The following is a 55876-nucleotide window of genomic DNA, read 5'->3' as shown; positions in this document are numbered from 1 at the left end:
GGTTCCAGCTCTACGACGGACTCGTCCAGCACAAGGTCTTCGGGCTGCACCAGATCCGCTACGGCGTCGACCTGCTGCCCTACGACCTCACCTGGAACGTCGTGGCCGCGCTCCTCGTCGTCGCGGGTGCCGTGCTGACGCTTCGTCCCGGCGCGCCCCGGACGGCCGCGCCGTGAACCACCACGACGGCACGGAGGTCGACGTCCTGGCGGTCGTCGGTGCGGTGGTCGCGGTCCTGGCCGTCCTCGGCTACGCCGCCCTCGTCGTTCGGGCCCGGGATCGGGGCCGTGCGTGGCCGGTCGCGCGGAGCGTGGTCTGGGTCGTCGGCTGCCTGCTGGCCGTGGCGGCGGTGACCGGTCCGCTGCGCCACGCGGCGATGACGAGCTGGACGGCGCACATGGCCGGTCACGTGCTGCTCGGGATGCTCGCGCCGCTCCTGCTGGTCCTCGGCGCTCCCGTGACGCTCCTGCTGCGGGCGCTGGCCGCCGCCTCGGGCCGGCGGCTCGTGCGGCTGCTGCGGAGCCGCCCGCTGCGCGTCCTCACCGAACCCGCCGTCGCGGCCCTGCTGGACGTCGGCGGCCTCTGGCTCGTCTACGGGACCCCGCTGCTCGGCCTTGCGCACGTCTACCCGGCACTCGAGGTCCTCGTGCACGCGCACGTCCTGCTGGCCGGCTACCTCTTCACCGCGGTGCTGGTGGGTCCCGACCCGCTGCCGCACCGGCGCGGCACGCGGCACCTGCTCGTCGTGCTGGTGCTCGCGCTCGCCGCGCACGACGTGCTGGCCAAGCGGCTCTACGCGCTCGCCGGCGGTCCCGACCTGCTCGACGAGCAGCGCGGTGCGCTGGTCATGTACTACGGCGGCGACGCCGTCGACCTGGCGCTGGCCGTGCTCGTGTGCGCCCGCTGGTACCGCCGCACCCGGCCCCGCGGGGTCGGGTCAGGGCAGCGACAGCTCGACCTCGAACGCCCGCGCACCCGGCCAGAGGGCGTGCTCGGGTAGCACGTCCATCCCGCACGCGCGGCTCCCGATCCCGTGCACGGCGTCGTCGAGGAACAGGAACGTCGCCTCCGGCGCCGGCAGCTCGTACGGGTGCCGGGCCGCGTCGAGCTGTTGCGGCGTCCAGGGCGTGAGCGTGAACCCCGCACGGTGCCCGTCAACGGCCGGCCGCGTCCGCACGACGAGGCGGGCCGCGTCGGCGTCGCGCACGACCAGCTCCCGCAGCTCCGCCCGGTGCCCGGTCTCCTGCGGGCGCGAGTAGCGGACGTCCAGGCCGGCGAGGTCCGCCGCGAACCGCCCCACGTACGCCGCGTCGTGCGTGTCCGGGTAGCTCTCGTCGGGCCCGGTGCCGAACCACTCCGCACGGTCGAGACCGGCCGGCAGGTCGAGCCGGACGCCGACCCTGGGCCAGGTGCAGTCCCAGGCCGGGTCGGGCTGCACCTCCACGCGCAGGCCGACGGCGTCCTCGTGGACGTCGTAGCGGTAGGTCACGTCGACCCCGAGCCGCTGCCGGGCCGCGCCGACCCGCATCCGCACGACCGCCGCGGGCTCGTCGGACCCGCCCACCTCGACCGACGTCACGCGGTGCACCAGGCGGTCGAGCCCGCGCTCGCGCCACCGCGCGTCGGAGGAGGGCCCGGGTGCGCCCTCGCCGAGGGTGTCCTCGGGGTTCGCGAGCTCGTACGAGCCCCGCTCGCCGCTGCGGTCGTTGTCGGTCGGCCCGCGCCACAGCTCGAGCCGCGGACCGGAGACGGCCAGGTCGCCGACCCGGGTGAGCAGGCCGGTGCGGAGGTCCAGCTCCGCGGGTCCGAGGCGGAGGGTGCCCGAGCGGTCGGCGGGGACCAACGGGGCCGCGCGCCGGGGCGTGGCCGTGGGCCGGGGTCGAGCGGGCGTCAGGTCGTGCTGCGCCCGGGCGACGACGTGCCCGGCGGGCGCCCAGGGTGTGTCGTGGGCCAGCTCGGCCCGGACCTGCAGCCACGTCTCGCCGGTCCCGGCCGGCTCGAGGAGCGCGGTCGGGAGCGCCAGCCGGCCGGTCTCGCCGGCCTCCACCGGCATGGCGTCGATCCGCACGGGTGCGCCGGGCACGCCGTCCACCTCGCGCACCGCGACGAACCGCAGCCCGTCGGTCGACGCCGAGTGCTGGCGGTTGCGCACGAGCAGCGTCGAGCCCACGCACTCCAGGCGTACGGGGGCGTTGACCGCGCTCCACTCCGCGAGCCCGGGCGTGGGCGTGCCGTCGGGCAGGACCATGCCGTCCATGACGAAGTTGCCGTCGTGCACGACCTCGCCGAAGTCGCCGCCGTACGCGTAGAACTCCGTGCCGTCGGCCGCCCGGGCGAGCAGGCCGTGGTCGCGCCACTCCCACACGAAGCCGCCGTGCAGGCGCGGGTGCGCCTCGAAGAGGTCGTCGTAGGTGCGGACGCCGCCCGGCCCGTTGCCCATGGCGTGGACGTACTCGCAGAGCACGGCCGGCCGCTGCCGGATGCGGACGGCGTCCCCTGGCAGGGTCACCTCGCCGACGAAGCCGGTGTCGGACCCGATGGCCTCCGTCTCGGCGTAGTTCGGGTACATGCGCGAGTAGAGGTCGGTGTAGCTGCAGCTGTGGTCGCCCTCGTAGTGGACCGGGCGGCTCGGGTCGCGGCGGTGCACCCAGTCGGCCATGGCGGCGAGGTTCCGGCCGGTGCCGGCCTCGTTGCCGAGCGACCAGACGACGACGCTGGCGTGGTTCTTGTCGCGCTCGACGGTGCGCTCGATGCGGTCGAGGTAGGCGTCCGCCCAGGCGGGGTCGTCGCTCGGGTTCCCGGCCCAGTCGGCGAACACGAAGCCGTGCGTTTCCAGATCGCACTCGAGCACGGTCCAGAAGCCGAGCTCGTCGAGCAGGTCGAGCACCCGCGGGTGCGGCGGGTAGTGGCTGGTCCGGACGGCGTTCACCCCGGCCCGCTTCATGGCCAGCAGGGCTTCGCGGGCGAACGCCTCGTCGAAGACCCGGCCGCGCTCCGGGTGCGTCTCGTGCCGGTTCATGCCGCGGAACACCAGCCGGTCGCCGTTCACCAGCAGCCGGTCGCCCTCGACGACGACGTCACGGAACCCGACGCGCAGGCTCACCGTCTCCCCGGCGGAGCTCACCGTCGCGGCGTAGAGGCGCGGCGACTCGGCTGTCCAGGGCTCGACCTCGCCGACGTCCAGCCCGCCCTCCAGCCGGTCGAGCGCGGCCGCGTCCGCGAACGTCTCCTCGACGCCCAGCTCGGGCACGCGCACGGTCACCGGGAAGGCCTCGGGCCCGGCCACCAGCCGCGGGTCGAGCGTCCCGCGTCCGCCGGTGCGGCCCACGGGCGCGTACGCCGTCGCCAGCCACACGTCGTCCAGGCTGCCGACCGGACGCGCGAGCAGGGTGACCGACCGGAAGATCCCGGGCAGCCACCACTGGTCCTGGTCCTCGACGTAGCTGGCCGCCGACCACTGGTGGACGCGGGCGGCGAGCACGTTGGTGCCGGGCCGCAGCGCGTCGGTCACGTCGAGCTCCTGCACCAGCCGGCTGCCGCGCCCGACGCCGATCTCGGTGCCGTTGAGCCAGACCCGGTAGAGCGACTCGACGCCGTCGAGGCGCAGCAGCGTGCGCGTGCCCGCCTGCTCCGGGTCGCCGACCCAGCCCGGCGCCTCGAACGTCCGGCGGTGGTCGCCCGTGGGGTTCTTGTCGGGCACGTGCGGCGGGTCGAGCGGGAAGGGGTACTGCACGTTCGTGTAGATCGGCGCCCCGTAGCGGCGCTCGCCGGAGGGGTCGCCGTGCAGGACCCAGTGGGACGGGACGGGCAGCGTGTCCCAGCCGGTGTCGTCGAAGCCCGGGTCGGCGAAGGCGGTGCCGAGCCCGACGGGGGAGGCGGACCAGCGGAACCGCCAGTCGCCGTCCAGGCTCAGGACCGGCGCGTCGGTCTCCACCCAGGCCCGCGCCGGGCTGCGTCGTCCGGTCCCCGGACCGGTGTCCTCGAGGTAGGTCAGGTCGTCGTCCGAGCCGCGGTCGTCCACGGGTCCGAACCTAGTGCTCGCCGCTCCTCGGTCTCGAGGTGACCGTTGCGCGCGATCCGGGTACTCTTCCGGGGCTGTCAGAACACGTAGTCCGGGGCCAGGCTGTCTCGGTAACGAGAAGAGGGTCACCCGTGGGTTCGGTCATCAAGAAGCGTCGTAAGCGCATGGCGAAGAAGAAGCACCGCAAGCTCCTGAAGAAGACGCGCATCCAGCGTCGCCGCGCCGGCAAGTAGCGCGTCAGGTTTCGTCCCCCTCATGACGGGTCCCGCCAGCGCGAGCGAGCGGGCCCGTCGTGGGGCGTGGGGCGCCGAGGTCACGTCCCCGTGATCGTCTGAGCACCGTGTACGGACCGCTCGCCCTGCTCCTCGTCGTGACGGCGATCTTCGCCGCCGGCGTCGTGTGGCTACGCGTCCGCGCGACCGGGCCGAGCCCTGCTCCGCCGGGTGCGTTCGACCTCGAGCAGGTCCAGGGCTTCGTCTTCGTCGGCTCCGGCGCGCTCGTGCTGCTCGGCGTCGCCGTCCTCGTGGTCGGACTCGTCGGCCGGCCCGGACCGGCCGAGGCCATGGGCGTGCTCGGGCTGCTCGCCTACCTCCTCTACCTCGCGATCGCCGTCCTGCTGATCGTGCGCACGGCCCGACGCGGCGCCCGGCGCGCGGCCTGACGCACGCCCCCTGAGCATCCCTGAGGCCCTCTCCCTCCCCCCCTGCGCGCGAGTGGCGCCAACCGACTCGCGCTCACGGCGTGTCGCGTACCCGCTGGCGCCACTCGCGCGCGGAGCCGGGGTGGAGGCCTCAAGGGCGTCAGGCAGAGGTCAGTCGCGGCGCAGGTAGCGCGTCACGGCGACGCCGGCCGCGACCGCGCCCGCCAGGGCCCCCGCACCTCCCGCGCCGAGCAGGCCCAGCCGGGCGGCGCGCCGGCCCGTACGGAAGTCGCGCACCTGCCAGTCCTGCTCCTCCGCGTGCGCCGAGAGGCGGCGGTCCGGGTTGATCGCGCAGGGGTGGCCGACGAGCGAGAGCATCGGCAGGTCGTTGTAGGAGTCCGAGTAGGCGAAGCTGCGGGCCAGGTCGAGCCCGTGCTCGAGCGCGAGGTCGCGCACCGCGAGCGCCTTCGCCGGCCCGTGCAGCATGTCGCCGACCAGGCGTCCGGTGTAGACCCCGTCCTCGTGCTCGGCGGTCGTGCCGAGCGCGCCGGTCAGGCCGAGGCGGGAGGCGATGATGCCGGCCATCTCGACCGGGGCGGCGGTGACCAGCCAGACCTGCTGCCCGGCGTCGAGGTGCAGCTGCGCGATCGCCCGGGTGCCGGGCCAGATCCGCTGGGCGACCGACTCCTCGTAGACCTCCTCGCCGACCTGAGTGATCTCGGCCACGGTGTGCCCGGCGATGAAGGAGAGCATGGTCTCGCGGGCGTCGGCGACGTGCGCGGCCTTCTCCTTGCCCGCGGCCCGGAAGTAGGTCTGGAACCACAGCGCCTTGACGATCGTCCGGGCGTCGAAGAAGCCCCGGCGGTACATGCCCTTGGCGAAGTGGAAGATCGACGCGCCCTGGACGATCGTGTTGTCGAGGTCGAAGAAGGCGGCGGCGAGCGGGTCGGGCTGGATCCGGTCGCCCGGTCGCGTGTCGGTGCCCTCGAGGCGTACGGCGCCGGCCCCGTGCGGGAGGGACTCGTGCGCGACCGGCGTGACGGGCTCCGACGTTGGCACGACGCTCAGCCTAGGGGCGGCAGGCGGGAGCGGTGGGAGACTCCACCCGTGGACCGCACCCCCGACGCCCCTCGTGTCCGGCTGCTCACGCGCCCCGGCTGCCACCTCTGCGACGAGGCCCGGACGGTCGTCGAGCAGGTGTGCGCGGAGCTGGGGGAGGCGTACGAGGAGGTCGACCTCGACGCCGCGGCGGCCGACGACCCGGAGCTCCGCCGGCGCTACACCGACGAGGTCCCGGTGACCTTCGTCGACGGGGCCCAGCACGACTACTGGCGGGTGGACCCCGCCCGTCTCCGCACAGCCCTGGCGCGTCCCCGCCGGTAGGGTGGGCCGGTGATCTCGGACCTGCTGCCGGGCGCCGGCGCGGGTACCCGACCCGCGCGGGGCGTCCCCGACGCGACGGTCGCGAGGCTCCCGATCTACCACCAGGCGCTCGGCCGGCTGTTCGACGGGCACGTCGAGGTGGTGAGCAGCACCGCGCTCGCGGAGGCGGCCGGGGTGAGCCCGTCGCAGCTGCGCAAGGACCTGTCCTGCCTCGGCACCTACGGCACGCGGGGCGTCGGCTACGACGTCGCCCGGCTCCAGAGGCAGATCGCCACCCACATCGGCGCGGCCTCCGAGTGGCCCGTCGTCATCGTCGGGGTCGGCCACCTCGGCACCGCCCTGGCCAACTACGCCGGCTTCGCGGCCCGCGGCTTCCGGGTGGTGGCGCTGGTGGACCCGGCGCCCACCCTGGTGGGGACCACGGTCACCGGCCTCGTCGTGTCCGACCTCGCCGAGCTCGAGGAGGTCGTCCGCAACACCGGTGCCGTGATCGGCGTCATCGCGACCCCGGCCGAGGCCGCCCAGGCCGTGGCGGACCGGCTCGTGTATCAGGGCGTCACCAGCATCCTCAACTTCGCGTCCACCGCGCTCGCGGTGCCCGAAGGAGTCAACGTGCGCAAGGTGGATCTCGGCCAGGAGCTCGCCATCCTGGCCTTCCACGAGCAGCGCAAGGTCGAGGAGATCTAGTGCTCCCGACCGGAAGAGCAGCGGGTCCCGGGCCGTTGGACCTGGTGCACCGCGAGGCCGACAGCGACGTCGCGCCGGGCCGTCCGACGACCGGGGAGAGCGCTCCAGAGCGTTCGCCCGTGCGGCGACCCACCCGACCAGCCGACGGAGAAGAACACCCATGAGCATCCTCGCGGTGAGCGTCTCGCACCGCTCGACGTCGATGGCGCGCCTCGCCGCCCTCGCGCTCGACCCGGCGACCGCGAGCAAGCTCGCGCAGACGCTGGTCGACAGCGAGCACATCGACGAGGCCGTGGTGCTCTCGACGTGCAACCGCACCGAGCTGTGGGTGTCGGTCTCCCGCTTCCACGGCGGCCTCGACGACGCCGTCCTCGCGCTGTCCGACCTCGCGGGCGAGCCGGTCGAGGACCTGAGGGCCATGGCCCGCGTGTTCTTCGACGAGGGGGCCGTGGCGCACGCCTTCTCGCTGGCCGCGGGCCTCGACTCGGTCGTGCTGGGCGAGAGCCAGATCCTCGGGCAGGTGCGCGGCGCGCTGGTCGTGTGCCAGGAGCAGGGGACCGTCGGCACCGTCCTGAACGCGCTGTTCCAGCAGGCCATCCGCGTCGGCAAGCGGGTGCAGACCGAGACCGGCGTCGCCGGGGCGGGCCGCTCGCTCGTGACGGCCGCGTACGACCTCCTCGTGGAGGCGCAGGGCGACCTCGTCGACCGGCGGGTGCTGGTCGTGGGCGCGGGCGCCATGGCCGGCCTGGCCGCGCGGACGGCCGCCGCGGCCGGGGCGCACGTCACCTGCGTCAACCGCACGCTCGAGCGGGCCCAGCGTCTCGCCGACTCCGTGGGGGGCCGGGCCGAGCCGCTCAGCCGGCTGTCCGCCGCCCTCGACGAGGCCGACGTGGTCGTCACCTGCACGGGTGCGCGGTCGCTGCACCTCGACGCCGCCGACTTCGTGGGCACCCCGGTCACGGCCGCGGTCGACCTCGCGCTGCCCGCCGACATCTCGGCCGACGTCACGGGCCTCGGCATCCTCCTGGTCAACCTCGACCTCCTGGTCGCGACGCGGTCCGAGACCGCGACGCCCGAGGTCGAGGCCGCCCGTGAGCTCGTCCGGTCCGAGGTCCGCGACTTCCTCGGCGTACGCCGGGCGGCCGCGGTCGCCCCGACCGTCGTCGCGCTGCGCAGCATGGCCTCGCAGGTCGTCGCCGCGGAGATGAAGCGCCTCGACGCGCGGGTCCCGGGGCTGGACGACCACGAGCGCGACGAGGTCGGCCGCACGATGCGCCGCATCGCCGACAAGCTGCTGCACGCGCCCACCGTCCGGGTGAAGGAGCTGTCGGCCGACCCGGACGCGCTGGACTACGCCGCGGCGCTGCGGGAGCTCTTCGCGCTCGACCCGCAGGCCGTCGCCGCCGTCATGTCTCCCGAGACGAACGTTTAGAGCGACGCCCGAACGGGCAGGATGAGGCCCGTCATGACCGACCCGTCGACGGCAGACCAGCCGGTGCTCCGGCTGGGGGCACGCACCTCGCCGCTCGCCCGGGCCCAGGTCGACCTGGTGGCGGGGCTGCTGGCCGCCCGGGGCGCCGGGTCCTCGTTCGTCGGCGTGACCACCTCCGGTGATCTTGACCTCCGGCTGCTGACCGAGATCGGCGGCACGGGGGTCTTCGCGCTCGGGGTCCGGGAGGCGCTGCGCGCCGACAAGATCGACTGCGCGGTCCACTCGCTCAAGGACCTGCCCACCGCGGCGGAACCTGATCTTGAGGTGATCGCCGTCCCCGTCCGCGAGGACGTCCGCGACGTCCTCGTCGGCGCGCGGCTCGACGACCTCCCCGACGGCGCCAGGGTCGGCACCGGCGCGCCCCGCCGGGCGCTCCAGCTGCAGGACTGGGCCCGGCTGCAGGGCCGGCACCTCGAGGTCGTGCCCGTGCGCGGGAACGTGGACACGCGGATCGAGCTGGCCCGTGGTGGCGGGCTCGACGCGGTGGTCCTGGCGGGGGCCGGGCTGCGGCGCCTGGGCTACCTCGGCGTGGGCGACGACTTGTCGGGATCTGACAAAGAGGACACCGTTGTCAAAGGGCTGCCGTCGCAGATCCTCGACGAGGCCCTGATGCTCCCGGCCCCCGGCCAGGGTGCTCTGGCCCTCGAGATCCGGCGCTCCCTCGACGGGCCCGCGCGCGAGGCCGTCGCCCTGCTCGACGACGCGGTCGCGCACGCCGAGGTCCGCGCGGAGCGCGCCTTCCTCGCGACGCTCGAGGCCGGGTGCACCGCACCGGTGGGGGTGCGTGCCCGCGTCACCGGTCGCCGTGGTAACGCCTTCGATTTGACTATGTCGGCCGTTGTTGAAAGAACGTTGCTGGACACGTTGTCAGGACTGACCAAACAGCCTCCGGTACGCACCGCCGTCTCCGGGTCGACCACCGACCCGGCGCAGCTCGGTGCGGACCTGGCCCGGTCGGTGCTCGACGAGCTGTCCGACGAGGTCCGGCGCACGAGCGCCGGGTCTGCGCCTGCCCGACACGAGAGAGCCACGTGAGCACAACCTCGGTCCCCACCTCTTCCGACTCCGCCTCGAGCCCTGCGAGCTCGTCGACCACCCGCGGCCGCGTGATCTTCGTGGGTGCGGGACCGGGCGATCCTGATCTTCTGACCCTGGGTGCGATCGCCGCGCTCGCCGACGCGAGCGCCGTGATCTTGGACGACGACCGTCAGCGCGAGATCCTCGGCCACCCGGCGATCACGCTCGGCAGCGAGGCGTCGGTCACGACCCTCGGCTTCGGCGACGGGCAGAAGCCGCTCACGCCGTCCGCCCGGGCGCGCATCGTCCTCAAGCAGGCGGCCGGCGGCGGGCGCGTCGTGCGCCTCGTCACCGGCGACCCCTTCTGGGACAACGCGGTGGCCGACGAGGCCGCGGCCTGCGTCCGCGGGGGCATCGACTTCGAGGTCGTCCCGGGCGTCTCCAGCCTGACCGCCGTCCCCGAGTACGCGGGCATCGACCTGGTGCACGCCGGCGGGGTGCAGTTCGCGTCGATGACCGACGGCCGCTTCACCAAGGTGAGCACCGCACCCTGGGGCAACGCCGCGACCGTGGTCGTGAGCACCCTGGTCGGGCACCTCTCCTCCCTCGTCGACGCCGCCCGCGCGGCGGGCCGTCCCGGTGACGACCACGTCGTCCTGACGCTGCACGGTGGTAGCACCAACCAGGTCACCGTGCCCTGCCTGCTCGACGAGGTCGTCGTCGCCGTGTCGGCCACAGAGGCCCCCGGCAACGACCCGGTCCACGTGATCATGGGCGTCGCCGCCGAGCAGCGCGGCGAGCTCAGCTGGTACGAGACCAAGCCGCTCTTCGGCTGGCGCGTGCTCGTCCCGCGGACCAAGGACCAGGCCTCGGCCATGGTCGCGCGGCTGCGGACGTACGGCGCGCACAGCGAGGAGGTGCCGACCATCTCGGTCGAGCCGCCGCGCAGCCCGCTGCAGATGGACAAGGCGATCCGCGGTCTCGTCGAGGGCCGCTACGAGTGGATCGCGTTCACCTCGGTGAACGCCGTCAAGGCCGTCCGCGAGAAGTTCGAGGAGTACGGCCTCGACGCCCGGGCGTTCTCGGGCCTCAAGGTCGCCGTCGTCGGCGACGTCACCGCCGCCGCCCTCCGCTCGTGGGGCATCGAGCCCGACCTGGTGCCGCGCGAGGAGCAGTCCGCCGCCGGCCTCGCCGCCGAGTTCCCCCCGTACGACGAGGTCCTCGACCCGATCAACCGGGTCTTCCTGCCGCGTGCGGACATCGCCACCGAGACGCTCGCCGCCGGGCTCATCGAGCTCGGCTGGGAGGTCGAGGACGTCACGGCCTACCGCACCGTCCGGGCCGCCCCGCCGCCCGCCGCCGTGCGCGAGGCGATCAAGACCGGCAAGTTCGACGCCGTCGTCTTCACGTCGTCCTCGACGGTGCGCAACCTCGTCGGCATCGCCGGCAAGCCGCACCCCGGCACGATCATCGCCGCGATCGGCCCTGCCACGCAGAAGACGTGCGAGGAGCACGGGCTGCGCGTCGACGTCGTCGCGTCGAAGCCGTCCGTCGTCGACCTCGCCGACGCGCTGGCGGCCTTCGCCGCGGACCGTCGCGACGCCATGGTCGCCGCCGGCGAGCCGGTGCTGCGCCCCTCGCAGCGCAAGGCGCCGACCCGCCGCGTCTGAGCTCAGGACGCAGCCACCCCACCGGGTGGCTGCGTCCCTCTCGGCAGCAGGGTCATGAGGCCGGCCGCCACGACGTAGAGCCCGACCTGCCAGGGCAGCACGGCCGCGAACGCCTCGGCGTAGGCCGGGCCCGGCCCGACCTCCGCGCCCGTACGGCCCGCCCGGGTGAAGAAGAGCGCGCCGAGCGCGGCGACCCCCAGTGCGCCCGCGACCTGGTTGACGGTGGACAGCACCCCAGCGGCGGCTCCGGCCGCGCGTCGCGGGACAGCCGCCAGGACGAGGTCGACCAGCGGCGGGGCCGCGAGCCCGAGCCCGAGCCCGCCGACGAGCAGCGGTGCGCCGACCTGCCACCACGTCGGCCGGTCGGTGTGCCCGACCACCCACCACAGGCCCAGGTGCGAGGCGGCGATCACCAGGCTGCCGGTGATCAGCAGGCGGCGGCCGTGCCGCGCCGCGAGCGCGACCCCCAGCCCGGACGTGACCAGCGAGCCCAGCGCGTACGGCAGGGTGACCAGGCCGGTCGTGAGCGCGCTGCGGCCGGTGCCCTCCTGCAGGTAGACCGACAGCAGGAGGAAGAACGACGCGATCCCCCCGAAGAACGTCGCCGACGCCGCGAGCCCGCCGCTGAACCCCCGGTCCGCCAGCAGGCGAGGGTCGAGGACAGGCTGCGCGCCGCGGGCGACGAGCCCGCGCTCGACGCCGAGGAAGACCGCCAGCCCGACCACGCCGGCGAGGAGCAGGACCCAGCCCCACACCGGCCAGCCCCAGGTTCCTCCCTGGACGAGCGGCAGCAGCACCAGCACCAGCGAACCCGCCAGCAGTCCCGCCCCGACCAGGTCGAGGCGACCGGGGCCGGGCTGGCGGGACTCGGGCAGCACCCGCCACCCGATCGCGAGGGCGACGAGGCCGATCGGCACGTTCACCCAGAACACGGTGCGCCACCCCAGCCCGAGGAGGTCCGTCGTCACCAGCAGTCCTCCGAGCAGCGGACCGGCGATCGACGCGAGGCCCTGCACCGCCCCGTACGCCCCCAGCGCGGCGCCCGTCTGCCGTGGGTCGAGGGAGGAACGGATGATCCCGAAGACCTGCGGCACCATGACCCCCGCTCCCAGCCCCTGGACCACACGGGTCGCGACGAGCACCCCGGCCGTCGGGGCGAGCGCGCAGGCCGCGGACGCCACGACGAAGACCGCCAGCCCGCCCAGGAACGCCCGCCGTCGCCCGTACGCGTCCCCGAGCCGGCCCCCGGTGACGAGCGCGGCGCCGAGCGACAGGGCGTACGCGGCGACCGTCCACTGCACCTGGGAGGGCGAGGCGCCGAGGGAGGCGCGGATGCTCGGGGCGGCGACGGCCACGATCGTCACGTCGACGAGGTCCATGAAGGCGGCCACCAGGACGACGGCGACCACGGCGCGGGGAGAGCTGGGCGAGGAGCCGGCGTGCGCCGGCGAGGAAGCGGTCATACGGTCACTCTCGGAGGCAACCCGGACACGGGGTGTCGTCCTTCACGAGGTTCCGTCCGAAGGGGGTCGACGCATGGCGCGGACGGCAGGACGCTCGCTCGAGCTCCTCTCGCTGCTGCAGGCCGCCGACCGCTGGAGCGGACCCGCGCTCGCGGCACGGCTCGGCGTGAGCGTCCGCACCCTCGGGCGCGACATCGACACGCTCCGCGAGCTCGGCTACCCGGTCCACGCCAGCGGTGGACGCGACTCGACCTACCGGCTCGGCGCCGGCAGCCGTCTGCCCCCGCTCGTGCTGGACGGGGAGCAGGCGGTTGCCGTCTCCCTGGCCCTGCAGACGTCGCCCACCTCGGTGCTGGGTCTCCGCGAGGCGGCCGAGCGGGCTCTCGCCACGCTCGCGCGCGTGATGCCCGCGCCGCTGCGGGCCCAGGTCGACGCCACCAGGGTCACGACGATCCGCAACGTGTGGGAGTTCTCGGCGCCGCCGATCGCGCCCGACGTGCTGAGCGCCGTCGGCGACGCCGTGCGTCGGAGCCACGTGCTGCGTCACGACGTCCTGCGGCCCGACGGCAGTCGTCCGGAGCCCCACGACCCCGACTTCCGACCGCCGCTGCGCGTGGAGCCCCACCACCTGGCGCTGTGGGCCGGCCGCTGGTACCTCGTCGCCTTCGACCTCGACCGCCGGGCCTGGGCGGTCTTCCGGGTCGACCGGATCCACCCGCTGTCGCCCACCGGCCAGCCGTTCGTACGCCGCTCCCTTCCCGGCGGCGACGTCGCCCGCTTCGTCCGAAGCAGTCCCGACCGCGGCGACACCCCCGCCGCCTGGCAGTGCCTCGGGCGTGCGGTGCTCGAGCTGCCAGCCGACGTCGTCGCCCGCTGGGCGCCGGGCGGTTCGGTAATCGAGCGGGTCGACGGGGGGCGTACCTGCATCACCGTCGGCGCGTGGTCCTGGGCCGGCATCGCCGGCATCCTGGCCACCTTCGACGTCGACCTCACCGACGTGCAGCCCGCCGAGCTCCGGGCTGCCTGCCACACCCTCGCGAGCCGGTTCCGCACGACCTGAACCGACGTCCCCAGGGTTGTCCACAGATGTGAACAAGCGTTCGAATAGTCGCGTCGGCGTCGACAGGCGCTGTGAGACGGCTGGAGGTGACGCGCTACTTCTGCTTAGGTGAGGCAACCCTAAGTAGGAGGACAGATGGACCGACGGCACTTCCTGGGCGGCATGGGAGCGGCGGCGACCGCCCTCGCGCTGTCGTCCTGCTCGGACAGCACCAGCGCCGGCAGTGGCGCGGCGGCCGGCCCGGCTGCGGCCCCGAGCAGCGCCTCGACCTGGTCGGTCGTGCACCGGTACGGGACGACGACGGTCTCCGGACCGCCGCAGCGCGTGGTGACGCTCGGCCAGACCGACCACGACGCCGCGATCGCGTTGGGCGTGGTGCCGGTGGCGGTGGGCGGGTTCCTGGGTGGGTCGTACACGCCGTTCCGCCCCTGGAACTCCGCGGGCCTCGACACCCGGCCGCCCGTCCTCGACATGCAGGAGATCGCGTTCGAGAAGGTGGCGGCGCTCGCGCCCGACCTGATCCTCGCGGTGATGAGCGGGGTGACGAAGGAGGACTACGCCAAGCTCACCCGGATCGCCCCGACGGTGGCGCAGCCGGTCGACGCCGAGGACTGGGCGGTGCCGTACCGCCCGCACACCGAGCACGTCGGGCAGGCGCTGGGCAGGCCCGACGCCGCGGCGGCGCTGGTCTCCGAGCTCGACGACGCCTTCGCGAAGGCCCGGACGGACCACCCGGAGCTGGCCGGGCGTACAGCGATCTGCGCGGAGGTCTTCGGCGGCCAGTACGCGGTCCTCGGGGCGTCCGCGCCGCGCAACCAGTTCCTCACCGACGTCGGGATGACTCTCGACGCGCCTCTGGCCGCCCTCGCGGGCAAGGGCTACAACGCACCGCTGAGCCCGGAGAAGCTCGACCTGCTGGACTCCGTCGACGTCGTCGTCTGGACCACGGAGGTGGCGTAGGAGAAGGACCTCCTCGCCGACCCGCTGGTGAAGGCGCTGCGGAGCACGCAGGAGGGGCGCTATGTCCTCGCCGCGAACGGCGGCAACGACGACCTCCTCTACTCGATGGACTGGGGCAGCGTGCTGAGCAACCGCTGGGCGCTCGAGCAGGCGCTGCCCCGGATCGTCCGGGCGGCTGACGGCGACCCGGCGACGGACGCGAACGCCTGAGAGCTGTCGGTCCGGCCGAGACGGCACGCACGGCGGGACCCGCGCTCACCCGGTCTCGAGCAGGTCGTCACCGGTGAGCGGCACAACCGCCTCGTCGGTGGCGAGGTGCAGGGGAGCCAGCGGAACACCCGTCTGCCGCGCGGCCTCGAGCAGGGCCCGGCCCCAGCGCCGGTCGCTCGCGCGGACGCCGGCGGGACCGGGTCGGCTGAGCAGCACGGCGACCCGGCCGAGGTCGTGCTCCCGGCGGACCTCCCGGCAGAGCCGCAGCAGGGAGTCGGCCTCGCCCTCGCGCGGGCTGTCGGGCACGTCGTCGATCTGCATCAGCAGCTCGGTGGGCCGGTCGTCGGGCTGCAGGAACAGCAGCCAGAGCCGGCGCCCGGCGAAGCCGAGCGGGCCCATCATCGCCCGCCACTGCCGGTGCAGGGCGGCCTGCGACCGGAGCGGGGCGATCTCGTGGAGGGGGAGCAGGGGAGGGATGTCGTCGTCCATGCGGGGCAGCCTCGCCGTTCGGACCGGCCGTACAGGCCCGCTCGCGAGGTTGTGCACAGACCCCGTCGGGACGGACGACACCTGGCCCCCCGGGGAGACACCTCAGCCTCCCGACGGTGGATGCGGGCCCGCTTCGTGAGGTTGTCCACAGGTGCTGAGAGGGGCCGGAAGGCGTTCGGCGACTAGATTGGGTGGGTGCCTCAGACGTCGCTCCGACAGCGTCCGCGTCGCCTGCGCACCTCGCCGGCGATGCGGGCGATGGTCGCGCAGACGAGCGTCGAACCCCGCCAGCTCGTGCTCCCCGTGTTCGTCGCGGAGGGCCTCACGGAACCGCGCCCGATCAGCTCGATGCCCGGCGTCGTGCAGCACACGCTGGACACGCTGCGCAAGACCGCCGTCGAGGCGGCGCAGGCCGGGCTGGCGGGCGTGATGCTCTTCGGCGTCCCGTCGGAGAAGGACGCCCGGGGGTCCGGCGCGGTCGACCCGCACGGCATCCTCACCGAGGCCGTCCGGGCCGTGCGCGAGGAGGTCGGCGACGACTGCCTCGTGATGACCGATGTGTGCCTCGACGAGTTCACCGACCACGGCCACTGCGGGGTCCTCACCCCGTCGGGCGCGGTCGACAACGACGCGACGGTCGAGATCTACGCCGAGATGGCCGTCCTGCACGCGGAGGCCGGCGCCCACGTCGTCGCCCCCAGCGGGATGATGGACGGCCAGGTCGGGGCGATCCGCGACGCGCTCGAGGCCGCGGGCCACGTCGACACCGCGATCCTCGCGTACGCGGCGAAGTACGCCTCCGCCTTCTACGGCCCGTTCCGCGAGGCCGTCGCCAGCTCGCTGCAGGGCGACCGCAAGACCTACCAGCAGGACGGGTCCAACCTGCGCGAGGCGCTGCACGAGGTCGCGCTCGACCTCGCCGAGGGCGCCGACCTCGTGATGGTCAAGCCCGCTCTGGCCTACCTCGACGTCATCCGCGCCGTCCGCGAGGTCGTCGACGTGCCCGTCGCGGCCTACAACATCTCCGGGGAGTACGCCATGGTCGAGGCCGCCGCCGCGAACGGCTGGATCAACCGCGAGGCCGCGATCGGGGAGACGCTCACGTCGATCCGCCGTGCCGGGGCGGACATCGTCCTCACCTACTGGGCCCTGGAGTGGGCCCGGCGCTGGGGGTCGGCGCGATGACCCAGGTGCAGCTCCCCGAGACCTCGGTCGACACCCGCTCCGCCGCCGCGTTCGCCCGCGCCCGCGAGGTCATCCCGGGCGGCGTGAACTCGCCCGTGCGCGCCTTCCTGTCCGTCGGCGGCACGCCGCGCTTCATCGCCCGCGCGCAGGGGCCCTACCTCTACGACGTCGACGGCAACGAGCTGGTCGACCTCATCTGCTCGTGGGGCCCGATGCTGCTGGGACACGCGCACCCCGAGGTCCTCGGGGCCGTCGCGGAGGCGGCGCAGCACGGGACCTCGTACGGCGCCCCCACCCAGGCCGAGGTCGACCTGGCCGCGGCGATCGTCGACCGCACGCCGGTGGAGATGGTGCGCCTGGTGAACTCCGGCACCGAGGCGACCATGTCGGTGCTGCGCCTCGCCCGCGGGATCACCGGCCGCGACAAGATCGTGAAGTTCGCCGGCTGTTACCACGGCCACGTCGACTCGCTGCTGGCCGCGGCCGGCTCCGGCGTCGCCACGCTGGCCATCCCGGGCACGCCCGGCGTCACCGAGTCGACGACGGCCGACACGATCGTGCTGCAGTACAACGACCGGGCGGCGGTGCGCGAGGCGTTCGCGACGTACGGCGACTCGATCGCCTGCCTGATCACCGAAGCGGCCTGCGGGAACATGGGCGTCGTCCCGCCGGGCGTCGAGGACGGGGTCGGCTTCAACACCTTCCTGTCCGACATCTGTCACGCCCACGGCGCGCTGTTCATCAGCGACGAGGTGATGACGGGCTTCAGGGTGACCGCCTCGGGCTGGCACGGCGTCGACGGCGTCGTGCCCGACCTGATGACCTTCGGCAAGGTCATGGGCGGCGGCTTCCCGGCTGCGGCCTTCGGCGGCCGCGCCGAGCTGATGCACAGCCTGGCGCCGGTCGGCGGCGTCTACCAGGCGGGCACCCTGTCGGGGAACCCCGTCGCCACGAGCGCCGGGCTGACCACGCTGCGGCTGGCGACGCCGGAGGTCTACGCGCACGTCGACCGGGCCTCGGCGCTGCTGCAGCGCGAGGTGCACGACGCGCTCGACGCGGCGAGCGTGCCGCACGTCATCCAGTCCGCCGGGAACATGTTCAGCGTCTTCTTCGTGGGTGAAGACGTGGACGCCGTTCCGGACTACGCGACCGCGTCGACGCAGGTGACGACGCGCTACTCGGCGTTCTTCCACTCGATGCTCGACCACGGCGTCTACCTGCCGCCCAGCGCGTACGAGTCCTGGTTCCTCTCGAGCGCCCACGACGACCGCGCCCTCGACCGGGTGGTCAGCGCGCTCCCGGCCGCCGCCGCCGCGGCCGCGGGGGTCTGACGTGAGCAGCGAGCCGAACCGCACGGTCGTCCACCTCGTCCGGCACGGGCAGGTCTACAACCCGGTCGGGCTCATCTACGGCCGGCTGCCCGACTACCACCTGTCCGACACCGGGCGCGCGATGGCCGGGCTCGTCGCCGAGCACCTGCGCGGGCGCGACGTCGTCCACCTGCGCTGCTCGCCGCTCGAGCGTGCGCAGGAGACGATGGAACCGGTCGTCGACGTGTTCGGCCTGCCCGTCACGACGGACGACCGCGTGATCGAGGCCGACAACTACCTCGAGGGCATCAAGGTCACCCTCGCGGGGACGATCCGCCGGCCGCAGAGCTGGTGGCTGTTCCGCAACGCGCTGCGTCCGACCTGGGGCGAGCCGTACACCGAGATCGTCGCCCGCATGCGGCTGGCGATCCGGGACGCGGAGGAGGCGGCCCGCGGGCACGAGGCGGTCATCGTCTCCCACCAGCTGCCGATCTGGATGGCCCGCTGCGACGCGGAGGGGCGCCGGCTGGCGCACGACCCCCGCAGGCGGGAGTGCAACCTCGCCAGCGTCACGTCCCTCACCTTCGTCGACGGCCGGGTCGCCGCCGTCGACTACGCCGAGCCCGCGGCAGAGCTCTACACCGCCCGCAAGACGCGGAAGTTCGTGGCCGGTGCCTAGCCGCCGCCGCACGCTCGCGCTGGGTGCCGTGGCGGCCGCCGCGGTGCTGCTGGCCGGCTGCTCGGCGACGGGGGCCGACGAGCCCACGCGCGGCGCGGACCAGCAGGGCTACATCGGCTCGAGCGGTGCGCTGACCCGGATCGATCCCGACCAGCGCACGACCGGTCCCGTCGTCACCGGTCAGCGCCTCGGCGCCGACGACAAGACGGTGTCCTCGACGGACTACCCGGGCAAGGTCGTCGTGCTGAACGTCTGGGGCTCGTGGTGCCCGCCGTGCCGCCAGGAGGCCGCCGGCCTGCAGGCCGCGAGCGAGGCGACGAAGGCGGACGCCCAGTTCCTCGGCATCAACACCCGGGACTTCTCCCCGGCCGCGCCCGAGGCGTTCCTGCGCACCAGCGGCGTGACCTACCCGAGCATCTTCGACCCCTCCGGCAAGAGCCTGCTGCAGCTCAACGGGCAGGTCCCGCCGAGCGCGATCCCGTCCACCCTGGTGCTCGACCGCCAGGGCCGCGTGGCCATCCGCGTGCTCGGCCCGATCTCCGAGGCGACCCTCACGGACATGGTCGACGAGGTCGCGGCCGGCCGGTGAAGCCGTACGCGCTGGTCCCGCTCGACCTGTCGACCTGGGCGCAGCAGGCCGTCGGGGGCTCGATGCTGCTCGCGCTGCCCGTCGCGCTCGCCGCAGGCCTGGTCTCCTTCTTCTCGCCGTGCGTCGTGCCGCTGCTGCCGGGCTACCTCTCGTACGCCACCGGCCTCGGTGCGGCGGAGGTGGTCGAGGGCACGCGGCGACGGGGGCGGATGCTCGCCGGCACGTCGCTCTTCGTGCTCGGGATCGCGGCCGTGTTCGTGGTGACCGGCGCGATCGTGGGGAGCGCGGGCGTGCTGCTGCTGACCCACGCGGACGCGATCAGCCGGGTGCTCGGCGTCCTGATCATCGGCCTCGGGCTGATGTTCGCCGGGGTGGTCCCGCTCGGTCGTCGCGACCTGCGCATCCACCGGCTGCCGAAGGTCGGCGTGGCCGCGGCCCCGCTGCTGGGCGTCGTCTTCGCGCTCGGCTGGACGCCGTGCATCGGCCCGACCCTCGGCGTCGTCTACAGCCTGGCGCTGAACGAGGGGACCGCGCTGCGCGGCGCCCTGCTGGCCTTCGTGTTCGCGCTCGGGCTGGGGGTGCCGTTCGTGGTCGCCGGCCTCCTCTACACCCGGGTGTCGCGGGCCGTCGGCTTCCTGCGCCGTCACCAGGTGGCCCTCATGCGCACCGGTGGCATCCTCATGGTGGTGGTCGGTCTGCTGCTCGTCAGCGGGCTGTGGACGCTCATCACCGCCGACCTCCGGCAGACCTTCGCGACCTTCACCCCACCGATCTGAGCCCCGCAGTGACGAAGAGACGATGACCGACACCCAGACCCGCCCCGCGGGCCACGCCGACTCCCGGCCCGAGCCGACGGGTCCCGACCTGCCCCGGCTGGGCTGGCGCGGCACCCTGCGGTTCGTGTGGGCGCAGCTCACCTCGATGCGCACCGCGCTGGTGCTGCTCTTCGCGCTGGCCGTCGCGGCGATCCCCGGCTCGCTCATCCCGCAGCGCCGCATCTCCCCGGTCCGCGTCGACGACTTCATCGCCGCGCACCCCACGCTCGGCCCGCTCTACGACAAGGTCGGGCTCTTCGGCGTCTACTCCTCGCCGTGGTTCTCGGCGGTCTACCTGCTGCTGTTCGTCTCGCTCGTCGGCTGCATCGTCCCGCGGCTCCGCGTCTACACCCGGGCGCTGCGTGCGCAGCCGCCGCGCACCCCCCGGAACCTCCGCCGCCTGCCCGCGTACGCCACGGCCGAGATCGCCCCCGAGGACACCGAAGGGGCCGCGACGGTCCTCGAGCGGGCCGCCCGCGAGCTGAAGCGCCAGCACTACCGGGTCCGCGTCGAGGAGGGTTCCGTCGCCGCCGAGCGCGGCTACCTCCGCGAGGCCGGCAACCTCGTCTTCCACATCAGCCTGCTGTTCCTGCTGCTCGGCGTCGCCGTCGGTGCCCTCTGGGGCTACCGCGGCAGCAGCGTCGTGATCGTGGGGCAGGGCTTCTCGAACAGCGTCACCCAGTACGACGACCTGACGGCGGGGGCGTGGTTCAAGGCGACCAGCCTCAAGCCGTTCAACGTCGTGGTGAAGGACTTCCAGGTCAAGTTCGAGACCGGGCCGGTCCAGACGGGCGCCGCGCGGCTGTTCCGCGCCGACCTCGACGTGACCGAGGCCCCGGGCGACCCCACGAAGCCGGTCGCGCTGGAGGTCAACCACCCGCTGCGCGTCGACGGCTCGACGGTCCACCTGATCGGCCACGGGTACGCGCCGATCGTCACGGTCAAGGACGGCCAGGGCAACGTGGCCTTCTCCGGACCGGTCGTCTTTCTGCCGCAGGACGGCAACTTCACCTCGGCCGGCGTGGTCAAGGTGCCGGACGCGCGTCCCGACCGGATCGCGCTGCAGGGCTTCTTCCTGCCGAGCGCGGTCCAGCAGGGCGACCAGGCGCCGACCTCGGCCTTCCCCGACGCGCTCAACCCCGCGCTGTTCGTCAACGTGTGGTCCGGGGCGCCGGTCCCTGAGACGGGCAAGGCCGAGAACGTCTACTCCCTCGACACCGCGGGCCTGACCCAGGTCAAGGGCGACGACGGGGCGCCGCTCCGGATCGCGCTGCAGCCGGGCCAGGGCGTCACCCTGCCGAACGGGCTGGGCTCCGTCCAGCTCGACGGCTGGAGCCGCTGGGTCAAGCTGCAGGTCGGGGACTCCCCGGGCGCGCCGCTGGCCCTGGGGTCGATCGCCTTCGCGGTGCTCGGCCTGTGCCTGTCGCTCTTCGTCCGGCCGCGTCGCGTCTGGGTGCGGCTGGCGAACCGAACTGAAGGTGAGCAGGGCTCTACAGTGGTCGAGATCGGTGGTCTCGACCGGGCGGACGCCCGCGGCGGTCTGACGGACGACGTGGACGAGCTGGCCACCCACCTGGCGACCGGAACCGCCGGTCCTCAGGCCCAGAAAGAGGCGAGCACGACGTGAACTACAGCTACTACTCGAGCGTCGCCCTGGTGAGCTCGGTCGTGGTCTACCTGCTGGCGTTCTTCGCGCACGCGGCCGAGTGGGCCGCGGCGCGCCGGGAGCCGGCGACCGAGGAGGTCGTCCAGCGCGAGCTGGTCACCGCGGGTTCCGCGGGTGGCGCACCGCTGGAGCACGACCGGATCGAGACCTACGCCCGGAACCTCGCGGACGCCCGGCTCGCCGACCTCCGGGTCGAGCAGTTCAACCGGATGGGCGTCTTCCTCACGGTGCTCGGCTTCCTGCTGAGCCTCATCGGGGTCGTCGGCCGCGGTCTGGCCGCCGGGCGCGCGCCGTGGGGCAACATGTACGAGTTCACGACGCTGGCCCTGGTCTTCGTCGTCGCCGCCTACCTGCTGATGGTGTGGAAGGCCGGCCTGAGCTGGCTCGGCCTGCCGGTGACGCTGCTCGTCACCGTGGGCAACGGCCTCGCCGTCACCGTCTTCTACGTCGCCGTCGCCCCGCTCGTGCCGGCGCTGCACTCGGTGTGGTTCCTCATCCACATCACCGCCGCCGCGATCGCCGGCGCCGCCTTCAACGTCGGCGGCCTGATGTCGATCCTCTACATCCTGAAGAAGCGTGCGGAGGACCGCGGCCAGGTCGGCGGCTACCTCGCCCGGCTCCCCACCTCGCGTCGCATCGACCTGATCACCTACCGCTTCCACGCCTTCGCGTTCCCGCTGTGGACGTTCACGGTCGCGGCCGGCGCGATCTGGGCCGAGTACGCCTGGGGCCGCTACTGGGGCTGGGACCCCAAGGAGACCTGGGCGCTCGTCACGTGGGTCATCTACGCCTGCTACCTGCACGCCCGCTCCACCGCGGGCTGGCGCGGCAACAAGGCCGCCGTCATCGCGATCGTCGGCCTGGCGTCCTTCTGGTTCAACTTCATCGGGATCAACCTGCTCGTCTCCGGCCTGCACTCCTACGCCGGCGTCTGAGCCCGACCGTCACGAGACGCTGACTCCCGACGTCCGTACCTCGCGGTACGGCGCCGGGAGTCAGCGTTTCTGCATCTGGTGAGGAGCTGGGGTCAGGCGCCCAGCTGCTCGCGCCAGGCCTTCCAGCCGCCGGCCACGTCCGTCGCGCGGTGCAGGCCCAGGTCCTGCAGGGCGGCGGCCGCCAGGCTCGACGTGAAGCCCTCCTGGCACAGCACGACGACCTGGAGGTCGTAGGCGGCGATCGGCAGGCGGGCGTCGCTCTGCGGGTCGAAGCGCCACTCGAGGACGTTCCGCTCGAGGAGCAGGACGCCGTCGGGGCCGCCCTGGACCTCGCGCTGGGCCGCCGGACGGATATCCACGACGACGGCGCCGGCCTCGCGGGCGGCGACCGCCTCGGCCGGCGTCAGCCGGTGCAGCCGGGAGCGGGCCTCGGCGAGGACCTCGTCGATGCTGCGCCGGCGTGCGACGTCCGCCGGGGCCGGGGGAGCGACGAGCGTGCTCACCAGGACACCCCCGCCAGGCGCGACTCGACCAGCCGGAGCCGGTCGCCCTCGCGGACGTAGCCGTTCATCCGGGTCAGCGCGGGCGCGTAGACGTGGATGCTCACCGCGGGCTCCAGGGTGGTGTTGGTGACGCGGTGGACGTGCCGGGTGCCGAAGGGCCGGATGCTGCCGGTCCCGAGCTCGCGGCTGGAGGCGACGACGGCGGACTCCTCGCCCTGCAGGACCGCGTGCTCCTCGGTCAGGGCGCCGCGGACGACGGTGAACGCGCCCGCGCTGCCGCCGTGGTCGTGCCAGTCGGTGCCCTGGCCGGGCACCCAGGTCAGGAGCCAGGCCTCGTGCTCGCGCGTGAGGGCGAGGCGGGCGTAGTAGCGGGAGACCGGGTCGTACTCGACCAGCGACTCCCACAGGTGGGTGTTGTCGGCCAGGCGGGTGGCGGTCGCGGCGAGGTCGACGAGATGACGCTTGGGCATGGTGATAAGAGCTCCAGGAAGACGGAGGAGGGATGACCGAGGGGCGGCAGGGGCCGGGCCCTCACGAGAGGCGCGCTAGGAGCGCGTGGTCATTCGACACACCGCGCTGGCCGTGAGGCCCAGGTCGATGTGCCGGCGCTGGTGCAGCGTCCTCATCCGGGTCGTTCCCTCTCTCTTCTCGTCGTGCGGTGCCCACGCTAGGACCGCGGCGGTGATGCTATTCCCTTGTCTCATCATAGGGAACATCGGGTTCGAGGACCGGGCGGCGTTCCGGGTCCGTGGTGAGGGGCCGGCTGGCACGATGGTCGCGTGCGACACTTCGACCTCTGCGTCATCGGCAGCGGCTCCGGCAACTCGATCGTCGACCCCGCGATGGACGACTGGTCGGTCGCCCTCGTCGAGGGCGGGACGTTCGGCGGCACCTGCCTCAACGTCGGCTGCATCCCCACCAAGATGTACGTCTACCCGGCCGACCTCGCGTCGTCGCCGGCTCAGGCCAAGGCGCTCGGCGTCGACCTCGACCTCGTCGACGTCCGCTGGCCCGACATCCGTGACCGGATCTTCGGCCGGATCGACCACATCAGCGAGGCCGGCCGCGAGTGGCGGGCCTCGGCGTCGAACGTGACCCTCTTCGAGCAGCAGGCGCACTTCGTCGGCGACCACGAGCTGCGGCTCGAGGCGCGCGACGGCCGTCCGGCGCAGACGATCACGGCCGACCGCTTCGTGCTGGCCGCCGGCAGCCGCCCGGTGATCCCGCCGATCGAGGGGCTGGACACGGTCGCGTACGAGACGTCGAGCACGATCATGCGGATCCCCGCCCCGCCGCGGTCCCTGGCCGTCATCGGCGGCGGCTACATCGGCGCGGAGCTGGCCCACGTGTTCGCGTCGTTCGGGACGAAGGTCACCATCGTCGCGCGGACGCCGACGATGCTCCCGCGCAGCGACCGCCAGGTCGCCGAACGCTTCACCGAGCTGTTGGGGCGCAAGGTCGAGATCCTCACGACGACGACGGTGGAGCGGGTGCGCACCGGTTCGTCGGGTTCGGGCGTCGTGCTGTCCACCCGCAGCGCGACCGGCGCCGAGCTCGAGATCGAGGCCGACATGCTCCTCGTCGCGACAGGCCGGGTCTCCAACGCGGACACCCTCGCCCTGGCGAGCACCGGCGTCGAGGTCGACGCGGACGGCCGCGTGGTCGTCGACGAGCACCAGCAGGCGGGCGCACCCGGCTTCTTCGCGCTCGGCGACATCTCCTCGGAGTACCAGCTCAAGCACGTGGCCAACCACGAGGCCCGCGTCGTCCGGCACAACCTCCTGCACCCCGACGCGATGGTGGCCGCCGACCACCGCTACGTCCCGCACGCCGTGTTCTCCGACCCGCAGGTCGCCGCCGTCGGGCTCACCGAGGAGGCGGCCCGGGAGCAGGGCCTGGACTACGCGGTCGGCATCCGTGACTACGGCGGGACCGCGTACGGCTGGGCCATGGGCGACGAGGACCACTTCGTCAAGGTCATCGCCGAGCGCACCACCGGCCGGCTGCTGGGCGCCCACCTCGTCGGCCCGCAGGCCTCCTCGCTGGTCCAGCCGCTCATCCAGGCGATGAGCTTCGGGATCCGCGCCCACGACGTCGCGCGCGGCCAGTACTGGATCCATCCCGCCATGAGCGAGGTGGTGGAGAACGCGCTGCTCGCTCTTCCGGCGCCCGAGGGTTCTCTCGACGTCTGACGCATTCGCGGTGGGCTGGGTGCCGTCGCGGCGCCGGACGACGGCGGCTCGCAACCATCCGCACGGGCGACGTCGCCTTCTCGCCGCGTGACGACTTCGGCGTACGCCCGTGCTCCCGCCAGACCCGTCCACGCTCCCCGCCGTCGTCCGGCGCCACTCCTTCAGCATCAGCCTCTGCGCGGGTGCGGCAGGCGTCTGGGTGCGGCGGCGCCGTGAGCAGCGCGTCCTGAGGGGTGCCCCGGCTCCGCTGCGGTCGCCCTCCTGCGCTCGCTCCGTCGCTGCCTGGACGCCCCCTGAGCCTGTCGAAGGGCCTCGAAGAGGTCGGCTCCACGCCGGCTAGGGCAGCAGGCGGTGCCTCAGACGCGCGACGCGGGTCTGACGGGCGTCGGGGTCGTCGCCGGCGCTGATCCAGCGGCCGTACTCGGCGCGGTGGTCCTCCGGCAGGGCGGACCAGGCGGCGCGCAGCTCGGCGTCGGTGTCGACCGCTGCGTCCAGCTCGGCGCAGGTGGTCGGGGCTGCGTCGACGAGCTCGGGCTCGTCGGCGGGTGCGGCGGGCTCGAGGACCACGTGCACCGTGTCGCCGGCGCTGACGCCGAGTGCAGTGAGGACCGCCTTGCGCAGGCCCAGGAACGTCCGGCCGCCGTACGCGCCGAGGGTCGCCTCGAACGACTCGGACCCGACGGTGACGAGCACACGTCGGGTACCGAGGTCGGCGACGACGGCCTTGGGCACGACGACCGCGTGGCTGCCGCGCCCGGACGCCCGGACCTCCGCGTCGAAGGCGGGCACGCCGGGCGCCGGTGGGGGAGGGGCGTCAGCCGCGACGGGTGCCGACGAGCTTCCAGGCGGCGGGCAGCAGGGCCGCGGCGACGACGATCTTGATGACGTCACCGATCAGGAAGGGCGCGACGCCCTTGGCCACCGCCGTGCCCAGGCCCATGCCCGTGCTGGCGGCGAGGCCGGCGACGCCGAAGGCGTAGATGACGACGTTGCCCAGGACCAGGAGGCCGGTGCTCTTGAGCACCTGGCGGTCGGCGCCCGCCTCGGCGAGGCGGCCGGCGAGCCACGCGGCGGCGACGAAGCCGACGACGTAGCCGAAGGACGGGAAGGCCCAGCCGCTCTGGTGCGCCGCGAACCACGGCACGCCGGCCGCGCCGGCCAGCAGGTAGAGCGCCATCGAGGCGGCACCGCGGCGGCTGCCGAGCGCGGCGCCGGCGAGCAGCACCGCGAAGGTCTGCAGCGACAGCGGCACGGGGGTGAAGGGGAGCGGGATCTGCACCAGCGCGCTCAGCGCGACGAAGAGGGTGCCGCCCACGACCAGGGCGACGTTGCGGACCAGGCCGCCCGGGACGACGTCCGCGAGCGTGCGGGGAGAGGCGCTGACCAGAGACATGGCTTTACCCTAGTGGGCGGGCCGGGCTCCCCGGAACGCGCTCAGCCGTCGACCTGCAGCTGCGACAGGGCGTCGCGCGCCGGCTGCACCAGCTCGGGCGTGGTGTCCGGGATCGAGGCGTAGTAGAGGCCGGAACGCTCCGTCCCCGCCTGCACGATCGCCAGGATCAGCAGCTCGCCCTTGGTGTCCAACCCGGCGATGTCGAAGGTCAGGTGGCTCTCGACGATCCAGGCCTCGTGGCCGTCGATCGTCGTCGCCTTGTTGACCTTGACGTCGCTGTTCACCGGGTTGTTGCCGTAGAACTTGCCGAGGACGCAGCGCACGACGATCTGGGAGCCCTGCTCGGGGGTGAAGAAGCCGTCCCCGGCCTGCAGCTCGCCGACCAGCACGGACGCGACCCAGCTGTTGCCCTGACCGTCGTAGTCGCTCTGGACGGGGACGTCCTGGCTCAGGACGTTGACGCCGAACGGCACCCGGGTCTCGCCCTGCGGCGCGCCCCACGGCGAGCCGAGCTGCGGGTAGGACAGCGGCCCGCCGTGCACGCGGCCGTCGGCCGGCGGGGCCACGGCGGAGGGGGAGTCGGAACGGTCGGCGGGGCAGACGTCGGTGGTGTCCTGGCCGCTCGCCCCACCACCGGCGGAGGTCCCGCCACCGCTGGTCGCGGCGCGGATGGCGAACACCGCGACGACGACGAGGACGAGGAGCAGCGCACCGGCCCCGACCCACCAGCCGATCCCGGAACGCTTCTTCTGGAGCTGCAGGTAGGGCGGCTGGCCGGGCTGACCCGGGGTGCCGGCCTGCCCGTACGGCTGCTGCCGTCCCGCGCCGGACGCGCCCGGGGCGTTCCCACCCGAGGCGCTCGCGCCCGGGGTCGAGCCGCCCTGGCCGTACGCGCCCTGGCCGTAGGAGCCCTGCCCGAACGAACCCTGGCCGTAGGAGCCCTGCCCGTAGGAGCCCTGCCCGTAGGAGCCCTGGCCGTAGGAGCCCTGCCCGTAGGAGCCCTGCCCGTAGGAGCCCTGGCCGTACGAGCCCTGCCCGTAGTTGGCGTGGGCGGTCGAGCCGGCGGTGCCGGCGGCGGAGCCGGGGTTCACGATGCCCTGCGGCGGCGGGGCCGATCCCGGGTCGGGGGTGGTCGCCGCGGACCACGCCTGCCCGTCCCAGTAGCGGTAGAGACCAGGGCCGCCGCCTGGATCGGGGTACCACCCGGCCGTCGCGCTCACGGGGCGAGTCTAGGAGGGGACGGGGGCCAGGCCAGCCCCGCGCGCCGCTTCACAGCCAGCCGTGACACAGACGAAACGCCCCCTGGGCCCGTGACGGGGCTCAGGGGGCGTCCGGACACGCTCGGTGACGTCGGCTCAGCCGAAGCGACCGGTGATGTAGTCCTCGGTGGCCTTCTCGGTGGGGTTGGAGAAGATCGTCTCCGTCGCCCCGACCTCGATCAGCCGACCCGGCTTGCCCTGCGCCGCGAGGTTGAAGAACGCGGTCCGGTCGCTCACCCGCGCGGCCTGCTGCATGTTGTGGGTGACGATCACGACCGTGTACTGCTCCTTGAGCTCGTTGATCAGGTCCTCGATCGCGAGCGTGGAGATCGGGTCGAGGGCCGAGCACGGCTCGTCCATCAGGAGCACCTGGGGCTCGACGGCGATGGCCCGGGCGATGCAGAGCCGCTGCTGCTGCCCGCCGGACAGGCCCATCCCGGCGCGGCCGAGACGGTCCTTGACCTCGTTCCACAGGTTGGCCGCGGTGAGCGACCGCTCGACGGCGTCGGAGAGCACGCCCTTGTTCTTGACGCCGTTCAGCCGCAGGCCGGAGGCGACGTTGTCGAAGATCGACATCGAGGGGAACGGGTTCGGCCGCTGGAAGACCATGCCGACCATCCGCCGCACCGCGACCGGGTCGACGCCGGGGGCGTAGAGGTCGGTGCCATCGAGGGTCACGCTGCCCTTGACGTGCGCCCCGGGGATCACCTCGTGCATGCGGTTGAGCGTCCGCAGGAAGGTCGACTTCCCGCAGCCGGACGGGCCGATGAAGGCCGTCACGGTGCGCGGCTCCACGGTCAGGGAGACGTCCTGCACGGCGTGGAACGCGCCGTAGTAGATGTCGACGTTCTTGGCGTCGATGCGCTTGGCCATGTTCTTACTTCTCCTTGAGCTTCGTGGCGCGCGAGATCCCGCGGGCGACGAGGTTGAGCAGCATGACGATGAGGATCAGGGTGAGCGCCGCCGCCCACGTCCGGTCGTAGCCGGGCAGGCTCGGCGCGACGTCGCGGCTCGAGTTGATCATGGTGGGCAGCGAGGCCATGGTCGCGCTGGTCGGCGAGAAGTTGATGCCCACCGCGTACGAGACCAGGATCAGCAGAGGCGCCGTCTCGCCCATGACGCGGGCGAGGCCGAGCATGACGCCGGTGGAGATGCCGCCGAAGGCGGTCGGGATGACGACCTGCAGGATCGTCTTCCACTTGGGGACGCCCAGCGCGTACGAGGCCTCGCGCAACGAGTCCGGCACGAGCTTGAGCATCTCCTCGGTGGACCGCAGCACCACGGGCAGCATCAGCAGCACCAGCGCGAGCGACACGGCGATCGCCGAGCGGCCGAGGCCGAGGATCGTGATCACCAGCGCGTAGACGAAGAGCGCCGCCACGATCGACGGGATCCCGCTGAGGATGTCGACGGTGAAGCTGACGACCCGGGCCGCCTTGGTGCCGCGGGCGTACTCGACGAGGAAGATCGCCCCGAGGACGCCGAGCGGCACCGCGATGACCGCGCAGATCACGCCGATCTCCAGCGTGCCGACGATGGCGTGGTAGGCGCCACCGCCTTCGCGCCGGGGGGTGATGCCGCGCTGGCTCTCGAGCCACCAGCTGGAGGTCAGCAGCAGCTTGTAGCCCTTGCTGATCACCGTCCACAGCACCCAGACCAGCGGGATGAGGGCGAGGACGGTGGCCAACCCGACGTAGACGGTCGCGAGACCGTTCTTCAGCGTCCGCGCCCCGCTCGGGCGGCCGAACGAGACCTTCGTGTCGTCGTTGCCGGCGGTCAGCCTGGTGGACGTGGCCATCACTTCACTCCCCGGTCGGCGATGGTCCGGGCCGCCGCGTTCACCAGGAAGGTGACCACGAACAGCACGAGGCCCGCAGCGATGTAGGCGCCGGTCTTGGACGGCGAGTCGAACTCGGACGCGTTGTTGGCGATCTTGCTGGCGAAGGTCTCGCCGCCGGCGAAGATCGACGGGGTGAACGCGCTCCCCGGAGCCGGCTGGCTCAGGATGATCAGGACCGCGATCGTCTCGCCGAGCGCGCGCCCCAGGCCGAGCATCGAGGCGCTGATCACGCCCGAGCGGCCGTAGGGGAGCACCGAGGTCCGGATGACCTCCCAGCGCGTGGCGCCGAGGGCGAGCGCGGCCTCGGTCTGGTCCCGCGGCGTCTGCTCGAAGACGTTCTTCGAGATGGAGGTGATGATCGGCAGGACCATGATCGCCAGGACGATGCCGGCGACGAAGACCGTGCTCTTGGGGTCGGAGACCGGGTCGAAGAGCGGGATGAACCCGAGCGTGCTCCCGATCCAGGCACCGATCGGGCCGAGGAACGGCCCGAAGACCGTGAGGCCCCAGAGGCCGAAGATGATCGAGGGGACCGCCGCCAGCAGCTCGACCAGGAAGCCCACCGGGCCCGCGACCCGCTTGGGCAGGTACTGGGTCAGGCAGAGGGCGACCCCGACCGCGACGGGCACGGCGATGACCAGGGCGACGACCGAGGACAGGACGGTCGTCCAGAGCAGGCCGAGGATGCCGAAGCGGAGGTCCCCGCCCGAGACCTGCCAGCTGCGCGAGAGGAAGAAGTTGTCCTGGTCGGCCAGGATGCTCGGCAGGGCCAGCACCAGCAGGAAGATGCCGACGAAGGCCACCAGCGCCACCAGCACGACGGCGGTGGCCTTGGTGAGCCCGCCGAAGACCAGGTCGCCGGTGCGGCTGATGGTCGCGAGCCTGACGCCGGAACCCGTCCGCTCGGGGCTGGTCGTCGTGGCGGTCCGGCCCGGCTTGGCGGCGAGGTGCTCGACGACCGGCACCGGGCTGTGCCGCGCCTGCTCGTCGTGCACCGGGGAGAGCGAGGGGTCGGCCGCGGCCGGGCTGCTCGCCAGCGGGTCGGGTTCGTCGGGCGGGCGGTAGCCCTCCGGTACGCCGTCGTCGAACCCCGCCCCGGCGTGGGCCAGCGGGTCGGCCACCGGCTCGACCGTGCCGGTCCTACCGTCGACGCCCGGCTGTCGGGTGGTGTCGGTCACTGTCAGCCCTTCTCGTTCACGCTGCGCGTCCTGCGGCTCTCGCGCCGGTGCCGCCCGGTCGGGCGTCACGACCCTGGGGGAGGTCGCGTGCCCGACCGGGCGGCACCGGTGGTGGGATCAGGAGATCGCGGAGACCGCGGCCTTGACCTTGGTCTGCAGGTCGGACGGCAGCGGGGCGTAGCCCTTGTCCGCCAGGCTGCCCTGCTCCTCGGTCGAGGAGAAGAAGGTCAGGAAGTCCTTGACCAGAGCGGTCTTCTGCGGGTCGAGACCCTTGCTGCAGACGATCTCGTAGGTGACGAGCAGCGCGGGGTACGCGCCGGCGGACTTGGGCTGGTAGTTCAGCTTGAGGGCCAGGTCGTTGCCGGTGCCGGCGACGGTCGCCTCGGAGACGGCCTTGCCGACCGAGTCACCGGTCAGCTCGGTCGCGCCGCTGCCGCTGTCGAGCTGCGCGATCTTGAGGTTGTTGTCGCTGGCGTAGCTCCACTCCATGTACGAGATGGAGTTCTTGGTGCTGCTGACGGCCTCGGCCACGCCGGAGGACTTGTTCTTGCCCTCGCCCGTGCCGGTCCAGGCCTTGGCCGGCTCCTTCGTCCACGCCTTGTTGCCGGCCGCGGCGAGGAACTTCGTCGCGTTCTCCGTGGTGCCCGACTCGTCGGAGCGGAAGAAGACGGTGATCGGGTCGCCCGGCAGGGTGACGCCGTCGTTCAGGGCGGCGATCGCCGGGTCGTTCCAGGTCTTGATGGTGCCGTTGAAGATGTTCGCCAGGACCTCGGCATTCATCGTCAGCTTGTCGACGCCGTCGACGTTGTACGCGAAGGCGATCGGGCCGACGACCATCGGGATGTTCCAGGCCTCGTTGCCGCCGCAGCGCTCCTTGGCCTTGTCGGCCTCGACCACGCCGTCGACGGCGGCGGTCTTCAGCGCGGAGTCGGAACCGGCGAAGTCGACCAGGCCGTTGTAGAACGACTTGATGCCGGCGCCGGAGCCGGTCGGGTTGTACTCGATGGTGGAGGCGTTGTTGCAGGCGGAGCCGTAGTCGGCGATCGCCTCGGTGATGGCGTTGCCCTGGGCGCTCGAGCCCTCGGCGTTCAGGCTGCCGGGAGGGCAGGTGAGGCCGGAGGCGTTGCTCGCGGACGAGCCGGAGCCCGAGGAGGAACCCGGGGCGGCGGTGCCAGCAGGGTCGGAGCCGCAGGCGACGAGGCTCAGGGAGGCCATCGCAGCGAGGGCGGCGAACGTGGTGTTCCGCGCGCGGCGGGAGGTGATCATGCAGATCCTTCAGACCGGTTGAGGGCTGCCGGGAGCGCACGTGCGCCCCCCGACGCCAGCCGACGGCTCGCCGGCTGATGCGGAACGTACGCAGGTCAGTTGTCCGGTTGGACCCTGCCAGGTGAACGCTAGGTGAACGGTCGTGCGCGACCCAGGAACCGGTCCGGAGTCGTCCCTGGACGTCCTCTTTCCTGCCCTAGGCTGCCCCGGCGTGACGACAGGGGAACAGCCCCGGACCAGGAGGAACGATGCGGCCGGACGTGTCCGTGATCATCCCGATGCACGACGCCGCCGCCACCATCGACCGCCTCGTGGCGTCGCTGCTGGCGATCGAGGCGCTCGACGTCGAGGTGGTCGTCGTCGACGACGCGTCGACCGACGGCTCGGCCGACCGGGTGGCCGCGCTGGGGCGTCCGGAGGTCGTCGTCGAGCGGCTGGCCACCAACCAGGGCGCGGGCATCGCCCGCAACCGGGGCTTCGCTTTGGCCCGCGGCCGCTACTCCCTCTTCTTCGACGCCGACGACGAGATCCACCCCGGCGCCCTCGCCACCGCGGTCCGCGGGCTCGACGAGACGAGCGCCGACGTCGCCTTCCTGCCCTACCGCTACCGCCGGGGCAACGTCCCGCACGACAGCATGAACGTCTTCGACCTCGCCGCCTGGGGCCGCTACGCCACCTCGCCGCGCCGGCTCACGCGCCTGTCCGACGTGCCCCAGCTGCTCGGGTTCTCGAGCTATCCGTGGAACAAGGTCCTGCGCACAGACCGCTACCGGACGACGGCTCTCCACTTCAGTGGGACGCCGGTCCACAACGACATCCTCGGGCACTGGCTGACGCTGCTGGACGCGGAGTCGGTGCTGCTCGTCGACGACCCGCTGTGCACGCACATCGTGGCGCAGGGCGGCCGGAACCTGACGAACCGCGAGAGCCGCGCCCGGCTGAGCCTGCTCGACGCGCTCGACGAGACGTACACCGCGCTCGAGCAGCGGCCGGACAAGCGCTACCGCTACGCCCACCACTACTGGGACTTCGTCCTGCGCGTCGGCGGCTGGGCGACGACCCGGCTGACGCCCGACGTGACCGACGAGTTCAACGTCGGCCTGCAGCGCCACCTGCTCCGCATGGACCTGGGCGACCTCGGCCGGATGCGGCTGCGCCGCGACCCGCTGCTCGCCGAGCTCCTGGTCCGTCGCTCGCTCGCCTGAGGAAGGAGACCTGACGTGCCCGACGTGAGCATCATCGTCACCACGTACAACATCGAGGCCTACGTGGAGGAGTGCCTCGAGAGCGTCGCCGCGCAGACCCTGGAGGACCTCGAGGTCCTGGTCGTCGACGACGGCTCGAGCGACTCCACGCCGGAGAAGGTCGCGGCGTTCTGCGCCCGCGACCCGCGCTTCGTCCCGGTGCTGCTCGGCACGAACAGCCCGGGCGGGGTCGCGACCGCGGCCAACGCCGGGCTCGACCGCGCCACCGGGCGGTGGGTGGGTTTCGTCGACGGCGACGACTTCGTCGAGCCGCGGATGTTCGAGCGCCTGGTCGAGGCGGCCGAGTCCTGCGACGCCGACCTGGCGATGTGCGAGTACCAGGAGGTCGTCGACGGCACGGGCGAGCGGCGCGACCCGGCCGACGCGAACCGCTGGGCCGGGCTGACCACGCGGTGCCAGGCGCTGGACGTCCCGACGCGCAAGCAGGTGCTGCGGTTCATCGCCGTGCCGTGGCGCAAGCTCTACCGCCGCAGCCTGCTCGAGGAGCACGCGATCCGCTTCCCGGTCAGCGACGGCTTCTACGAGGACAACCCGTTCCACTGGTTCACGGTGCTGTCGGCGCGCTCGCTCGCGGTCGTGCCGGAGGTGCTCTGCTACCACCGCGTCGGACGGGCCGGGCAGACCATGGCCACGGTCGACGTGCGGCTGTTCCAGCTCTTCTCCCACCACGACACGATCCACGCCTGGCTCACCGAACGGCGGCTGCTCGAGGTCTACGAGACCTCGCTCCTGGGCTGGGTGATCTCGCAGATGGAGTGGATCGCGCGCCGTACGCCCGGGCCGCTGCAGCGCACGCTCTTCGACACGCTCGTCCCGGTCTTCGCGCAGTACACGCCGGAGACGGTGGCGGCCGCGCTGCGCGAGGGCGGCAAGGGCTCGACGGCGCAGCGGCTGAGCGCGGCGGTCCGCAAGCGGGAGTTCGGGAGCTTCGTCCGGACGCTCACGACGCGGCCTGGCTCGAACAACCCGCTGGTCACCGCCGGGTTCCACCTGCGGCACTCCGGCGTCCAGCACACGGTGACGCTCACCGGCCGCTACCTGCGCAACGCGCTCCAGGGGGGCGCGGCCACCCGCGTCACGCGGCAGATCTCCCGCGTACGCCGGCGCGAACCGTCGCGCCAGGACCTGATGTTCGGGCTGATGGTGATCCAGCAGCGCCTCGACGGGCTGGCGGGGCAGCTGGCCCAGCTCGAGGGTCGGCTCGAGGACCGCGACGGCGACCGGGAGCAGCCGGGCGCCGAGGCCGTCCCGACCCCGCGCCGTTCGCACCCCGTCTAGGCGGGCGGGGGTCCGGCGGGCGGCAGCTTCCCCGCCCGGAGGTCGGCCTCGAGGCGGACCTGGGCCTTCTGCAGGTTGTTCACGGAACGGCGCAGCGCGGCCAGCTCGTCGAGGAGCTGGCGGTGCCGCGCACGGCCGAGCGCCTGGTCGGCCAGGTGCCGCCCGCGCTCGCGCCAGCGGGCGACCCCGCCGAGCGGGACGACCGGGGCCGCCGCCTCGTCCGGCTGGCGCAGGAGGTCACGCAGCCCGTTCCAGTCGGCCGCGGCGACCAGCCGGAGGTGGTCCGTGGTCAGGCCCTTCTTGAGGTCCGCCGCCGTCAGCCCCGCGACGAGCGGGTCGGCGAGCAGCGCGGACAGCTCGCGCAGGGCGGCCGGCCCGGCGCCCGGGCCGACGTTCACGATCGAGGCGAGGTAGCGCTGCTGGAGCAGCACCCGGGGCAGCGAGATCTCGCAGAGGATCGCCCGCCGCTCGTCCTCCGGCAGGCCGCTCGCGCGCAGAGCCTCGAGCATCGAGTGCAGGATCCGGTGGTTCTTGTCGATCGCGCGCTCGGCGGTGTTGGCGCGTCGCGAGAGGTGCGGAGGTTCGTTGGGGTCGCCCGCGTGCCGGGTCAGGAAGTAGTAGTCGTAGCCGCCGAGCATCAGGAAGCGGCTCGCCCCCAGGAGGTACGAGAAGGCGAACGCGATGTCCTGCCCGGACGGCAGCCCCTCGTCGAACCGCAGCCCCTGGCGCTCCACCTCGGCCCGCCGGAAGACCTTGTGCACGGTGAGCGTGGTCAGCGCCTTCATCCGCTTGACGTCCATCCGCGGCTGGCGCACGGACGCGGCGCCGACCCGGCCGTTCACGAGGACCTGGTGCAGCGCGACCCAGTCGGCGGGGGTCTCGGTGAGCGCGTCGGCGATGCGGGTGAGCGCTTCGCTCCCGATGGTGTCGTCCGAGTCGACGAAGAAGACGTACTCGCCGACGGCCTCGTCGAGGATCCGGTTGCGCGGTCGTGCCGCGCCCCCGGAGTTCGTCTCCGAGCGGAGGACGCGGAAGAAGCCGGGCCGGTCGGCGAAGCGGCTGGACAGCTCGTCGAGGATCGCCCGCGTCTCCGGCTCGGTGCTGCCGTCGTCGGAGACGACGATCTCGTAGCGCTCGTGGGGGAGGGTGCCGTCGATGACCGACGCCAGGCAGGCCCGCAGCAGCGACCGCCCGTTGAAGACCGGGATGCCGACGGTGAGGAAGCGTCCGCCCGCCGGCGCGCCGGTCGCCAGGTCGGCGGGGCCGCCGAGGCCGTCAGGCATCGACGAAGAGGGACGGGACGGGCGTGTCGTGCTCGACCGCGTGCAGGATGCCGTCGGCCGCGGTCAGGGCCTCGGCGATGGTGACGTCCATGTCGAGGTAACGGTAGGTCCCGAGCCGGCCCACGAAGGTCACCCTGGTCTCGGCCCGCGCGGCGTCGAGGTACTGCCGCAGCACGCCCTTGTCCTCCGCCAGCCGGATCGGGTAGTAGGGCGTGTCCCCCTCGCCCGCCAGCCGGCTGGTCTCCCGGAAGCAGACGGTCCCCTCGTGCTCCTCCCACGGCGCGAAGTGCTTGTGCTCCGCGATCCGCGTGTACGGCACCTCGAGGTCGCCGTAGTTCATGACCGCGCACCCGAGGTGGTCGCCGACCGCACGGATCTCCTCGAAGTCCAGCGTGCGGTAGCCGAGCCGGCCGTAGCGGTGGTCGAACCACGCGTCGAGCGGCCCGGACCAGACCGAGTGGTCGAAGCCGGCGCGGTCGGCGGCGGTGTAGGCGGTCGAGAGCTGCACGGTGATCCCCGGGTGGTCGAGGATCGCCTCGACGATCGCGGTGTAGCCGTCGCGGGGGATCGCCTGGTGCGGGTGGTGGAAGTAGGAGTCCTCGTAGCTGAACCGCAGCGGCAGCCGCTTGAGCACGGACGCGGGGATCTCGGTCGGGGCCAGCCCCCACTGCTTGCGCGTGTAGCCGAGGAAGAACGCCTCGTAGAGCCGCCGTCCCATGAACTTGAGCGCCTGCTCCTCGAAGTTCCGCGGCTCGCCGATCGACGAGTCGGCCTGGTCGGCGATGAAGGCCTTCGCCTCGTCCGGGCCGAGCGTCGTCTCGAAGAGCTGGTTGATCGTCAGCAGGTTGACCGGGAGCAGGTAGACCCGGCCCTCGACCGTGGTGCGGACCCGGTGGTTGAACGGCATCATCGTGCCGAAGCGGTTCACGTACGCCCACACCCGCTCGTCACCGGTGTGGAAGATGTGCGGGCCGTAGCGGTGGACCATCACCTGGGTCTCGGGGTCGCGCTCGGTGTGGCAGTTGCCCGCCACGTGGTCGCGGGTCTCGAAGACCACGACGTCGTGGCCGGCCTCGGCGAGCCGGCGGGCGATGACGGCGCCGGAGAACCCCGCCCCCGCGACCGCGACGCGCAGCGCTCTCGTTCTCGTCACGAGGCGTGACGCTAGAGGCGCCGGACGGCCCCGGACCGCCCTGGACGCCCTCGGTGCGAAGTGGTCTCCGAGTGCTCGCCGGGGCGTCGCCGGGTGGTCGCCTGCTCGTCACCCAGGCGTCGGGACCGGGTCCGGGGAGGGCGTCGCGGGAGCGGTCGGGACGCCGCCCCCGGGGACCAGCCGGAGGCAGCGCAGCGCCTCCCGGAGCTGCCGGGCGGCGGTCCGGACGTGGCCGGCGCGGGCCTGCTGGAGCGCGGTGCGCGAGGCGAAGACGGCCGCGTACAGGAGGGCGCGTCGGCCCAGGGGACGGCGGCGACGTTCCGGGACGTGAGAGAGGACGACACCGACGGCGGTGACGCGCTCGCGGACGTTCGCGCCGGTCCGGACGCGGGCCGAGGTGTCGGAACCGGCGTGGCGCCGGTAGCAGGCCAGGACCTCGTCGACGAAGACCACCGGCCCGTGCGCGGCGAGCCGCGTCCACATCTCCCAGTCGGCCGCGTGCGGCAGGTCGGTCCGGTAGCCGCCGACCTCCTCGTACGCCGAGCGGCGGACCACGATCCCCGGGGTCCTTACGCGGTTCGAGAGGACCAGCGACGCGAGGGCGTCGGTCCACACGCCGGTCCCGCGGCGGTAGGAGCGCGTGGTGTGGGTCGGGCGGTCGTCGGCGTCGACGTCGCGCGCCCGGCAGACCGCGGCCACCACCGTCTCGTCGGCGAGGGCCGCCTCGAACGCGGCGTAGAAGCCGGGCAGGACGAGGTCGTCCCCGTGCAGCAGGTGCACCAGCCGGCCGCGGGCCAGCGTCACGCCCCGGTTGAACGTGCCGATCGCGCCGAGATGGCCGGGGTTCGGCAGGTAGCGCACCCGCCCCCGCCCGAGCCGCTCGACGACGCCGCCGGGGTCGTCGGTCGACGCGTCGTCGAGGACGAGGACCTCGGCGTCGTCGCGCTCGCCGAGCTGGGCCAGCACCTCGGGCAGCGCCCGCGCGAGGTAGCCCGCGCAGTCGTGGACGGGGATGACGACCGACCACGTGGGCGCTGCGGTCGCCGCGTCGGCGACGGGCGGGATCTCGGGCACGCGGCCGGAGTGTAGGGCAGCCGGATGGCCGGCAGGCGGCGCTGCGCCAGGTCCTGCCGGCGCCCGTCCGAGGAGGTTCCCGGTGAGTTGCGGCGGTGCTCGTGTCCGGTTCACCTGCCGTTCAGCCGGGGCCCGGAGTCTTCGTCGTGCGGGCCCCCGCGTACGAGACCTTGGAGGATCGTGATGGCGCTTGCGCTCGCACCACGCCGGCACGACCTGCCGACGCCGCTCGCGCAGGTGGTGCCCTTCGTGCGCCGCCACCAGCTCGCCGTCGTCGTGCTGACCCAGGCCAACCGTCCCGCCGAGCTCGTCCGGGCGATCGCGTCCGTGCGCGCCCAGCGCGGGGTGGACGTGCAGCTCGTCCTGGTGCTGAACGGCGCCGCTCCCCGGAGCCTCGGCGGCCACGTCGACGTCCCGTGGATGGGCCCCGACGACCAGCTCGTGGTGCTCCCCGAGAACGTGGGCATCCCCGGCGGCCGCAACATCGGCGCGGCGACCGCCAGCGCCGACCTGCTGCTGTTCCTCGACGACGACGCCGAGCTGCTCGGCCCGACCGTCCTGGCCACGGCCGTCGCACGGTTCGGGGCCGACGCCGGCCTCGGCGCGATGGCGATCCGCCTGGTCGACGAGGAGGGCCTCACGCAGCGCCGGCACGTCCCGCGCGTCGGGGCCCGGTCCGCGCTGCGCTCCGGTCCCGTGACCCACTTCATCGGTGCCGCGTGCGCCGTCCGCGCCGACGCGTTCGCCGACCTCGGCGGCTTCGACCGGCAGTTCTTCTACGCGATGGAGGAGTCCGACCTGTCCTGGCGGCTCCTCGACGCCGGCTGGTCGATCTGGTACTCCGCCGACCTCACCGCCTTCCACCCGCGTACGGCGCCCTCCCGGCACCCGGGGCACGTGGTCCTCACCGCACGGAACCGGATGTGGGCGTCGCTCCGTTCGCTCCCGGTCCCGGTCTGCGTGGCCTACCTGCTGACCTGGACCCTCGTCGCCGTCCTCCGGGGAGGTTCCGCGCGCCAGGTCGTCGACGGCTACCGCCAGGCGTGGCAGGCCCGCCCGACGCGCCGGCCGATGCGCTGGAGCACGGTCGCGCGGATGACCCGGCTCGGTCGTCCGCCCGTCCTCTGAACCCTTTCCCGGTCCGTCCGGGACCGGGTCCGAGGACCCGGCGGTCAGTCGAGGGTCTGACGCACCTTGCGCTTGCCGCCGGGCAGCCGGAGCTCGCTCAGCCGACGCTTGCGGACGAAGCGGCGCCGCACCTCCGGGTGCACCTCGAGGAACCCGATGGCGGCCGCGCGGCGGTCGACGAGCAGGCCGGGCTGCATCGCGTACGCGACCGTGGCCATCAGCCCCGGCAGGTCGACCGGGCGGGGCGCCTCGCCGCCGGGGGTGGAGGTCCAGCTCCGCAGGTCGGGCACGGTCGCCGCGACCAGGGTGGCGGCGGTGCGGCGCGCGTCGTCGAACGGGTCGAGGTGCTTGAGCACGACCTCGGAGTCGAGCTGGGCGACGCGGTGGCCGAAGACCTCCCGGGCGACGAGCAGGTCCTCGGTGGCCGACCCCACGACCAGGCCGACGCCGGCGAGCCCGAGCCAGGCCTCGACCGGGCGGGCGTCGGTGACGACCGTCAGGTCGGCCCGCGCACCGCGGGCGGCCTTGTCCAGGTGGCGGCGGGTGCGGGCGGGTGCGTCGTCGTCGAGGAGCAGCACGAGGCGGGTGTGCCCGGCCTCGGCGCAGCGCTGGACCATCGCGACGAGCAGGTCGGCCTGCTCCTCGCGGTCCAGGGCGGAGGCCCAGGCCCCCGAGCGGCCCAGGACGAGCGTGGTCGGGTCCGGCACCGCGTCCGGGGCCGGCAGCGCGGCGGCCGCCTCCCGCAGCGCGTCCGCGGGGACCGCGGACACGGGGACGGCCCGCTCGGTGAGCAGGAGCGGGTCCAGCGCGGGGACGAGCCCGACCGTGACGATCTGGCGGACGCGCTTGGCCAACCGGCCCTGCAGCGGTCCGGACGTCGGCCCGTACGCGGCCGCCCCGCTTGCCAGCAGCGTCACGGGGGCGTCGCCGAAGCGGCGCGAGAGGTTCCGGCCCGCCGCGAGGGTGCGGGTCCCGACGACGAGCTCGACCTCGGACCCGAGGGCGGCGGCGACCGAGGCGGGGTCGTCGTCCGGGCCGACGTGGATGCGGTCCGTCGACGGTCCCAGCAGCCCGGCCGCGGTGGCGGCCTGCGCCAGCAGGTCCTCGGACGGGGTGGAGGTGACCAGGAGCTGCGTGGTCATGCGCGGTCGCCCCGACCCGGGAGCGTCGATACGGTCACGCCGCGAACCTAGGAGCCGGCGGCGGCACGAGGTGGCCGCCGCAGGTGTCCCGGGCCAACGGGAGGTGAACTCCTGGCACCCGGGCCGCCGGGCGCCAGGAGTTGCGGTGCCGTTCGTCCGTCGTTCGCCCGTCTCCGGGCGGGACGTCGCCTCGGCTCCTTAGATTCGTTCGATGTCGACGGAATGCTCCACCCTCGCGCTGGTCGAGGGTCCGGCCCAGCTGTTGGACGTGATCGAGCTCGCCCACGCCTGCGAGGGCGGCGACGACCTCGGTGAGCTGCGGGTCGCGGTGCTGGCGCCGGCGCTCGGCCGCGGGCGCGAGCAGCTCCGGGGGATGGTCGCCCTCGCGCGTCAGGAGGGGCTGGCGGTGAGCTGGCACGAGCCCCGTTCCGGCGGCGCCTCCGTCGCCCGGACCGTCCGCAACCTGCTCGACGAGCTGGGCCCGACGCGCCGGCTCGTCGTCGCGGACCCCTTCTCCGGCGTCGCCCAGGTCCTGATCAGCCTCGTCCGCCCCACCGACCTCACCGTGGTGGACGACGGCGGTGCGACCGCCGAGCTGGTCCAGCATCTCGCCGGGCTCCGGCTGCGGCGGGCCTCGGAGGAGCGGACGCGGCTGCGGGTGTTCACGTCGGTGCCGCGCGGGGCCGTGGGTCCCGAGCCGCTGGGTGTCGAGGTCCGCCGCAACGACTACGCCTGGCTGCGCGGCCGCTGGCCGGGCCCGGAGATCCACGACGGCGCGGACCTGGTCGGCGCCCCGCTCGTCGAGGCCGGCGAGGTCGCCGTGACGGCGTACCTGGCCGCCGTCGAGCGGCTCGTCGCCCAGCAGGGCGTGACCCGCTACCTCGCGCACCGGGGCGAGTCCGACGACAAGCTCGAGCAGGTCCGCGGGCTCGGCGTCGACGTGGACCGTCCGACCCTCCCGCTCGAGATCGCCGTCCGCCGCGGCCCGGTCGGGGCCACCGTCATCGCCTTCCCGTCGGTCGGCGTCCACACCCTGCCGGTGGTCCTCGCGGGCTCCGGCGTCCGTACGCTCCTCTGCGGCGTGGCCGACCGTCAGGCGCGCGCCGTCTGCTGAGATGGACCCATGCAGGTGATCGCCCACCGCGGCGCAAGCGGCTACCGGCCCGAGCACACCCTGGCCAGCTACGAGCTGGCCATCGCGCAGGGCGCCGACGTCATCGAGCCGGACGTCGTCGCGACGCGGGACGGCCACCTGGTGGTGCGCCACGAGAGCGCGATCACGGCCACCACGGACGTGGCCGACCACCCGGAGCTGGCCGACCGCCGCACCACCAAGACCATCGACGGCCGGCAGGTGACCGGCTGGTTCACCGAGGACCTCACGCTGGCCGAGCTCAAGACCCTGCGGGCGCGCGAGCCGCTGCCGCAGCTGCGGCCGCAGAACGTGGCGTACGACGACGAGGCGATCCTCACCCTCGACGAGGTGCTCGCGCTCGCCCGGCGCTCGACCACGGTCGACGGCCGCCCGGTCGGCGTCGCCCCGGAGACGAAGCACCCGTCCTACTTCCGCTCCATCGGGCTGCCGCTGGAGGAGCCGCTGGTCGAGGCGCTCGGTCGGCACGGCTGGAGCCGCGCGGACGACCCCGTCGTGATCCAGAGCTTCGAGACGGGCAACCTCCGGGCGCTCGCCGCGATCACCGACCTCCCGCTGATGCAGGTCATCCACGTGACCGGGGCCCCGTTCGACCTGATCAGCGCGGGGGACCCAAGGACGTCCGTCGACCTCGTCACCCCGCGCGGGCTCGCGGAGATCCGGGAGTACGCCGGCCAGCTCGGCCTGCACAAGGACCTGATGATCCCGCGCGACGCGGACGGCCGGCTGCTCGAGCCGGGACCGGTGCTGGCCGACGCCCACGAGGCCGGGCTGCGCGTGACCGGGTGGACGTTCCGGCGGGAGAACCGCTTCCTGCCCCTGCAGCTGCGCAGCAGCGAGGACCAGGACGGGGTCGGCGACCTCACCGCCGAGCTCGACGCGTTCGTCGCGGCCGGCATGGACGACTTCTTCACCGACAACCCCGACATCGGCAGCGCGGTGCGCCGCTCGGCGGTGCGCGTCTAGGACGCGCGCGCTCGGCGGTGCCCGTCGAGGACGCGACGGTCACGGGCGCGCCGCCCGGCGTTGGCCGGTCGTTCACCCGCCGCTGCCACCATCCGTCGCGTGAGCGAGCACCAGGTGCTGGGGCCGGCGACGGCCGGGTGGAGCGACTACGTGGGGACGGCGGCCGCGGAGGACGCGGTCGCCACGCTGGGCTCGCCCAGCCTCTACGAGCTGGCGGGGGTCGACCGCGAGCGCTGGACGATCCTCGGGATCGACATCGCGGTGGACCGCACGACCGAGGTCACGGTCTACGCGTTCGACCGGCAGCGCCACAACCTCGTCAGCGTCGAGGAGATCGAGCGCCTCGGCTGGGAGTCCGGCCAGATCCCCGTGACCGCGTTCCCCGTGGCCGACGCGCACGTCGAGGCCTTCGTCGAGGACGCGTTCAAGCGCCTGTCCGTGCGCCTCGTCGCGCGCCCGGTGCGCGACCAGGCCCTCGTCGTCGAGGACTGACGCCCGCGCCGCTGAGCCGGTCGGCTCGACGAGGTCAGGGGACACGCCCCTGAGCCTGTCGAAGGGCCCGGAACGGGTCGGCGCAGGTGCACGAGCAGGAAGCCGACCTCTTCGAGGCCCTTCGACGAGCTCAGGGGGCGTTCCCGCCGCTCACGTCTGCGGTCGGTGGCGCTCGACGGCGTGGACGCTGCCGTCCTCGGTCAGGTGCGCGACGAGGAACTCGCCCGTCACCAGCGTGGTCGGCGCCATCTCGAGGGCGTCGAGGACGTGGGGGAGCACCGGCCGGTGCACGCAGATCGCCGTCGGGCGACCCGTGCGGACCGTGCTCGACCGCACCCGGCGGATGATCTTGGCGACGCCGGCCGCGTCTCCGGAACCCTCCTCCTCGGTCAGCCCGGGGTAGGTGGTGATCTTGAGCTTCGACGCCGTCGCGTACGGCTGCAGGGTGCTGAGGCAGCGCACCGCGGTCGACGACACGAGCCGCTCCACCCCGTACGCCCCGAGCATCGGCACGAGCAGCTTGGCCTGCTTGCGACCCTGGGCGTTGATGGGGCGCGCCGAGTCCTTCTTGGACCAGTCCTTGCGGTCCATGGCCTTCGCGTGCCGGACGATCACCAGCGGCGTGGTCACCGGCTGCTCGAGGTACTGCTCGAGCAGGAAGTGGTCGGCGGCGTACGAGAGCCGCCCGAGCGCCGCGCGGACCGGCAGCCAGGACACGACGTCGACCTCGTGGTCGGGGGCGCGCCGAGCGGTGTGGAGCGCGGTCGCGCCCCAGTAGCTGACCTTCTTGATCCCCGTCAGCAGCTTGCCGTGCTTGGACAGGTCCGGCCGGGCCGGCTTGGTCAGGTCGTAGGAGACCGTGTCGAGCGGGATGCCGAGGCGGACGGTCACGCCCGTCTCCTCGAGGACCTCACGGACCGCGGCGGCGGGGACGGACTCGCCGTTCTCGACCTTGCCCTTCGGCAGCGACCAGTCGTCGTAGCGCTTGCGGTGCACGACGCACACCTCGGTGCCACGTACGGGGTGCTGTCGGGTCACGACCGCACCACCGGCCAGGACCGGTCGGGCGGGGATGACCTGCACCCCGCCGGCCCGCATGACCGAGACGGTCACCGCGACGGGTTCGCGCCGGACCGCCTCCGGCTCTTGGTGGCGATCAGCAGCTCCTGCATGTCCTGCAGCGGCCGACCGTCCTCGTCGAGCGTGAACTGCTCCCAGGTGCCGTCCGGCTGGAGCTTCCACGACGCCGTGCGCTTGTCGAAGGCGACGTCGAAGAGCTCGCCGATCTCCGTCACGTGCGCGGGGGAGTTGATCGACGCCAGGACCTCGACGCGGCGGTCGAGGTTGCGGTGCATCAGGTCGGCGGAGCCGATGCCGACGCTGGGCTGGCCGCCGTTGGCGAACCAGAACAGCCGGCTGTGCTCGAGGAACCGGCCCAGGATGCTGCGGACGCGGATGTTCTCGCTCAGCCCGGGCGCGCCCGGACGCATCGTGCAGATGCCGCGGACCCAGAGGTCGACCGAGACGCCGGCCTGCGAGGCGCGGTAGAGCGCGTCGCAGATGGCCTCGTCGACCAGCGAGTTGACCTTGATCCGGATGCCCGACGGGCGGCCGGCCTCGTGGTGGGCGATCTCGGTCTCGATGCGTTCCAGCAGCCCGGTCCGCACGCCGTGCGGCGCGACCAGGAGCCGCTTGTACGAGGTCTCCTGGCTCATCCCCGAGAGGTGGTTGAACAGCCGGCCGATGTCGTCGGTGATGATCGGGTTCGCGGTCAGCAGGCCCATGTCCTCGTACGTCCGCGCGGTCTTGGGGTTGTAGTTCCCCGTGCCCACGTGGGCGTAGCGGCGCAGCCCGTCGGGCTCGTCGCGGACGACGAGCGAGAGCTTGCAGTGCGTCTTGAGCCCCACGACGCCGTAGACGACGTGGCAGCCGTGCCGCTCGAGCCGACGGGCCCAGGCGATGTTCGCCTGCTCGTCGAAGCGCGCCTTGATCTCGACCAGCGCGAGCACCTGCTTGCCGGCCTCGGCCGCCTCGATCAGGGCGTCGATGATCGGGGAGTCGCCGGAGGTGCGGTAGAGCGTCTGCTTGATCGCCAGCACCTGCGGGTCGTCCGCCGCCTGCTCGATGAAGCGCTGCACGCTCGTGGCGAAGGAGTCGTACGGGTGGTGCAGCAGCACGTCGCGCTGCTTGATCGCCGCGAACATGTCGGCGGGCTGCGCGGTCTCCACCTCGGCGAGGTGCGGGTGGGTCGTCGGCAGGAACGCCGGGTACTTGAGGTCGGCGCGGTCGAGGTCGGTCAGCGAGAACAGCCCGCGCAGGTCCAGCGGGCTGGGCAGCTTGAACACCTCGCGCTCGGTGATGTCGAGCTCGGTGACGAGGATCTCCAGCATCCGCGGGTCCATGTCGTCCTCGACCTCGAGGCGCACGGGCGGGCGGCCGACCTTGCGGCGCAGCAGCTCCTTCTCGAGGGCGAGCAGGAGGTTCTCCGCGTCGTCCTCCTCCACCTCGACGTCCTCGTTCCGGGTGACCCGGAAGACGTGGTGGCTGACGACCTGCATGCCGCTGAAGAGCTGGTCGAGGTGGCGGGCGATGACGTCCTCGAGCGGGACGAACCGGCCCTCGTCGAGCTGCACGAAGCGCGGCAGCACGGTCGGGACCTTGACCCGGGCGAACTGGCGGGAGCCGGTCTCGGGGTTCTTGACCAGGACGGCGAGGTTGATCGACAGCCCCGAGATGTAGGGGAAGGGGTGCGACGGGTCGACCGCGAGCGGCGTCAGCACCGGGAAGATCCGGTCGGCGAACAGCACGTGCATGCGCTCGCGCTCGTCCGGCCGCAGCTCGTCCCAGCGCAGGAGCTCGATGCCCTCGGCGGCCAGCGCCGGGCGGATCTCGTCGGCGAAGAGCCTGTGCTGCTCCTCCACGAGCTCGCGGGTGCGGTTCAGGATCGCGATGTGGAGGTCGCGGGGCAGCAGCCCGCTGACGCCCGGCACGGCGACGCCCGCGGCGATGCGCCGCTTGAGGCCGGCGACGCGGACCATGAAGAACTCGTCCAGGTTCGAGGCGAAGATCGCCAGGAACTTGGCCCGCTCGAGCAGCGGCACGCGCACCTGGTCGCGGGCGAGGTCGAGCACGCGGTTGTTGAAGGCGAGCCACGACAGCTCGCGGTCCAGGAACCGGTCGGCCGGCAGCTCCGGTTCGGGGAGCCTGTCGACGAGGCTCAGGTCCGCCCCGTCGGTGTTGATGGTGCCGCCGTCGGTCTCCAGGCTGGGGACAGCCGTGTCGACCACGTCCATCACGCTCCTCTTGCTCGGGAAGGGCTGATGCTACTCAGAACAGGTGAACGCTCTTACGCGGTCGAGACGGTGGGACCGCTCCCGGGACCCGCGTATATGACGTCGCGGGCCGCCTCCGTGAAGCCGTACGCCCGGTAGAGCCCGACGGGTCCCGGCTGGTCGGCCTCGACGTAGAGCTCGACCACGTCGTCGCCAGCGTCGCGCAGGTGCGCGAGCCCGGTCAGCAGCAGGGCCTTGGCGAGACCGCGGCCCTGCGCGTCGGGGTCGACGCCGAGCACGTAGACCTCCCCGAGGCCCGCCTCGCCGAGCGCGTCGTGCTGCTTGGTCCAGTGGAAGCCGAGTACCGGCCCCTCCGGATTGCTCTGTCCTGAGGGGGGACGACCCCCCACACCCCCCGGAGGCTTCCCTTCGCTGGCGCTCCCGGAAGCCCGGGCCAGGAAGAAGCCTTCCGGGTCGAACCAGGCCTCGCCCGTCCGCTCGGCCAGGTCCTCGGCCGTGATCGAACCCTGCTCGGGGTGGTGGGCGAAGGCCCGCGCGTTGGTCCGCAGCCACGCCTGCTCGTCCTGACCCACGCGGAAGGTCGTGATCGTGACGCCCTCCGGCACGACCGGCTCCGGCAGGTCGGCAAGGGGTCGCTTCATGATCAGCAGGGTGCGGCTCGCGATCAGGCCCGTGCGCGCGGCCAGGGCCGAGGCGGCGGGGGAGTCGCCCAGCGCCCACACCCGCAGCTCCACGCCGGCCGTGCGGGCGACGTCGAGGAGGGCCTGCACGAGCAGGCTCCCGACGCCGTGCCGCCGGACCCGCGGGTCCACGACCAGCTGCCCGGTGCCGTCGTCGGCCAGCTGGGCGTAGCCGACCGGTTCGGTCCCCTCGACCACGACCAGGTGCCGGGTGTCGCCCCGGTCGGGGTGCTTGAGGGCCAGCACGCCGGCCTCGTTCAGCGGCGGGGACGGGTCGACCGCGGCGGCCCGGTCGAGCAGCGCGCCGACCGCCTCCAGCAGGTCCGGTCCCGGGTCGGCGACCACCCGTACGCGGGTCCCGGCCACCTCGTCGCGCGGGTCGCCGCCCTCGTCACCAGTCATGGCGGTCACGCTAGCGGGCCCGGCCGGCCTGGCCGCTGCGCCTATCCTGACCGCCGTGACGAACGCGGGTACGGCCGGCATCGAGCGGGACCTGGTCGGTCGGGCGCAGCACAACGCGATGCTGGTGGCGGTCGGCTCGATCCTCGCCACGGCCTCGGTGATCCTCGCGCTGCTCGCCCTGAACGCGACGACCCGTGGGGTCACGTCGACGACCGCCGTGCCCTGGATCATCACGCTGCTGGTCTGCGGCGCCGTGGTCGGCCTGATCTGCGTGTCCCAGCAGCGGCTGTGGCTGCGCGCGGCGAACGCCTGGGGCGCCGGCGTCCCGAACGGCGGCGAGCGCCTGTCCTGGGTGCTGCACCTGGTGTCGTACCCGGTGGTCGTCCTCGGCCTGTTCGCCGGCATCGCCGCGAGCCACGCGGTCGACTTCGCCGGGGCGGTGGCCAACTGGTCGGCCCTCGCGATCGTCCCGCTGATCGCCTCCCAGGTCGTCGGCGCGGTCCGGTACGTCCGCAAGGCCGGTCCTCCCGGCACCGTCCCGACCCACGTCCGCGCCCTCGCCGCCCGGATCGAGCGCTCGCGCCACGAGGACTGAGCGCACCGCCGGTGACCGAGCCCGCGACCGGCTGGCTCGCCCTGGGCCTGTCCTTCTCGCTCCTCGCGACCGGAGGGCGGAGGACGCCGCTCGACCTCTCGGGCTCCCCGTCCTACCGGGCTAGCTGGGGTCTTCCCTGGACGCAGGGGACGGAGCAGACCGACGCGTGGGTGCTGTGCGGCGCACCGATCTCGTTCGCCCCTGGTGCCGCCGGTCGCGTGGTGATCGCTCCCGTGATCGACCTCGCCCTGCAGCACTGGCGACGGCTGCGGGTCGGGGACGCGCTCCGAGCCTTCGAGGGTGCCAAGGTCGTGGGGTCCGGGCAGGTCCGATGGATCGTGGACGTCGAGAGCTCGACGCCCACGGGGAGCTTGCTCGAGCGGTTTCGGAGCTGGGTCGGCGGAGGCGGGGAGCCTCGGGCCTCGAGGGTCTAGAAGGGCTCAGCCCGCGGAGACGCGGTTGGTCTCCCGGCCCGGCTCGTCGGCCGGCGTGACGAAGCGGTAGCCGACGTTGCGCACGGTGCCGATGACCGACTCGTACTCGGGGCCGAGCTTGGCGCGCAGGCGACGGACGTGGACGTCGACCGTCCGCGTGCCCCCGTAGTAGTCGTAGCCCCAGACGTCGCTGAGCAGCTGCTGCCGGCTGAAGACCCGGCCCGGGTGCTGCGCCAGGTACTTCAGCAGCTCGAACTCGGTGTAGGTGAGGTCGAGCTGGACGCCGTTGAGCTTGGCGCTGTAGCCGGCCTCGTCGATGACGATGTTGCCGGTCTGGATGAGGGGGTCGACCCCGGCGTGCGAGACCGGCGTCATGGCCAGGCGGAGCCGCGCGTCGACCTCCGCCGGTCCGGCGGAGGCGAGCAGCATGTCGTCGAACCCCCAGTCGGAGCTCAGCGCGGCGAGGCCGCCCTCGCTCGCGATGACCAGCAGCGGGGACTCCTTGCCGGTGGTCTCGATGAGCCGGCAGAGCGAGCGGGCGCCGACCAGGTCGCGGCGGGCGTCGAGCAGGATCACGTCGGCGGCGGGCGCATCGAGCAGCGCCGTGGCCTCGGCCTGGGCGACCTTGACCTGGTGGGGGAGCAGCTCGAGCGCGGGAAGGATCTCCGCGGACGCGTGCATGTCGTTCGTCAGAAGCAGCAGAGTGGCCATCGCGGGTCTCCTCAGCAGGGGTGATCGGGACCGATCAGCAAGCGCCGGACCGCACCCGGGCCCCTTCGTCGCTGCCCTGGTGCATGGCTGGACACTAACGCAGTGACGCAGGTGACCTTCAATTTCTGGGCCGGGGCGCGAGCCGCTGCCCAGACCCCGTCCGAGACGGTCGAGGCGGGCACCGTGGCCGAGGCGCTGGACGCCGTCCTCACACGGCACGACGAGGACCGCTTCACGCGTGTGATCAGGGCATCCAGTCTTCTGGTCGACGGGATCTCGGCCTCCGAGGCCCTCCTGCGGCGCCCCCTCGAAGGCCCCACCGTGGTCGAGGTGCTGCCCCCGTTCGCGGGCGGTTGAGGCCCCCGACCGGCCTCTCAGGCTCCTCTTGGGTGAACACAATGTGAACAACTTCACGTTCGCGGGGCAGGCGTGAGCACTCGGGGGTTCTCACATGCTGGACGCGAGTCTCGCGATCCGGTCCTCCGGCTGCCGATCGGGAGGCGGCCGTCGTAACGTGGTCGCCATGACGACCGCGTGGGCACTCCCGCTGGTCCGCCGCCGTGCGGTGGACCACGGTCGAATGCGCTCGTCGCTCTGTCGGCCCTGACCTGGGTGCCTGACCGGCCCTGCTGACCGCGGCCCCGCCGCGCAGCACGGGCACGCGCCCCGCGGCGCACGTACGACCCGCACGCACCCGCTCGAGCCCACGTGGCCGACCGTCGCGTCCGGCCTCATCCAACGCACATCCGCACAGGAGCCACACATGAGCACGTCTGAAGTCCTCGTCGACGCCGACTGGGTCGCCGAGCACGCGTCCGACGACAACGTCGTCCTCGTCGAGGTAGACGAGGACACGACCGCGTACGAGGGCGGCCACATCGAGGGCGCCGTGAAGCTGGACTGGAAGAAGGACCTCCAGGACCCGGTGCGCCGCGACTTCGTGAACCGCGAGCAGTTCGGTGCGCTCCTGTCCGAGCGCGGCATCGCGAACGACGACACGGTCGTGCTCTACGGCGGCAACAACAACTGGTTCGCGGCGTACGCGTACTGGTACTTCAAGCTCTACGGCCACGGTGACGTCCGCCTGCTCGACGGCGGCCGCAAGAAGTGGGAGCTCGACGCCCGTCCGCTCTCCTCGGAGACCGTCACCCGCCCGGCGGCGCAGTACGAGGCGGCCGAGCCCGACCTGACGATCCGCGCGTTCCGCGACGAGGTCGTCGAGGCGATCGGCACCGACGCGCTGGTCGACGTCCGCAGCCCCGACGAGTTCGCCGGCCGGCTGCTGGCCCCGGCGCACCTCCCGCAGGAGCAGGCGCAGCGCGGCGGCCACATCCCCACGGCGATCAACGTCCCGTGGAGCAAGGCGGCCAACGACGACGGCACGTTCAAGTCGGCCGAGGACCTCAAGGCCCTCTACGGCAACGCCGGGCTCGACTTCGAGACCGACATCATCGCCTACTGCCGCATCGGTGAGCGCAGCGCGCACACCTGGTTCGTGCTGCACGAGATCCTCGGCCAGGCCAACGTCAAGAACTACGACGGCTCCTGGACCGAGTACGGCTCCCTCGTCGGTGTCCCGGTCGCCGTCGGCGACGAGCCCGGCACCGTCTAGTCCACCGCCTGACCACCCTCTCGCCCCAACCCCTTCGAAGAACGAGGTCCATCTCATGTGCGGAGCCACCAAGGGCGGCCTGAGCATCGCCGGCGTCGACACCTCCAAGGAGGCGGTCATCCAGGGCCGCGTCCTGCGCGGCGGCGAGGCCGTCGCCGGCGCGTACGTGCGCCTGCTCGACCCGTCGGGCGAGTTCACGGCCGAGGTCCCGACGTCGGCGACGGGCCACTTCCGGTTCTTCGCCCACGACGGCCGCTGGACCCTGCGCACCCTCGCGCCGGGCGCCAAGGCCGACCGTACGGTCGTCGCCTCGGTCGGCACCGTGGCCGAGGTCGACGTGGAGCTCACCGCCGCCTGAGCCTGAGCCTCACCTGCTTCACGCAAGTGGTCGCTCCCGACCTCCTGACTCACGTCAACGGGGTCCGGGGCGACCACTTTCTTGTTCAGCGGGGCGGGGGGGTCGTCCCCCTCATGAGTCCGTGTCGAGGACCAAGGTCATCGGGCCGTCGTTCACCAGGGCGACCTGCATCATCGCGCCGAAGACGCCCGTCTCCACGTGCGCGCCGCGCGCCCGCAGAGCGGCGACGAAGGCCTCGACCAGCGGCTCGCTGACCGGTCGGGGCGCGGCGGCGTTCCAGGACGGCCGCCGTCCCTTGCGGGTGTCCGCGTAGAGGGTGAACTGGCTGACCACCAGCAGGGGAGCGCCCTCCTGCTCCGCGGAACGTTCGTCGGCCAGGATGCGCAGCGTCCACACCTTGTCCGCGAGCCTGGCCGCGTCCGCCTCGGTGTCGTCGTGGGTGACCCCGACCAGGACGACCAGCCCGGGACCCGGGAGCGAGCCGACCACCTCGCCCTCGACGGTCACGCTCGCGCTCGTCGCCCGCTGCACCACCACCCGCACGCCGTGAGGCTAGCCACTCCCCGACAATGGCCGCATGCCGGAGTCTCCGCGTCCCCTGATGGTCAAGATCACCTGCGGGGCCGAGGCCGCCGAACGGGCGAACCAGGCCTGGACCGTGGCGGCCACCGCGCTCGCCGCCGGGGCCGAGGTCGGCGTGTTCCTCACCGGTGAGGCCGTCTGGTTCGCGGTTCGCGACGCCCAGCCCGACCTCGGTCTGGAGCACGCGACCCCGGTGGCCGACCTGGTGGCGCCGCTCGTCGACCTCGGCGCCGTCGTCGTCTGCACCCAGTGCGCGGCCCGGCGCGAGCTCACCCAGGCCGACCTGCTGGACGGCTGCACGATCGCGGGAGCGGCGACGTTCGTCGAGCGGGTGCTCCAGCCCGACGTCCAGGCGCTGGTCTACTGACCCCGCCGCCGTCCCCCTGAGCCCGCCGCCGCTCCCTGAGCCCGCCGCCGCTCCCTGAGCCCGCCGCCGCTCCCTGAGCCCGCCGCCGCTCCCTGAGCCCGCGCCCGTTCCCTGAGCCTGTCGAAGGGCGCTACAGCCCGAGCGCCTCGGCGACCTGCGCGGCCGTGACGGCGCCCGGCTGCTGACCGCGTACGGAGGCCTGGCGGACGAGCGAGGCCAGCCGGGCGTTGAGCGGGGCCTGCCGGCCGAGCCCGTGGGCGATGCGGGCGATCTCGCCGTTGAGGTAGTCGGTCTCGACGTTCCCCGTCCCGCGCGTGAGCGACTGCCAGGTTGAGCCGCCGACGTCGTCCGGCACCCCGGGGACGTGGTGCATCGTGAAGGCCGCCTTGCGCGCCGCCGCCTCCTCGGCGTCGGGGGTGACCTCGATGCCCGCGGCGTCGAGCACCTCCCGGGCCTCGCCCTCCACCGCCGCGGCGAGCTGCTCCGTGCCGCCCCCGGCCCCGACCAGGGCCTGCAGGCCGTTGGCCAGGTTGGAGATCAGCTTGCGGTACTTCCACGGCATCACGTCGGCGGGCCGCGGGGCGTCGAAACGGCCCGCCTCCAGGTCGGCGGCCACGGTGGCCACGAGCTCCTGCTCGCGGCCTGCCGGGATCGACCCGAGGTGCAGCATTCCCGACGTGGGCCCGCCGCGGATGATCACCTCGCCGGCGGTCAGGTGCACCGACGGCAGCCAGACGCACACGCCGACCACCCGGGCGAACCAGCGCAGCGCCATGGACTCGGCGGCCACGCCGTTGAGCGCGGTGAAGACCGGCAGCAGCGCGCCCGCGGAGCCCACGATTCGGCCGTCGGCGTGCACGTCGACGTCGGCCCACGTCCGCAGCGCCGCCTCGACCTGCTGGGTCTTCGTCGCGAACACCAGCACGTCGTCCGGGGTCAGCTCGAGCTCCTCCGGTCCGCCGACGGCCGGGACGTCGAGCCGGACGTCCTCGTCCGGCGTACGCAGCCGGAGGCCGTCGCGGCGCAGGACGTCCAGGTGCTCGCCGCGGGCGACGAGGACGACCGGGCGTCCGGCCTGGTGCAGCCGGCCACCGATCGCCCCTCCGATGGCTCCGGCCCCGATGACGACGTAGCGGTTCGGCACGTGGGCCACGCTATCCGGGGCGCTCGATAGGCTGGCGCGATGCCGTTCGAGATCCCTGATGGGCTGAACCCCGCCGTCAACCGCCTGGCCTGGCTCGTCGGCCGCTGGGAGGGCACCGGCAAGGGTGTGTACCCGGGCACCGAGGAGTTCGACTTCGGCCAGCAGATCGACTTCGCCCACAACGGCGGCGACTTCCTGCACTACCTGTCGCAGACCTTCGAGGTCGACGAGGAGGGCAAGGCCGTGCGCCCGCTCTCCATGGAGACCGGCTTCTGGCGTCCCCAGCCCGACGACGCGCTCGAGGTCGTCATGTGCCACCCGGCCGGCTACGCCGAGGTCTGGTACGGGAAGATCACCGGCGCCAAGATCGAGCTGACGACCGACGCCGTCGTCCGGACGTCGAGCGCCGACGAGTACACCGCCGGCCAGCGCCTGTACGGGCTCGTCGAGGGCGACCTGCTGTGGACCTTCGACAAGGCGGCCGGCGGGCACCCCCTGCAGAACCACCTCTGGGCGCGGCTCCGCCGCGTCTAGCGACGAGGGGCGAGGCGCCTGACCCGGGCCACGCCCTGCGCGCCCGGACGGGAAGAAACCTCCGCCCCGGCGCGCTGACCCCCGTATGAGCGAGGAGCGCCGACCGACCCCCGTCGTGGCCGAAGAGGGCCCGGACGCCGGGGTGCCCTGGCACTACGGGGACCCCGTACGCGAGCAGCGTGCGCTGGAGCGCGGCGTCGGGCGCGTCGACCTGTCGCACCGCGGCGTCCTGCGGGTCACCGGGCCGGACCGGCTCACCTGGCTGCACTCCCTGACCACCCAGCACCTGCTGGGCCTCCAGCCGGGGCAGGGGACCACGACGCTGGTGCTGTCCCCCCAGGGCCACCTCGAGCACGCGCTGTACGGCGTCGACGACGGCACCGCGTTCTGGGCGCACACCGAGCCCGGGGCGGCGGCCGCCGCGGCGGCCTGGCTGGACTCGATGCGCTTCATGATGCGGGTCGAGGTCGAGGACCTCAGCGACTCCGTCGCCGTCGTCTGGACCGCCGACCCGGACGCCGCCGAACCGCTCGCCCTCGTCACGCGCCGGGCCCCCGACTCGCTCGGCGGCGCCGAGCTGCTGGTGCCGCGCGACCGGCTCGCCGACGCCCTCGGCGACGGCCCGCGGGCGGGGACGTGGGCGTACGAGGCGCGACGCGTCGCCGCCGGCGTCCCGAGGCCCGGCCTCGACACGGACGCCCGCACGATCCCGAACGAGGCCGGTCTGATCGGCGTCGCGGTGCACCTCGACAAGGGCTGCTACCGCGGGCAGGAGACGGTCGCCCGCGTGCACACCCTCGGCCGTCCGCCGCGGCGGCTCGTGCTGCTGCTGCTCGACGGGACCGAGGAGCGGCTGCCCGCGCCCGGCTCCCCGCTGACGCTGGACGGGCGCGCGGTCGGTTTCGTGGGGAGCTCCGCCCGCCACCACGAGCTCGGCTCGATCGCCCTCGGGCTGGTCAAGCGGAACGTCGAGGTCGACGCCACCCTGCTGGCCGACGGCGTCCCGGCCGCCCAGGAGACCCTGGTCGACCCGGAGGTCGGGCTGCACGTCCGACCCCGCCTCGGGGTGCGCTGACGCCGGACCTGGCCGCCACAGGGTCGGGGCGTAACCTCGTCGCAACAGTGTCGACGAAGGGAGCCCCTATGGGTATCGGTGACAAGATCTCGAACAAGGTCGAAGAGCTGGGCGGCAAGGCCAAGGAAGCCGCCGGCGACGCGACGGACAACGAGCGTCTCCAGGCCGAGGGCCAGGGCGACCAGGCTTCGGCCCAGACGAAGCAGGCCGGCGAGCACGTCAAGGACGCTGCCGGTGACGTCAAGGACGCCTTCAAGTAGCACGACGTCCTCGACTCAGCCGTCACCCTCGCGGGTGGCGGCTGAGTCGTCTCCGGGGCCCTCGACGACGGCCCCCTCAGCACCCGCACGACCCACCACTCACGACGAGGACTGCCCATGACCGAGACCACCCCTGACGTCCCCGGCGACGCCCCGACGGAGGCTCCGGCCGAGCAGTCGGTGCCGAGCGCGACCTCCACGGCCGCCGACCCCTCGAGCGCCACCCCCGGCGACACCGCGTCCGACCCCGAGACGCCGCCCGCCGGCGCCCCGGCCGCGCGCAAGACCACCACCCCGCGCAAGGCCGCGACGCCCCGCAAGACGGCGACCCCGCGGAAGACCGCGACGCCGCGCAAGACCGCGAGCGCCCGGACGACCGGTGCAGCCGGCACCACGACGACCGCGCGCAAGACCCCGGCCCGTCCCGCGAGCCCGCGCACGACCGCCCGCAAGACCGCGGCGACCACCCCGGCCCCGACGCCCCAGTCCGGCGCCGAGACGCCCGACTCGCCGGCGACCGCGCCGAACAACAAGCAGGCCCTGCCCGCCGAGACCGCCGAGCGCCTGAGCCGTCGTCCCGACGGCGGGTCGGCGACGCCGCCCTCGCCGGCGGCCCGCCCGGTCATCGACACCCCGGTCAGCGACGTCATCACCGAGATCGACAACCAGGTCGACGCCCAGGCCGACCAGCTGCAGGCCCTGCGCCGTGCGGTCGCCGACGCCGAGCAGCGTCTCGCCAGCCTCGAGGCCGCGGTCAGCGCCGCCGCCGCCCCGGCTCCCACGGCCGCTGCGACGAACGGCACGGCGGACGCGAAGAAGGCGGACAAGAAGGCCGACGCGAAGAAGGCCGACGCCAAGAAGTCCGACAAGAAGTCGGACAAGAAGGCGGACAAGAAGGCCGACAAGAAGGCCGACGCCAAGAAGGCGGACAAGAAGTCCGACAAGAAGGCCGACGCGAAGAAGTCCGACAAGAAGTCGAAGAAGAGCAAGAAG

The 55876-nt window shown here is 73.3% G+C and carries 58 protein-coding genes and 1 pseudogene (1 of these 59 running past the window's edge); 36 read left to right on the top strand and 23 right to left on the bottom strand.

Annotated elements, in window-relative coordinates:
* Together ABD665_RS16760 and ABD665_RS16755 are read left to right on the top strand one after the other, a co-directional pair.
* A protein-coding gene (locus ABD665_RS16760; protein ID WP_204910080.1) for a DUF2243 domain-containing protein crosses the window boundary here: on the top strand, window positions 1–176 show its end. The gene continues 280 nt to the left of window position 1, outside the view; 176 of the gene's 456 nt are visible here — the last part of the coding sequence; its start codon lies off the left edge, out of view; its stop codon occupies window positions 174–176.
* Window positions 173–1000, top strand: a complete 828-nt coding sequence (locus ABD665_RS16755; protein WP_204910079.1) for a cytochrome c oxidase assembly protein — start codon at window positions 173–175, stop codon at window positions 998–1000. Before ABD665_RS16760 ends, ABD665_RS16755 begins: the two co-directional genes overlap by 4 nt.
* Here ABD665_RS16755 and ABD665_RS16750 read toward each other — a convergent pair.
* Complete coding sequence (locus ABD665_RS16750; RefSeq protein WP_344742539.1) at window positions 938–4021, bottom strand: glycoside hydrolase family 2 TIM barrel-domain containing protein; 3084 nt, start codon at window positions 4019–4021, stop codon at window positions 938–940. The two genes, ABD665_RS16755 and ABD665_RS16750, sit on opposite strands and share 63 nt — an antisense overlap.
* 131 nt (window positions 4022–4152) lie before the next feature.
* Here ABD665_RS16750 and ABD665_RS16745 point away from each other — a divergent pair, with 131 nt between their 5' ends.
* Together ABD665_RS16745 and ABD665_RS16740 are read left to right on the top strand one after the other, a co-directional pair.
* Window positions 4153–4254 (top strand): 30S ribosomal protein bS22, encoded by a 102-nt coding sequence (locus ABD665_RS16745; protein WP_002550589.1) that lies wholly within the window; start codon window positions 4153–4155, stop codon window positions 4252–4254.
* A gap of 107 nt (window positions 4255–4361) precedes the next feature.
* Entirely contained in the window at window positions 4362–4682 is a 321-nt protein-coding gene (locus ABD665_RS16740) for a hypothetical protein (RefSeq protein WP_204910078.1), read from the top strand.
* A 150-nt stretch (window positions 4683–4832) separates the two neighbouring features.
* Here the strand turns inward: ABD665_RS16740 and ABD665_RS16735 are convergent, their stop codons facing one another.
* Complete coding sequence (locus tag ABD665_RS16735; RefSeq protein ID WP_204910077.1) at window positions 4833–5720, bottom strand: HAD-IB family hydrolase; 888 nt, start codon at window positions 5718–5720, stop codon at window positions 4833–4835.
* A 48-nt stretch (window positions 5721–5768) separates the two neighbouring features.
* Here ABD665_RS16735 and ABD665_RS16730 point away from each other — a divergent pair, with 48 nt between their 5' ends.
* The 5 genes from ABD665_RS16730 to ABD665_RS16710 all read left to right on the top strand — a co-directional run bounded on the left by ABD665_RS16730 (window position 5769) and on the right by ABD665_RS16710 (window position 10910).
* Window positions 5769–6044: a glutaredoxin family protein gene (locus ABD665_RS16730; protein WP_204910076.1), complete on the top strand. Its 276-nt coding sequence runs from the start codon at window positions 5769–5771 to the stop codon at window positions 6042–6044.
* 9 nt (window positions 6045–6053) lie between these two features.
* Window positions 6054–6731 (top strand): redox-sensing transcriptional repressor Rex, encoded by a 678-nt coding sequence (locus ABD665_RS16725; RefSeq protein ID WP_344742538.1) that lies wholly within the window; start codon window positions 6054–6056, stop codon window positions 6729–6731.
* Window positions 6732–6891: 160 nt separating this feature from the next.
* Window positions 6892–8163 (top strand): glutamyl-tRNA reductase, encoded by a 1272-nt coding sequence (hemA, locus tag ABD665_RS16720; RefSeq protein WP_204910075.1) that lies wholly within the window; start codon window positions 6892–6894, stop codon window positions 8161–8163.
* A gap of 33 nt (window positions 8164–8196) precedes the next feature.
* Window positions 8197–9258 (top strand): hydroxymethylbilane synthase, encoded by a 1062-nt coding sequence (gene hemC / locus ABD665_RS16715; protein ID WP_344742537.1) that lies wholly within the window; start codon window positions 8197–8199, stop codon window positions 9256–9258.
* The gene (locus ABD665_RS16710) at window positions 9255–10910 is read left to right on the top strand and encodes a bifunctional uroporphyrinogen-III C-methyltransferase/uroporphyrinogen-III synthase (RefSeq protein ID WP_204910074.1); all 1656 of its coding nucleotides are present in this window, start codon (window positions 9255–9257) and stop codon (window positions 10908–10910) included. The genes hemC and ABD665_RS16710 overlap by 4 nt, the downstream gene beginning before the upstream one ends.
* A 2-nt stretch (window positions 10911–10912) precedes the next feature.
* Here the strand turns inward: ABD665_RS16710 and ABD665_RS16705 are convergent, their stop codons facing one another.
* On the bottom strand, window positions 10913–12373 hold the full coding sequence (locus ABD665_RS16705; protein WP_204910073.1) for an MFS transporter: 1461 nt from the start codon (window positions 12371–12373) through the stop codon (window positions 10913–10915).
* Between the two features lie 73 nt (window positions 12374–12446).
* Between ABD665_RS16705 and ABD665_RS16700 the strand changes: the two genes are divergently transcribed.
* The 3 genes from ABD665_RS16700 to ABD665_RS16690 all read left to right on the top strand — a co-directional run bounded on the left by ABD665_RS16700 (window position 12447) and on the right by ABD665_RS16690 (window position 14603).
* Window positions 12447–13433, top strand: coding sequence for a WYL domain-containing protein (locus ABD665_RS16700; RefSeq protein ID WP_204910072.1), 987 nt, complete (start codon window positions 12447–12449; stop codon window positions 13431–13433).
* A 135-nt stretch (window positions 13434–13568) separates the two neighbouring features.
* Window positions 13569–14393, top strand: coding sequence for an ABC transporter substrate-binding protein (locus ABD665_RS16695; protein WP_204913639.1), 825 nt, complete (start codon window positions 13569–13571; stop codon window positions 14391–14393).
* Window positions 14394–14420: 27 nt separating this feature from the next.
* Window positions 14421–14603, top strand: a complete 183-nt coding sequence (locus ABD665_RS16690) for a hypothetical protein (protein WP_204910071.1) — start codon at window positions 14421–14423, stop codon at window positions 14601–14603.
* A 45-nt stretch (window positions 14604–14648) separates the two neighbouring features.
* Here ABD665_RS16690 and ABD665_RS16685 read toward each other — a convergent pair whose 3' ends face one another.
* Window positions 14649–15092 (bottom strand): hypothetical protein, encoded by a 444-nt coding sequence (locus ABD665_RS16685; protein ID WP_204910070.1) that lies wholly within the window; start codon window positions 15090–15092, stop codon window positions 14649–14651.
* Window positions 15093–15287: 195 nt separating this feature from the next.
* Between ABD665_RS16685 and hemB the strand changes: the two genes are divergently transcribed.
* The 7 genes from hemB (at window position 15288) to ccsB (ending at window position 22271) form a co-directional block, all read left to right on the top strand.
* Window positions 15288–16277: a porphobilinogen synthase gene (gene hemB, locus ABD665_RS16680; protein WP_344742535.1), complete on the top strand. Its 990-nt coding sequence runs from the start codon at window positions 15288–15290 to the stop codon at window positions 16275–16277.
* Window positions 16274–17608 carry a glutamate-1-semialdehyde 2,1-aminomutase gene (gene hemL / locus ABD665_RS16675; RefSeq protein WP_204910069.1) on the top strand — a complete coding sequence of 445 codons (1335 nt, stop codon included), beginning with the start codon at window positions 16274–16276 and terminating at the stop codon, window positions 17606–17608. Before hemB ends, hemL begins: the two co-directional genes overlap by 4 nt.
* Before the next feature lies 1 nt (window position 17609).
* Window positions 17610–18266 carry a histidine phosphatase family protein gene (locus tag ABD665_RS16670; protein WP_204910068.1) on the top strand — a complete coding sequence of 219 codons (657 nt, stop codon included), beginning with the start codon at window positions 17610–17612 and terminating at the stop codon, window positions 18264–18266.
* Window positions 18259–18855 carry a redoxin family protein gene (locus ABD665_RS16665; protein WP_204910067.1) on the top strand — a complete coding sequence of 199 codons (597 nt, stop codon included), beginning with the start codon at window positions 18259–18261 and terminating at the stop codon, window positions 18853–18855. Before ABD665_RS16670 ends, ABD665_RS16665 begins: the two co-directional genes overlap by 8 nt.
* Before the next feature lie 62 nt (window positions 18856–18917).
* Window positions 18918–19631 carry a cytochrome c biogenesis protein CcdA gene (locus tag ABD665_RS16660; protein ID WP_204913637.1) on the top strand — a complete coding sequence of 238 codons (714 nt, stop codon included), beginning with the start codon at window positions 18918–18920 and terminating at the stop codon, window positions 19629–19631.
* Window positions 19632–19776: 145 nt separating this feature from the next.
* Entirely contained in the window at window positions 19777–21297 is a 1521-nt protein-coding gene (gene resB, locus ABD665_RS16655) for a cytochrome c biogenesis protein ResB (protein ID WP_344742595.1), read from the top strand.
* Window positions 21294–22271 carry a c-type cytochrome biogenesis protein CcsB gene (gene ccsB, locus ABD665_RS16650; protein WP_344742534.1) on the top strand — a complete coding sequence of 326 codons (978 nt, stop codon included), beginning with the start codon at window positions 21294–21296 and terminating at the stop codon, window positions 22269–22271. Before resB ends, ccsB begins: the two co-directional genes overlap by 4 nt.
* A 92-nt stretch (window positions 22272–22363) precedes the next feature.
* On the opposite strand, the gene ABD665_RS16645 is transcribed toward ccsB, so the two are convergent.
* On the bottom strand, window positions 22364–22774 hold the full coding sequence (locus ABD665_RS16645; RefSeq protein WP_204910065.1) for a rhodanese-like domain-containing protein: 411 nt from the start codon (window positions 22772–22774) through the stop codon (window positions 22364–22366).
* Window positions 22771–23244 carry a cupin domain-containing protein gene (locus ABD665_RS16640; RefSeq protein ID WP_204910064.1) on the bottom strand — a complete coding sequence of 158 codons (474 nt, stop codon included), beginning with the start codon at window positions 23242–23244 and terminating at the stop codon, window positions 22771–22773. Before ABD665_RS16640 ends, ABD665_RS16645 begins: the two co-directional genes overlap by 4 nt.
* 309 nt (window positions 23245–23553) lie before the next feature.
* On the opposite strand from ABD665_RS16640, the gene ABD665_RS16635 reads away from it, so the two are divergent.
* The gene (locus ABD665_RS16635) at window positions 23554–24966 is read left to right on the top strand and encodes a mycothione reductase (RefSeq protein WP_204910063.1); all 1413 of its coding nucleotides are present in this window, start codon (window positions 23554–23556) and stop codon (window positions 24964–24966) included.
* Between the two features lie 336 nt (window positions 24967–25302).
* Here ABD665_RS16635 and ABD665_RS16630 read toward each other — a convergent pair whose 3' ends face one another.
* The 7 genes from ABD665_RS16630 to pstS all read right to left on the bottom strand — a co-directional run bounded on the left by ABD665_RS16630 (window position 25303) and on the right by pstS (window position 31902).
* Window positions 25303–25755: a DUF1905 domain-containing protein gene (locus ABD665_RS16630; protein WP_204910062.1), complete on the bottom strand. Its 453-nt coding sequence runs from the start codon at window positions 25753–25755 to the stop codon at window positions 25303–25305.
* Window positions 25756–25780: 25 nt separating this feature from the next.
* Window positions 25781–26359: a biotin transporter BioY gene (locus ABD665_RS16625; protein WP_204910061.1), complete on the bottom strand. Its 579-nt coding sequence runs from the start codon at window positions 26357–26359 to the stop codon at window positions 25781–25783.
* 41 nt (window positions 26360–26400) lie between these two features.
* Window positions 26401–27579, bottom strand: a complete 1179-nt coding sequence (locus ABD665_RS16620; protein ID WP_344742533.1) for a DUF2510 domain-containing protein — start codon at window positions 27577–27579, stop codon at window positions 26401–26403.
* Between the two features lie 135 nt (window positions 27580–27714).
* The gene (pstB, locus tag ABD665_RS16615; protein WP_204910060.1) at window positions 27715–28491 is read right to left on the bottom strand and encodes a phosphate ABC transporter ATP-binding protein PstB; all 777 of its coding nucleotides are present in this window, start codon (window positions 28489–28491) and stop codon (window positions 27715–27717) included.
* A gap of 4 nt (window positions 28492–28495) precedes the next feature.
* Entirely contained in the window at window positions 28496–29416 is a 921-nt protein-coding gene (pstA, locus tag ABD665_RS16610) for a phosphate ABC transporter permease PstA (RefSeq protein WP_204910059.1), read from the bottom strand.
* On the bottom strand, window positions 29416–30330 hold the full coding sequence (pstC, locus tag ABD665_RS16605) for a phosphate ABC transporter permease subunit PstC (RefSeq protein WP_344742594.1): 915 nt from the start codon (window positions 30328–30330) through the stop codon (window positions 29416–29418). The genes pstA and pstC overlap by 1 nt, the downstream gene beginning before the upstream one ends.
* A 423-nt stretch (window positions 30331–30753) precedes the next feature.
* Window positions 30754–31902 carry a phosphate ABC transporter substrate-binding protein PstS gene (gene pstS, locus ABD665_RS16600; RefSeq protein WP_204910058.1) on the bottom strand — a complete coding sequence of 383 codons (1149 nt, stop codon included), beginning with the start codon at window positions 31900–31902 and terminating at the stop codon, window positions 30754–30756.
* 248 nt (window positions 31903–32150) lie between these two features.
* Between pstS and ABD665_RS16595 the strand changes: the two genes are divergently transcribed.
* A complete protein-coding gene (locus ABD665_RS16595) occupies window positions 32151–33107 on the top strand; it encodes a glycosyltransferase (protein WP_204910057.1) in 957 nt (318 codons plus the stop codon).
* Between the two features lie 15 nt (window positions 33108–33122).
* Window positions 33123–34445, top strand: a complete 1323-nt coding sequence (locus ABD665_RS16590; RefSeq protein WP_204910056.1) for a glycosyltransferase — start codon at window positions 33123–33125, stop codon at window positions 34443–34445.
* On the opposite strand, the gene ABD665_RS16585 is transcribed toward ABD665_RS16590, so the two are convergent.
* The 3 genes from ABD665_RS16585 to ABD665_RS16575 form a co-directional block, all read right to left on the bottom strand.
* Window positions 34442–35728 carry a glycosyltransferase gene (locus ABD665_RS16585; RefSeq protein WP_204910055.1) on the bottom strand — a complete coding sequence of 429 codons (1287 nt, stop codon included), beginning with the start codon at window positions 35726–35728 and terminating at the stop codon, window positions 34442–34444. The genes ABD665_RS16590 and ABD665_RS16585 overlap by 4 nt on opposite strands.
* Window positions 35721–36881 (bottom strand): UDP-galactopyranose/dTDP-fucopyranose mutase family protein, encoded by a 1161-nt coding sequence (locus tag ABD665_RS16580; protein ID WP_344742531.1) that lies wholly within the window; start codon window positions 36879–36881, stop codon window positions 35721–35723. The genes ABD665_RS16585 and ABD665_RS16580 overlap by 8 nt, the downstream gene beginning before the upstream one ends.
* 108 nt (window positions 36882–36989) lie before the next feature.
* On the bottom strand, window positions 36990–37955 hold the full coding sequence (locus ABD665_RS16575; protein ID WP_204910054.1) for a glycosyltransferase: 966 nt from the start codon (window positions 37953–37955) through the stop codon (window positions 36990–36992).
* Between the two features lie 183 nt (window positions 37956–38138).
* Here ABD665_RS16575 and ABD665_RS16570 point away from each other — a divergent pair, with 183 nt between their 5' ends.
* The gene (locus tag ABD665_RS16570) at window positions 38139–39083 is read left to right on the top strand and encodes a glycosyltransferase (RefSeq protein ID WP_204910053.1); all 945 of its coding nucleotides are present in this window, start codon (window positions 38139–38141) and stop codon (window positions 39081–39083) included.
* 44 nt (window positions 39084–39127) lie between these two features.
* On the opposite strand, the gene ABD665_RS16565 is transcribed toward ABD665_RS16570, so the two are convergent.
* Window positions 39128–40225 (bottom strand): hypothetical protein, encoded by a 1098-nt coding sequence (locus tag ABD665_RS16565; RefSeq protein WP_204910052.1) that lies wholly within the window; start codon window positions 40223–40225, stop codon window positions 39128–39130.
* 211 nt (window positions 40226–40436) lie between these two features.
* Between ABD665_RS16565 and ABD665_RS16560 the strand changes: the two genes are divergently transcribed.
* The 3 genes from ABD665_RS16560 (at window position 40437) to ABD665_RS16550 (ending at window position 42836) form a co-directional block, all read left to right on the top strand.
* Window positions 40437–41339, top strand: coding sequence for a hypothetical protein (locus tag ABD665_RS16560; protein ID WP_204910051.1), 903 nt, complete (start codon window positions 40437–40439; stop codon window positions 41337–41339).
* A 9-nt stretch (window positions 41340–41348) separates the two neighbouring features.
* Complete coding sequence (locus ABD665_RS16555; protein WP_204910050.1) at window positions 41349–42344, top strand: glycerophosphodiester phosphodiesterase family protein; 996 nt, start codon at window positions 41349–41351, stop codon at window positions 42342–42344.
* A 99-nt stretch (window positions 42345–42443) separates the two neighbouring features.
* Window positions 42444–42836 carry a hypothetical protein gene (locus ABD665_RS16550; protein WP_204910049.1) on the top strand — a complete coding sequence of 131 codons (393 nt, stop codon included), beginning with the start codon at window positions 42444–42446 and terminating at the stop codon, window positions 42834–42836.
* 150 nt (window positions 42837–42986) lie between these two features.
* On the opposite strand, the gene ABD665_RS16545 is transcribed toward ABD665_RS16550, so the two are convergent.
* From ABD665_RS16545 to mshD, 3 genes are read right to left on the bottom strand one after another with little or no spacing between them, the layout of a single operon-like run.
* Entirely contained in the window at window positions 42987–43949 is a 963-nt protein-coding gene (locus ABD665_RS16545) for an NUDIX domain-containing protein (protein ID WP_204910048.1), read from the bottom strand.
* On the bottom strand, window positions 43946–46129 hold the full coding sequence (locus tag ABD665_RS16540) for an RNA degradosome polyphosphate kinase (RefSeq protein WP_204910047.1): 2184 nt from the start codon (window positions 46127–46129) through the stop codon (window positions 43946–43948). Before ABD665_RS16540 ends, ABD665_RS16545 begins: the two co-directional genes overlap by 4 nt.
* A gap of 53 nt (window positions 46130–46182) precedes the next feature.
* Window positions 46183–47211, bottom strand: a complete 1029-nt coding sequence (mshD, locus tag ABD665_RS16535) for a mycothiol synthase (protein ID WP_204910046.1) — start codon at window positions 47209–47211, stop codon at window positions 46183–46185.
* Window positions 47212–47266: 55 nt separating this feature from the next.
* Here mshD and ABD665_RS16530 point away from each other — a divergent pair, with 55 nt between their 5' ends.
* Both ABD665_RS16530 and ABD665_RS16525 read left to right on the top strand, forming a co-directional pair.
* A complete protein-coding gene (locus ABD665_RS16530) occupies window positions 47267–47806 on the top strand; it encodes a hypothetical protein (protein WP_204910045.1) in 540 nt (179 codons plus the stop codon).
* Between the two features lie 11 nt (window positions 47807–47817).
* Window positions 47818–48240, top strand: coding sequence for a hypothetical protein (locus ABD665_RS16525; protein WP_204910044.1), 423 nt, complete (start codon window positions 47818–47820; stop codon window positions 48238–48240).
* Between the two features lie 6 nt (window positions 48241–48246).
* Here ABD665_RS16525 and ABD665_RS16520 read toward each other — a convergent pair whose 3' ends face one another.
* Entirely contained in the window at window positions 48247–48951 is a 705-nt protein-coding gene (locus ABD665_RS16520) for a winged helix-turn-helix domain-containing protein (RefSeq protein WP_204910043.1), read from the bottom strand.
* Between the two features lie 102 nt (window positions 48952–49053).
* Between ABD665_RS16520 and ABD665_RS16515 the strand changes: the two genes are divergently transcribed.
* The 3 genes from ABD665_RS16515 (at window position 49054) to ABD665_RS16505 (ending at window position 50921) form a co-directional block, all read left to right on the top strand.
* On the top strand, window positions 49054–49308 hold the full coding sequence (locus ABD665_RS16515) for a MoaD/ThiS family protein (protein WP_204910042.1): 255 nt from the start codon (window positions 49054–49056) through the stop codon (window positions 49306–49308).
* 406 nt (window positions 49309–49714) lie between these two features.
* Complete coding sequence (locus tag ABD665_RS16510; protein WP_204910041.1) at window positions 49715–50563, top strand: rhodanese-like domain-containing protein; 849 nt, start codon at window positions 49715–49717, stop codon at window positions 50561–50563.
* 55 nt (window positions 50564–50618) lie between these two features.
* Window positions 50619–50921, top strand: a complete 303-nt coding sequence (locus ABD665_RS16505; RefSeq protein ID WP_204910040.1) for a DUF1416 domain-containing protein — start codon at window positions 50619–50621, stop codon at window positions 50919–50921.
* 111 nt (window positions 50922–51032) lie between these two features.
* On the opposite strand, the gene dtd is transcribed toward ABD665_RS16505, so the two are convergent.
* Complete coding sequence (dtd, locus tag ABD665_RS16500) at window positions 51033–51464, bottom strand: D-aminoacyl-tRNA deacylase (RefSeq protein WP_204910039.1); 432 nt, start codon at window positions 51462–51464, stop codon at window positions 51033–51035.
* A 34-nt stretch (window positions 51465–51498) separates the two neighbouring features.
* On the opposite strand from dtd, the gene ABD665_RS16495 reads away from it, so the two are divergent.
* A complete protein-coding gene (locus ABD665_RS16495; protein ID WP_204910038.1) occupies window positions 51499–51870 on the top strand; it encodes a DsrE family protein in 372 nt (123 codons plus the stop codon).
* A 130-nt stretch (window positions 51871–52000) separates the two neighbouring features.
* Here the strand turns inward: ABD665_RS16495 and ABD665_RS16490 are convergent, their stop codons facing one another.
* A complete protein-coding gene (locus ABD665_RS16490) occupies window positions 52001–53014 on the bottom strand; it encodes a 2-dehydropantoate 2-reductase N-terminal domain-containing protein (protein ID WP_204910037.1) in 1014 nt (337 codons plus the stop codon).
* Window positions 53015–53053: 39 nt separating this feature from the next.
* On the opposite strand from ABD665_RS16490, the gene ABD665_RS16485 reads away from it, so the two are divergent.
* The 4 genes and pseudogenes from ABD665_RS16485 to ABD665_RS16470 form a co-directional block, all read left to right on the top strand.
* Complete coding sequence (locus ABD665_RS16485; protein WP_204910036.1) at window positions 53054–53548, top strand: heme-binding beta-barrel domain-containing protein; 495 nt, start codon at window positions 53054–53056, stop codon at window positions 53546–53548.
* An 85-nt stretch (window positions 53549–53633) separates the two neighbouring features.
* Window positions 53634–54623: a CAF17-like 4Fe-4S cluster assembly/insertion protein YgfZ gene (gene ygfZ / locus ABD665_RS16480; RefSeq protein WP_204910035.1), complete on the top strand. Its 990-nt coding sequence runs from the start codon at window positions 53634–53636 to the stop codon at window positions 54621–54623.
* Window positions 54624–54691: 68 nt separating this feature from the next.
* A complete protein-coding gene (locus tag ABD665_RS16475; RefSeq protein WP_204910034.1) occupies window positions 54692–54883 on the top strand; it encodes a CsbD family protein in 192 nt (63 codons plus the stop codon).
* A 117-nt stretch (window positions 54884–55000) separates the two neighbouring features.
* Window positions 55001–55876, top strand: a pseudogene (locus ABD665_RS16470) (hypothetical protein); the annotation flags it as partial.

It is taken from the genome of Microlunatus spumicola, from assembly GCF_039536445.1.
In the GTDB taxonomy this organism is placed as follows: Bacteria; Actinomycetota; Actinomycetes; order Propionibacteriales; family Propionibacteriaceae; genus Microlunatus; species Microlunatus spumicola.
The sequence above is the reverse complement of the archived record's forward strand: the minus strand, read 5'-3'. Positions and strand labels throughout refer to the sequence as shown.

Coding starts and splice junctions, on each gene's coding strand:
- hemA (WP_204910075.1), top strand. CDS start 6,892: ATGAGCATCCTCGCGGTGAGCGTCTCGCACCGCTCGACGTCGATGGCG.
- hemC (WP_344742537.1), top strand. CDS start 8,197: ATGACCGACCCGTCGACGGCAGACCAGCCGGTGCTCCGGCTGGGGGCA.
- ABD665_RS16705 (WP_204910073.1), bottom strand. CDS start 12,373: ATGACCGCTTCCTCGCCGGCGCACGCCGGCTCCTCGCCCAGCTCTCCC.
- ABD665_RS16700 (WP_204910072.1), top strand. CDS start 12,447: ATGGCGCGGACGGCAGGACGCTCGCTCGAGCTCCTCTCGCTGCTGCAG.
- ABD665_RS16695 (WP_204913639.1), top strand. CDS start 13,569: ATGGACCGACGGCACTTCCTGGGCGGCATGGGAGCGGCGGCGACCGCC.
- ABD665_RS16685 (WP_204910070.1), bottom strand. CDS start 15,092: ATGGACGACGACATCCCTCCCCTGCTCCCCCTCCACGAGATCGCCCCG.
- hemL (WP_204910069.1), top strand. CDS start 16,274: ATGACCCAGGTGCAGCTCCCCGAGACCTCGGTCGACACCCGCTCCGCC.
- ABD665_RS16660 (WP_204913637.1), top strand. CDS start 18,918: ATGCTGCTCGCGCTGCCCGTCGCGCTCGCCGCAGGCCTGGTCTCCTTC.
- resB (WP_344742595.1), top strand. CDS start 19,777: ATGCGCACCGCGCTGGTGCTGCTCTTCGCGCTGGCCGTCGCGGCGATC.
- ABD665_RS16640 (WP_204910064.1), bottom strand. CDS start 23,244: ATGCCCAAGCGTCATCTCGTCGACCTCGCCGCGACCGCCACCCGCCTG.
- ABD665_RS16625 (WP_204910061.1), bottom strand. CDS start 26,359: ATGTCTCTGGTCAGCGCCTCTCCCCGCACGCTCGCGGACGTCGTCCCG.
- pstB (WP_204910060.1), bottom strand. CDS start 28,491: ATGGCCAAGCGCATCGACGCCAAGAACGTCGACATCTACTACGGCGCG.
- pstA (WP_204910059.1), bottom strand. CDS start 29,416: ATGGCCACGTCCACCAGGCTGACCGCCGGCAACGACGACACGAAGGTC.
- pstS (WP_204910058.1), bottom strand. CDS start 31,902: ATGATCACCTCCCGCCGCGCGCGGAACACCACGTTCGCCGCCCTCGCT.
- ABD665_RS16595 (WP_204910057.1), top strand. CDS start 32,151: ATGCGGCCGGACGTGTCCGTGATCATCCCGATGCACGACGCCGCCGCC.
- ABD665_RS16585 (WP_204910055.1), bottom strand. CDS start 35,728: ATGCCTGACGGCCTCGGCGGCCCCGCCGACCTGGCGACCGGCGCGCCG.
- ABD665_RS16570 (WP_204910053.1), top strand. CDS start 38,139: ATGGCGCTTGCGCTCGCACCACGCCGGCACGACCTGCCGACGCCGCTC.
- ABD665_RS16565 (WP_204910052.1), bottom strand. CDS start 40,225: ATGACCACGCAGCTCCTGGTCACCTCCACCCCGTCCGAGGACCTGCTG.
- ABD665_RS16560 (WP_204910051.1), top strand. CDS start 40,437: ATGTCGACGGAATGCTCCACCCTCGCGCTGGTCGAGGGTCCGGCCCAG.
- ABD665_RS16555 (WP_204910050.1), top strand. CDS start 41,349: ATGCAGGTGATCGCCCACCGCGGCGCAAGCGGCTACCGGCCCGAGCAC.
- ABD665_RS16540 (WP_204910047.1), bottom strand. CDS start 46,129: ATGGACGTGGTCGACACGGCTGTCCCCAGCCTGGAGACCGACGGCGGC.
- mshD (WP_204910046.1), bottom strand. CDS start 47,211: ATGACTGGTGACGAGGGCGGCGACCCGCGCGACGAGGTGGCCGGGACC.
- ABD665_RS16520 (WP_204910043.1), bottom strand. CDS start 48,951: ATGGCCACTCTGCTGCTTCTGACGAACGACATGCACGCGTCCGCGGAG.
- ABD665_RS16510 (WP_204910041.1), top strand. CDS start 49,715: ATGAGCACGTCTGAAGTCCTCGTCGACGCCGACTGGGTCGCCGAGCAC.
- ABD665_RS16505 (WP_204910040.1), top strand. CDS start 50,619: ATGTGCGGAGCCACCAAGGGCGGCCTGAGCATCGCCGGCGTCGACACC.
- ABD665_RS16495 (WP_204910038.1), top strand. CDS start 51,499: ATGCCGGAGTCTCCGCGTCCCCTGATGGTCAAGATCACCTGCGGGGCC.
- ABD665_RS16485 (WP_204910036.1), top strand. CDS start 53,054: ATGCCGTTCGAGATCCCTGATGGGCTGAACCCCGCCGTCAACCGCCTG.
- ygfZ (WP_204910035.1), top strand. CDS start 53,634: ATGAGCGAGGAGCGCCGACCGACCCCCGTCGTGGCCGAAGAGGGCCCG.
- ABD665_RS16475 (WP_204910034.1), top strand. CDS start 54,692: ATGGGTATCGGTGACAAGATCTCGAACAAGGTCGAAGAGCTGGGCGGC.